The 57671-nt window shown below is 54.1% G+C and carries 51 protein-coding genes (2 of these 51 only partly in view); 20 read left to right on the forward strand and 31 right to left on the reverse strand.

Features of this window, described 5'->3' with window-relative positions; genetic code table 11:
• The 8 genes from IXC47_RS03200 to IXC47_RS03235 form a co-directional block, all read left to right on the forward strand.
• Positions 1-1133: the 3' portion of a glycosyltransferase gene (locus tag IXC47_RS03200; protein WP_195874673.1), read on the forward strand. Its footprint begins 67 nt before the window's first position; only the last 1133 of its 1200 coding nucleotides appear in the window; its start codon lies off the left edge, out of view; the stop codon is at positions 1131-1133.
• Positions 1134-1199: 66 nt separating this feature from the next.
• Complete coding sequence (locus tag IXC47_RS03205; RefSeq protein WP_326838357.1) at positions 1200-2273, forward strand: glycosyltransferase; 1074 nt, start codon at positions 1200-1202, stop codon at positions 2271-2273.
• Positions 2274-2298: 25 nt separating this feature from the next.
• Complete coding sequence (locus IXC47_RS03210) at positions 2299-4110, forward strand: glucosamine 6-phosphate synthetase (RefSeq protein ID WP_195874675.1); 1812 nt, start codon at positions 2299-2301, stop codon at positions 4108-4110.
• Positions 4110-5363 carry a glycosyltransferase family 4 protein gene (locus IXC47_RS03215; protein WP_195874676.1) on the forward strand — a complete coding sequence of 418 codons (1254 nt, stop codon included), beginning with the start codon at positions 4110-4112 and terminating at the stop codon, positions 5361-5363. The genes IXC47_RS03210 and IXC47_RS03215 overlap by 1 nt, the downstream gene beginning before the upstream one ends.
• Positions 5360-5953 carry a sugar transferase gene (locus IXC47_RS03220; protein ID WP_195874677.1) on the forward strand — a complete coding sequence of 198 codons (594 nt, stop codon included), beginning with the start codon at positions 5360-5362 and terminating at the stop codon, positions 5951-5953. Before IXC47_RS03215 ends, IXC47_RS03220 begins: the two co-directional genes overlap by 4 nt.
• The gene (locus IXC47_RS03225) at positions 5950-6585 is read left to right on the forward strand and encodes an acetyltransferase (protein WP_195874678.1); all 636 of its coding nucleotides are present in this window, start codon (positions 5950-5952) and stop codon (positions 6583-6585) included. Before IXC47_RS03220 ends, IXC47_RS03225 begins: the two co-directional genes overlap by 4 nt.
• A gap of 12 nt (positions 6586-6597) precedes the next feature.
• Positions 6598-7773 carry a DegT/DnrJ/EryC1/StrS family aminotransferase gene (locus IXC47_RS03230; protein WP_195874679.1) on the forward strand — a complete coding sequence of 392 codons (1176 nt, stop codon included), beginning with the start codon at positions 6598-6600 and terminating at the stop codon, positions 7771-7773.
• Between the two features lie 60 nt (positions 7774-7833).
• The gene (locus IXC47_RS03235) at positions 7834-9774 is read left to right on the forward strand and encodes a polysaccharide biosynthesis protein (protein WP_175625551.1); all 1941 of its coding nucleotides are present in this window, start codon (positions 7834-7836) and stop codon (positions 9772-9774) included.
• 190 nt (positions 9775-9964) lie between these two features.
• On the opposite strand, the gene phoR is transcribed toward IXC47_RS03235, so the two are convergent.
• The 7 genes from phoR to pstS form a co-directional block, all read right to left on the reverse strand.
• Entirely contained in the window at positions 9965-11284 is a 1320-nt protein-coding gene (phoR, locus tag IXC47_RS03240; RefSeq protein WP_195874680.1) for a phosphate regulon sensor histidine kinase PhoR, read from the reverse strand.
• Positions 11285-11300: 16 nt separating this feature from the next.
• Positions 11301-11990 (reverse strand): phosphate regulon transcriptional regulator PhoB, encoded by a 690-nt coding sequence (phoB, locus tag IXC47_RS03245; RefSeq protein WP_012080139.1) that lies wholly within the window; start codon positions 11988-11990, stop codon positions 11301-11303.
• Between the two features lie 6 nt (positions 11991-11996).
• Positions 11997-12707, reverse strand: a complete 711-nt coding sequence (gene phoU / locus IXC47_RS03250; protein ID WP_175625549.1) for a phosphate signaling complex protein PhoU — start codon at positions 12705-12707, stop codon at positions 11997-11999.
• Positions 12708-12777: 70 nt separating this feature from the next.
• Complete coding sequence (gene pstB, locus IXC47_RS03255; RefSeq protein WP_175625548.1) at positions 12778-13563, reverse strand: phosphate ABC transporter ATP-binding protein PstB; 786 nt, start codon at positions 13561-13563, stop codon at positions 12778-12780.
• Positions 13564-13583: 20 nt separating this feature from the next.
• Complete coding sequence (gene pstA, locus IXC47_RS03260) at positions 13584-14444, reverse strand: phosphate ABC transporter permease PstA (RefSeq protein WP_175625547.1); 861 nt, start codon at positions 14442-14444, stop codon at positions 13584-13586.
• Positions 14441-15433 (reverse strand): phosphate ABC transporter permease subunit PstC, encoded by a 993-nt coding sequence (gene pstC, locus IXC47_RS03265; RefSeq protein ID WP_183082351.1) that lies wholly within the window; start codon positions 15431-15433, stop codon positions 14441-14443. Before pstC ends, pstA begins: the two co-directional genes overlap by 4 nt.
• 136 nt (positions 15434-15569) lie before the next feature.
• Positions 15570-16613, reverse strand: coding sequence for a phosphate ABC transporter substrate-binding protein PstS (pstS, locus tag IXC47_RS03270; protein WP_195874681.1), 1044 nt, complete (start codon positions 16611-16613; stop codon positions 15570-15572).
• A 178-nt stretch (positions 16614-16791) separates the two neighbouring features.
• On the opposite strand from pstS, the gene ppk1 reads away from it, so the two are divergent.
• Positions 16792-18891: a polyphosphate kinase 1 gene (gene ppk1, locus IXC47_RS03275; protein WP_175626077.1), complete on the forward strand. Its 2100-nt coding sequence runs from the start codon at positions 16792-16794 to the stop codon at positions 18889-18891.
• Positions 18892-18895: 4 nt separating this feature from the next.
• Positions 18896-19354 carry a phosphohistidine phosphatase SixA gene (gene sixA / locus IXC47_RS03280; RefSeq protein ID WP_175625544.1) on the forward strand — a complete coding sequence of 153 codons (459 nt, stop codon included), beginning with the start codon at positions 18896-18898 and terminating at the stop codon, positions 19352-19354.
• A 9-nt stretch (positions 19355-19363) separates the two neighbouring features.
• Here sixA and IXC47_RS03285 read toward each other — a convergent pair whose 3' ends face one another.
• Together IXC47_RS03285 and IXC47_RS03290 are read right to left on the reverse strand one after the other, a co-directional pair.
• Positions 19364-19768 (reverse strand): hypothetical protein, encoded by a 405-nt coding sequence (locus tag IXC47_RS03285; RefSeq protein ID WP_195874682.1) that lies wholly within the window; start codon positions 19766-19768, stop codon positions 19364-19366.
• A 54-nt stretch (positions 19769-19822) separates the two neighbouring features.
• Positions 19823-20164 carry a zinc ribbon domain-containing protein YjdM gene (locus tag IXC47_RS03290; protein WP_195874683.1) on the reverse strand — a complete coding sequence of 114 codons (342 nt, stop codon included), beginning with the start codon at positions 20162-20164 and terminating at the stop codon, positions 19823-19825.
• A 260-nt stretch (positions 20165-20424) separates the two neighbouring features.
• On the opposite strand from IXC47_RS03290, the gene IXC47_RS03295 reads away from it, so the two are divergent.
• Positions 20425-21600 carry an MFS transporter gene (locus tag IXC47_RS03295; protein ID WP_195874684.1) on the forward strand — a complete coding sequence of 392 codons (1176 nt, stop codon included), beginning with the start codon at positions 20425-20427 and terminating at the stop codon, positions 21598-21600.
• Positions 21601-21659: 59 nt separating this feature from the next.
• Here the strand turns inward: IXC47_RS03295 and IXC47_RS03300 are convergent, their stop codons facing one another.
• The 4 genes from IXC47_RS03300 to IXC47_RS19505 all read right to left on the reverse strand — a co-directional run bounded on the left by IXC47_RS03300 (position 21660) and on the right by IXC47_RS19505 (position 25106).
• A complete protein-coding gene (locus tag IXC47_RS03300; RefSeq protein ID WP_175625540.1) occupies positions 21660-22709 on the reverse strand; it encodes a glycosyltransferase family 4 protein in 1050 nt (349 codons plus the stop codon).
• Positions 22691-23551 (reverse strand): UDP-2,3-diacylglucosamine diphosphatase, encoded by an 861-nt coding sequence (locus IXC47_RS03305; RefSeq protein ID WP_175625539.1) that lies wholly within the window; start codon positions 23549-23551, stop codon positions 22691-22693. Before IXC47_RS03305 ends, IXC47_RS03300 begins: the two co-directional genes overlap by 19 nt.
• Positions 23548-24315, reverse strand: coding sequence for a GNAT family N-acetyltransferase (locus IXC47_RS03310; RefSeq protein WP_195874685.1), 768 nt, complete (start codon positions 24313-24315; stop codon positions 23548-23550). Before IXC47_RS03310 ends, IXC47_RS03305 begins: the two co-directional genes overlap by 4 nt.
• 212 nt (positions 24316-24527) lie before the next feature.
• A complete protein-coding gene (locus IXC47_RS19505) occupies positions 24528-25106 on the reverse strand; it encodes a hypothetical protein (RefSeq protein ID WP_326838359.1) in 579 nt (192 codons plus the stop codon).
• Positions 25107-25241: 135 nt separating this feature from the next.
• Here IXC47_RS19505 and IXC47_RS03320 point away from each other — a divergent pair, with 135 nt between their 5' ends.
• Positions 25242-26417 carry an ABC transporter substrate-binding protein gene (locus IXC47_RS03320; protein ID WP_230089369.1) on the forward strand — a complete coding sequence of 392 codons (1176 nt, stop codon included), beginning with the start codon at positions 25242-25244 and terminating at the stop codon, positions 26415-26417.
• 43 nt (positions 26418-26460) lie between these two features.
• Here IXC47_RS03320 and IXC47_RS03325 read toward each other — a convergent pair whose 3' ends face one another.
• From IXC47_RS03325 to IXC47_RS03335, 3 genes are all read right to left on the reverse strand, one after another.
• Positions 26461-27060, reverse strand: a complete 600-nt coding sequence (locus tag IXC47_RS03325; protein WP_195874686.1) for a DedA family protein — start codon at positions 27058-27060, stop codon at positions 26461-26463.
• 80 nt (positions 27061-27140) lie between these two features.
• Positions 27141-28595, reverse strand: coding sequence for a Ppx/GppA phosphatase family protein (locus IXC47_RS03330; RefSeq protein ID WP_175625535.1), 1455 nt, complete (start codon positions 28593-28595; stop codon positions 27141-27143).
• Between the two features lie 299 nt (positions 28596-28894).
• Positions 28895-30145 carry an Hsp70 family protein gene (locus IXC47_RS03335; RefSeq protein ID WP_195874687.1) on the reverse strand — a complete coding sequence of 417 codons (1251 nt, stop codon included), beginning with the start codon at positions 30143-30145 and terminating at the stop codon, positions 28895-28897.
• Between the two features lie 260 nt (positions 30146-30405).
• Between IXC47_RS03335 and IXC47_RS03340 the strand changes: the two genes are divergently transcribed.
• The 4 genes from IXC47_RS03340 (at position 30406) to IXC47_RS03355 (ending at position 34187) form a co-directional block, all read left to right on the forward strand.
• The gene (locus IXC47_RS03340; RefSeq protein ID WP_175625533.1) at positions 30406-30735 is read left to right on the forward strand and encodes a putative quinol monooxygenase; all 330 of its coding nucleotides are present in this window, start codon (positions 30406-30408) and stop codon (positions 30733-30735) included.
• A gap of 57 nt (positions 30736-30792) precedes the next feature.
• Positions 30793-30963, forward strand: a complete 171-nt coding sequence (locus tag IXC47_RS03345; protein ID WP_175625532.1) for a hypothetical protein — start codon at positions 30793-30795, stop codon at positions 30961-30963.
• Positions 30964-31047: 84 nt separating this feature from the next.
• Positions 31048-31914 carry an MBL fold metallo-hydrolase gene (locus IXC47_RS03350; protein ID WP_195874688.1) on the forward strand — a complete coding sequence of 289 codons (867 nt, stop codon included), beginning with the start codon at positions 31048-31050 and terminating at the stop codon, positions 31912-31914.
• 191 nt (positions 31915-32105) lie between these two features.
• Positions 32106-34187 (forward strand): putative bifunctional diguanylate cyclase/phosphodiesterase, encoded by a 2082-nt coding sequence (locus IXC47_RS03355; RefSeq protein WP_230089370.1) that lies wholly within the window; start codon positions 32106-32108, stop codon positions 34185-34187.
• Positions 34188-34225: 38 nt separating this feature from the next.
• Here the strand turns inward: IXC47_RS03355 and rpiA are convergent, their stop codons facing one another.
• The 4 genes from rpiA to edd form a co-directional block, all read right to left on the reverse strand.
• A complete protein-coding gene (gene rpiA / locus IXC47_RS03360; RefSeq protein ID WP_195874690.1) occupies positions 34226-34897 on the reverse strand; it encodes a ribose-5-phosphate isomerase RpiA in 672 nt (223 codons plus the stop codon).
• A gap of 138 nt (positions 34898-35035) precedes the next feature.
• The gene (locus IXC47_RS03365) at positions 35036-36790 is read right to left on the reverse strand and encodes a cation:proton antiporter (protein WP_195874691.1); all 1755 of its coding nucleotides are present in this window, start codon (positions 36788-36790) and stop codon (positions 35036-35038) included.
• Between the two features lie 547 nt (positions 36791-37337).
• Positions 37338-37958 carry a bifunctional 4-hydroxy-2-oxoglutarate aldolase/2-dehydro-3-deoxy-phosphogluconate aldolase gene (gene eda / locus IXC47_RS03370; RefSeq protein WP_195874692.1) on the reverse strand — a complete coding sequence of 207 codons (621 nt, stop codon included), beginning with the start codon at positions 37956-37958 and terminating at the stop codon, positions 37338-37340.
• A 2-nt stretch (positions 37959-37960) separates the two neighbouring features.
• Complete coding sequence (edd, locus tag IXC47_RS03375; RefSeq protein ID WP_195874693.1) at positions 37961-39889, reverse strand: phosphogluconate dehydratase; 1929 nt, start codon at positions 39887-39889, stop codon at positions 37961-37963.
• A gap of 328 nt (positions 39890-40217) precedes the next feature.
• Here edd and pgi point away from each other — a divergent pair, with 328 nt between their 5' ends.
• From pgi to tal, 4 genes are all read left to right on the forward strand, one after another.
• Positions 40218-41858: a glucose-6-phosphate isomerase gene (gene pgi / locus IXC47_RS03380; protein WP_195874694.1), complete on the forward strand. Its 1641-nt coding sequence runs from the start codon at positions 40218-40220 to the stop codon at positions 41856-41858.
• A 48-nt stretch (positions 41859-41906) separates the two neighbouring features.
• Positions 41907-43376: a glucose-6-phosphate dehydrogenase gene (gene zwf, locus IXC47_RS03385; RefSeq protein WP_195874695.1), complete on the forward strand. Its 1470-nt coding sequence runs from the start codon at positions 41907-41909 to the stop codon at positions 43374-43376.
• Between the two features lie 15 nt (positions 43377-43391).
• Positions 43392-44249, forward strand: a complete 858-nt coding sequence (locus tag IXC47_RS03390) for a MurR/RpiR family transcriptional regulator (protein ID WP_175625523.1) — start codon at positions 43392-43394, stop codon at positions 44247-44249.
• A gap of 91 nt (positions 44250-44340) precedes the next feature.
• The gene (gene tal / locus IXC47_RS03395; RefSeq protein WP_195874696.1) at positions 44341-45276 is read left to right on the forward strand and encodes a transaldolase; all 936 of its coding nucleotides are present in this window, start codon (positions 44341-44343) and stop codon (positions 45274-45276) included.
• Between the two features lie 73 nt (positions 45277-45349).
• On the opposite strand, the gene IXC47_RS19510 is transcribed toward tal, so the two are convergent.
• The 11 genes from IXC47_RS19510 to IXC47_RS03450 all read right to left on the reverse strand — a co-directional run.
• Positions 45350-45871: a helix-turn-helix transcriptional regulator gene (locus tag IXC47_RS19510; RefSeq protein WP_195874697.1), complete on the reverse strand. Its 522-nt coding sequence runs from the start codon at positions 45869-45871 to the stop codon at positions 45350-45352.
• A 123-nt stretch (positions 45872-45994) separates the two neighbouring features.
• The gene (locus IXC47_RS03405) at positions 45995-46624 is read right to left on the reverse strand and encodes a response regulator (RefSeq protein ID WP_175626075.1); all 630 of its coding nucleotides are present in this window, start codon (positions 46622-46624) and stop codon (positions 45995-45997) included.
• Positions 46625-46626: 2 nt separating this feature from the next.
• Positions 46627-49737: a sensor histidine kinase gene (locus IXC47_RS03410; protein ID WP_195874698.1), complete on the reverse strand. Its 3111-nt coding sequence runs from the start codon at positions 49735-49737 to the stop codon at positions 46627-46629.
• Positions 49738-49935: 198 nt separating this feature from the next.
• Positions 49936-50628 (reverse strand): hydrolase, encoded by a 693-nt coding sequence (locus tag IXC47_RS03415; RefSeq protein ID WP_175625519.1) that lies wholly within the window; start codon positions 50626-50628, stop codon positions 49936-49938.
• Positions 50629-50707: 79 nt separating this feature from the next.
• Complete coding sequence (locus IXC47_RS03420) at positions 50708-52288, reverse strand: MFS transporter (RefSeq protein WP_195874699.1); 1581 nt, start codon at positions 52286-52288, stop codon at positions 50708-50710.
• Complete coding sequence (locus IXC47_RS03425) at positions 52288-52707, reverse strand: DoxX family protein (RefSeq protein WP_195874700.1); 420 nt, start codon at positions 52705-52707, stop codon at positions 52288-52290. Before IXC47_RS03425 ends, IXC47_RS03420 begins: the two co-directional genes overlap by 1 nt.
• A gap of 4 nt (positions 52708-52711) precedes the next feature.
• Positions 52712-54553: an amidohydrolase gene (locus IXC47_RS03430; RefSeq protein WP_230089390.1), complete on the reverse strand. Its 1842-nt coding sequence runs from the start codon at positions 54551-54553 to the stop codon at positions 52712-52714.
• A 228-nt stretch (positions 54554-54781) separates the two neighbouring features.
• The gene (locus IXC47_RS03435; protein WP_230089371.1) at positions 54782-55048 is read right to left on the reverse strand and encodes a DUF1427 family protein; all 267 of its coding nucleotides are present in this window, start codon (positions 55046-55048) and stop codon (positions 54782-54784) included.
• Positions 55049-55339: 291 nt separating this feature from the next.
• Positions 55340-56731: an MFS transporter gene (locus tag IXC47_RS03440; RefSeq protein ID WP_195874701.1), complete on the reverse strand. Its 1392-nt coding sequence runs from the start codon at positions 56729-56731 to the stop codon at positions 55340-55342.
• Between the two features lie 282 nt (positions 56732-57013).
• Complete coding sequence (locus IXC47_RS03445; protein ID WP_195874702.1) at positions 57014-57598, reverse strand: pyridoxamine 5'-phosphate oxidase family protein; 585 nt, start codon at positions 57596-57598, stop codon at positions 57014-57016.
• A 41-nt stretch (positions 57599-57639) separates the two neighbouring features.
• On the reverse strand, positions 57640-57671 hold the 3' end of the coding sequence (locus IXC47_RS03450) for an adenylosuccinate synthetase (protein WP_195874703.1). It continues 1324 nt past the right edge of the window; only the last 32 of its 1356 coding nucleotides appear in the window; the start codon falls outside the window, past its right edge — the gene reads right to left on this strand; its stop codon occupies positions 57640-57642.

Below are 57671 nucleotides of genomic sequence, written 5' to 3' on the forward strand. Positions count from 1 at the left end.
TGCACCTGACGCATACCGATATCCCTTCGGACAATCGTATCCTGAAGGAAATCTTGGCGTTGGCAGACGTTCCCCATTTTGAGTTGCATGGCATCGGGATTCGTCTGCGCCTGGGAGCCAAAGACACGAATGTGTCGCCGCGAGCGAAAATCACATCATTGGCACTGGCGACACGCAAATTGCGTTTCCTTCCCGGCCCGGTCAGGCATCTGATTGTTGCTATTGAAATGATGGCGCGTCTGTTTTTTCAGGGGTTGAAAGTACGACCTCATGTTATCCACTGTCACGACACACCTGCACTTCTGGTCGGCGTTTTGCTCAAACACTGTTTCAAGGCCCGGCTTATCTATGATGCCCATGAATTGGAATCGAACAAAAATGGGCAATCGCGCGCAATTGCCAGACTGACATTATGGGCAGAACAAGTTGCGTGGTCCTCCATCGACCATCTCGTCACAGTAAGTCCCTCGATCATTGCATGGTATGAACAGCATCTTGGTCCGAAACCAAGCTCTTTAATCCTGAATTCGCCACTTTTTGCAGCGGCTGGAGAGCAAGAAAAAGGTTCAGGCACACCGCGCTATTTTCACGAGAAATTTGGCATTCCCCAAAGCGCAAAAGTTTTTCTGTATCTGGGCCTATTAGTGAACGGTCGTGGCATCGAAAAAATGCTGGCTGCGTTCTCGAGAGAGAATGTGGCTTCGCATCTCGTATTCGTGGGCTATGGTTCGCTTGAGAATGAAATTCAGTCGGCGGCTCAAACTTTCAGCAACATACATCTGCATCCGCCGGTGCCGCATGAAGAAGTCGTCGCCTTGTCGAGGAGCGCAGATTACGGTTTGTGCATTATCGAGAACGTCTCCTTGAGCGACTACTATTGCCTGCCGAACAAACTCTTTGAGTATGCATTTGCGGGCATTCCCGTGCTGGCATCGGATTTTCCGGATATAGCCCATACGGTGCAGCAGTATGGATTGGGCGAATGCTGTGAGGTCAATATTAATTCTATCGTCGCAGCAATTGACCGCATCGAAGCTGGAAAATCCGTGCATCTGCCTCAGGACTTGCACGCATTAGGCTGGCAAACCCAAAGCGCACGGTTGCAGCAGGCCTATACATCTCTGATTGGGTAATAACGAAACATGCCGCCCTCCACTATCAGAATTGCACATCTCACTTCGGCACATCCCAGAGATGATGTGCGTATTTTCCACAAGGAATGCAAGAGTCTGGCCGTAGCCGGATATGAGGTTCATCTCGTGGTGGCCGACAATCTTGGTGCCGAGCAGCAAGGCGGAGTCGCCATTCATGACGTCGGCAAACGGGGGGGACGCCTCGCACGCGTGGCAGGCGCTACCCGGCGGGTTCTTAAGCAGGCTTTAGCTTTGGATGCCGATATTTATCACCTGCATGACCCGGAGCTGTTGTGGGTTGGTCTGGTGTTATCGATGAAAGGTAAGGCTGTTATCTTCGACGCGCACGAAGATGTATCACTACAGCTTTTGAATAAGCCATACCTGACGCCATTTATTTTGAAAATCGCTGCCCGGGTCTATTCAGCCGTAGAGCGTTTTGCCTGTAAAAGACTCACAGGTGTGGTGGCTGCAACCCCGTTTATTGGAGCAAAGTTCAGGACGATCAATCCGGACACCGTAGAAGTATGCAACTATCCAATTCTTGTAGAATTTTCGCCTAGTGAAAATTGGGATACCAAACCCGATGAAGTCTGTTACGTCGGCGGCTTGTCTGGTGTTCGTGGCATTCGACAAATTGTCACCGCCATGTCGTCCGTAAAAAGCGATGCCCGATTAAATCTCGCGGGTGGTTTCTCTGAAGCCGACCTCAGGATTGAGGTGCAATCGATTCCTGGCTGGGAACGAGTTAATGAGTACGGAGTTCAAAACAGGCTCGGTGTCAGTCAAATTTATGAACGATCGCGCGCCGGCCTGGTGACTTTATTGCCCATCCCCAATTATCTGGACGCGCTACCGGTCAAAATGTTTGAATACATGTCGGCAGGCATTCCTGTGATCGCCTCAAATTTTGCATTGTGGCGGGGTATCGTCGATGAAAATGCTTGTGGGCTATGCGTAGACCCTGAAAACCCCACAGAAATTGCTTCCGCCATCGACTATTTACTGACGCATCCTGCAGAAGCAAAACAAATGGGCGACAACGGCCGACGTGCCGTTTTATCCCGCTATAACTGGCTCAATGAGGAAACACAACTACTCGATTTCTATCGATATGTGGTATCTACTCATGTTCACTAAATCACCTAACTAACAGGCAACTCAAATGTGCGGAATTTTTGGCATCGTCTCACCGGTACCGGTACTCGAAAGCGAACTCGATATCCTGGTCAGACATTCTCAACAACGCGGCCGTGATTCCAGTGGCCTGCTTGTATACAGCAAAGATGCATATAGCGCGTATCGAGCAGACTATCCAATTACCAGACTGCTGAATGAAGTACGCCCATTTTCGAATCATATCGTGATGGGCCATAGCAGACTTATCACAAATGGTTTAGGCGACAACCAACCTGTGATCCGCGAAGGAATTTGCGTACTTCATAACGGCATTGTCGTAAACGATGAGGCTATCTGGCCGCAGATCGGTAAAGAACGCGAGCTGCAAATTGATACCGAGGCAATTGCCGCCATCGCATCCGCACACCTGGATGCGGGCAAATCATTGGAAACGCTACCGGCAAGTATTCTTGATCTGTGTCGAGGCGTCGTCGCATGCGCATTATCAGTTCCAAGATTGGGCAAGCTTTGTCTCTTTTCGAACAACGGCAGTCTTTATACAGGCACCAAGAATCACGCCATTTACTTTGCGTCTGAGCGCTATCCATTAACAGTGATCGGCTGCGAGAATATCGAACAGGTGCGTGAGGCCGTATTTGTAGACATTCCATCCTCTGCAACAGACATCACAATCTGTGATCGCAGAGAGCGCACGACCAACCTGATTCCGGGCCTTTCCTTGTCCGGAGAAGAAGAAAAGCTGCTCGTCTATCGTCGCCACAATTTACGTCGCTGCACAAAATGCATACTTCCAGAAACTATGCCTTACATCAGCTTTGACGCCGATGGTGTCTGTAATTATTGCAAACATTACAAACCGCGAAATAAGCCAAGACCGAAAGAGGAATTGTTCGAGTTGGTGGAGTCATATCGACGCAAAAATGGCAACGATTGTATCGTGCCGTTTTCCGGTGGACGCGACAGTTGTTATGGTTTGCACCTGATTGTCAAAGAACTGCAAATGAAACCGATCACCTATACCTATGATTGGGGCATGGTGACGGATCTGGGGCGACGTAATATCAGCAGAATGAGCGCCGAACTTGGTGTCGAAAACATTATTGTCGCGGACGATATCGATCAAAAACGCAGAAATATTAAAAAAAACCTGGCGGCATGGCTCAAATCACCTCATCTTGGAATGATCAGCATTCTTACTGCCGGCGATAAGCATTTTTTCCGGCATATCGAGACAGTCAAAAAACAAACCGGGGTTAGCCTGAATCTCTGGGGCGTGAATCCGCTCGAAGTCACCCATTTCAAATCGGGATTTTTAGGGGTCCCTCCGGATTTCGAGGAAAAACGCGTTTATTCACATGGCGCGCTCAAGCAATTGCGCTATCAGTATCTGCGCGTCAAGGCCATGCTAGCCAGTCCTGGATACTTCAATTCATCCTTATGGGACACGCTGTCTGGAGAGTATTACCGCAGCTTTGCAGAGAAAACCGATTACTTCCATATTTTTGATTATTGGCGTTGGGATGAGCGTCAGATCGATGACACGCTGGCTGAATATGATTGGGAAAGAGCCCCCGACACCAACACGACATGGCGCATCGGCGATGGAACTGCCGCATTCTACAATTACATCTACTACACCGTTGCAGGCTTTACAGAACACGATACCTTCCGCAGCAACCAGATCCGCGAGGGTGACTTGTCCCGGGAAGAAGCCTTGGCCTTGGTGGATGATGAAAATCGCACAAGATATCCCAACATTAAATGGTATCTGGATGCAGTAGGCATGGACTTTAAGGAAGTCATTTCCGTAGTTAATAATATTCCACGGATGTATTGATGTCTGTACAAAGCAATCGTTGTGTCTGGTACATATCGAAATACGTATCGCCACCGTCGAAAGGCAGTTCAGGCGCACGCGGCTATCTCATCATGCGCGAATTTTCTCGCATGGGCTATCGCAGTTTGATCATCACGTCTGACTCCAATCAGCTTGCAGAAGTACCGAAACTCGAGCAGTCACATCTTTTACAGCACGTCGATGGTATGCAGTTGCTCTGGGTACGGACCATGAAGTACGCCGTCGCCAAATCGCTCAAACGAATCCTGAGTTGGCTGGATTTCGAATGGCGACTTTTGCGCCTGCCGAAAGAGTCACTGCCCCGCCCGGATGTCATCATCGTTTCGAGTTTGTCACTACTCACGATTCTTAACGGCTTCCTTTTACGAGCACGCTATAAATGCCGTCTGATTTTCGAAATCCGAGATATCTGGCCCCTGACAATTACCGAAGAAGGTGGATTTAGTCGCTGGAATCCCTTGGTAATCGGTCTGGGCGCTATTGAAAAGCTAGGCTACCGATATGCAGATGCCATCGTCGGCACCATGCCCAACCTTGGAGAACACGTCGCCCGCGTTCTGGGCAAGGATAAGAAAACCTACTGTATTCCAATGGGAGTCGACGAAGCGACCTTGGCTGCCCGTGATGAACTGCCTGCAAATTACGTCGAAAAACACATTCCAAAAGATAAATTCATTGTCACGCACGCTGGGACTATCGGCATCACCAATGCACTAGACACCATGCTTGATTGCGCAGAGTCGATGAAAGACGATCCGCGCATCCATTTCCTCGTCGTTGGCGAAGGAGATCTGCGCGCGTATTACGAGGACAAGTATGCTCATTTATCAAATCTGACGTTCGCGCCGCGCGTGCCCAAACAACTGGTTCAGGCTGTACTTGCACGCTGCGATTTATTGTATTTTTCGGTGCATGTATCCAAAGTATGGCAATACGGACAATCCTTGAACAAGGTAATTGACTACATGCTGGCAGGCAAACCCATTGTTGCCTCCTACACCGGCTATCCTTCCATGATTAATGAAGCGGAATGTGGCACCTACGTTCCTGCCGGTGATCTTGCTGCATTACGCCAGGAAATCCTTAAATACGCGGCGATGGATCAGACCCAGCGCATCACCATAGGAAGCCGTGGCCGCGAATGGATACTGGCAAATCGCCGCTACGAGAAATTAGCGGAAAACTATCTGGATATATTGTTTGATCAACCAACCAAGCGACCACAGGAATGAAACGCCTGTTTGACCTCATGGTATCGGCGGGCTTACTGCTCGCGCTCAGTCCCATATTGCTTGTATTGTATGGCCTGGTTCATTTCAAACTAGGTGCTCCCGCACTGTTTCGCCAAATTCGCCCTGGCCTGCATGGTGAACCTTTCACGATGGTGAAATTTCGCACCATGACCGACGCCCGGGACGAAAAAGGCGAGTTACTTTCAGATAGTGAGCGCCTCACGAATTTCGGACGTTTTCTGCGTGCAAGCAGTTTGGATGAGCTACCAGAGTTATGGAATGTTCTGAAAGGTGAGATGAGCCTTGTCGGACCTCGCCCGTTACTCATGGAGTATTTACCGCTGTATTCAGCAGAACAAGCACGACGCCACGAAATGCGTCCAGGCATTACGGGATGGGCACAAATCAACGGACGCAACGCGGTCAGTTGGAGTGACAAGTTTCGATTAGATGTCTGGTATGTAGACCATCAATCGTTCTGGCTCGACATACGTATTTTGATACTTACAGTGAAAAAGGTATTGGTGCGAGATGGCATCAATGCAGCTGGAGAAGCAACCACTTCCAAATTCGATGGAGACAAGAAATGAAGCGACTTGCCTTGCTGGGCGCCAGCGGCCATGGGAAAGTTGTGGCAGAGGCCGCCCTGGACAGCGGATGGGAATCGATCATTTTTTTTGACGATGCGTGGCCATCGGTCAAACAAAATGGCAGATGGCCGGTTGAAGGAAACACCGCTACCCTGCTTGAAAAGCTGAAGAGTTTTGATGGCGTCATAGTCTCAATCGGCAACTGCAAAATACGTTGGCAAAAGTATCTAGAGCTCGCTTCACTCAATGCTCCCCTTGCAACAATCATTCATCCGTCCGCAACCGTCAGTCAGTATGCATCGATTGGGAGCGGCAGCGTCGTACTCGCAGGCGCATGCATCAACATCGATGCAGTAATTGGGCAAGCCGGGATCATTAATACCGGCGCGACAGTTGATCATGACTGCGAACTTGCAGATGCCGTACACATATGTCCAGGCACACATCTATCCGGTAACGTCTCTGTCGGTCATCAAAGCTGGGTTGGAGTTGGCGCAACAGTAAAGCAAGGGATAACTATAGGCGCTGATGTGATGGTAGGTGCCGGTGCTGTGGTAATCGCACCTATCCCTGATTCCTGCACAGTTGTTGGCAATCCAGCCCGGCCAATACACGGCAAATCCAATTCATAAAAAGAAACTCCGATGCTCAATACTCCTTTTTCGCCTTGGCCGTCCTTTACGGAAGAAGAGGCTCAAGCGGTTCAGCGCGTACTACTTTCCAATCGCGTCAATTATTGGACCGGAAATGAATGTCGCGAATTTGAGCAAGAGTTCGCAAGCTGGTGTACGACAGAATATGCCATTGCACTTGCGAATGGCACTGTCGCATTAGATCTTGCCCTTAAGGGACTGGGTATCGGTGCCGGTGACGAAGTTATTGTCACACCCCGCACATTTATCGCAAGCGCATCATGCGTAGTCAATGCAGGAGCGATCCCCGTTTTTGCCGATGTTGACGCAGAAAGTGGCAACCTCTCTGCTGACACAATCAAGAATTTCATCACGCCTCGTACCAAAGCGGTTATTTGCGTTCATCTTGCCGGCTGGCCATGTGACATGGATCCAATCATGGCATTGGCGAACCAACATGGTTTCAAGGTGATTGAAGATTGCGCTCAAGCACACGGCGCTCTTTACAAAGGACGGCGGGTCGGCAGTATCGGACACGTAAGTGCCTGGAGTTTTTGTCAGGACAAAATCATGACGACCGGCGGCGAAGGCGGCATGGTGACGACTAACGATGAGGCGCTATGGCGTACGATGTGGGCCTTTAAGGATCACGGAAAAAGCTTCCACGCGGTTTATGAAAAGGAACATCCTCCGGGCTTCCGCTGGGTGCATGAAAGCTTCGGTACCAATTGGCGCATGCTGGAGATGCAAGCGGTCATCGGGCGCATTCAATTGCGCCGGATGCAGGCATGGACCATGCAGCGCACCGAACATGCAGCAGCCATTCTGCAGGCATGTCGCAAATTCGAAGCACTACATGTTCCCACTTATCCATCATCAGATACACACGCGCATTACAAATGCTATGTACAAGTGGTACCAGAAAAGCTAGCTCTGGGCTGGAGTCGGGATCGCATAGTTGCCGAAATCAATCAGCGAGGTGTTCCTTGCTATCAAGGTTCATGCTCAGAGGTCTATCTGGAAAAGGCATTTGAAGGAAGTACGTTTATACCGCAGCCACGCCTTCCCACTGCAAAGAAACTAGGTGAAACCAGTCTGATGTTTCTTGTTCACCCGACCCTGACTGCAGAAGAGATAAGCAAAACATGTGATGTCATTCATGATGTATTAAGCGCTGCTGGTAGTTAATCATGATTTCCAAACACAGACGATCAATCTATAAAACGAAATATGTTTCGAGGTTAGACAATGAATAAACCTCTATTTGCTATTCCCATACTGGCCCTGCCACGCTCGGCTAAACGCGTTGTGGCCTTATTGGTAGACCTGGGTCTGTGTGTGCTCACGGTGTGGCTTGCCTACTATTTGCGATTGGGAGAGCCGGTACCTTTGTCCGGTAATGCTCTTATTGCGGTAATAGCATCGATAGCCATAGCACTTCCTATTTTTATCGTTTCCGGTTTATATCGTGCCATTTTTAGGTATAGCGGTTGGCCAGCGTTACTGGCCGTGGCACGTGCGGTAACTATCTATGGCTTGCTATACGCATCTATTTTTACAGCCATAGGAATCACCGATGTCCCTCGCACTCTGGGAATTATTCAACCCATCCTGCTGCTGCTATTCGTAGGTGCATCCCGCGCATTGGCGCGATTATGGCTCGGTGATCAGTACAAAAGCATACTCAAGCAAGCGTCGCGTCCCAAAGCACTTATTTATGGTGCAGGCGGAGCGGGACGGCAACTAGCCACTGCGATGGCAAATATTCAGGAGATGCAAGTCATCGGTTTTATGGATGATGATGATCGCTTGCATGGCCACGTGCTCAACGGCCTGCCTATCTACAATCCGGTAGATTTGTCGAGTCTCATTTCTTCGTTGAACATCGTTACGGTACTGCTCGCAATACCAAGCATTGGTCGCAAGCGCCGCAATGAAATACTCAGTCAGATCCGCGATGCACATGTATCCGTCCGTACCCTGCCAAGTCTTACCGAGTTAGCTCAGGGGAAGATCAGTATTTCAGATTTGCGAGAACTTGGTATTGATGACATTCTTGGGCGTGAACCCGTTGCTCCGAACCATATTCTTCTCACAAAAAATATCATCAATAAAGTTGTCCTGGTAACAGGCGCAGGTGGATCGATCGGTAGTGAGCTGTGCCGCCAGATTCTTGCCATTGGACCAGCAAAGCTTTTATTGATTGAGCACAGTGAATTCGCGTTGTATGCAATTCATCAGGAATTGGAAAAGAAACTGGACGACCAGCAGAAAGTGCTCGTCCCGCTGATGGCCTCAGTGCAAGATCAAGAGCGTATGCGTGAGATCATGTCCACTTGGCACCCTAATACCGTCTATCACGCCGCGGCATACAAGCATGTTCCACTGGTCGAACATAATCCTTCGGAGGGAATAAAAAATAACGTGCTGGGCACTTTGCGCACAGCACTTGCTGCTGCGGAGAACGGTGCCACCGATTTTGTACTGATTAGCACGGACAAAGCTGTACGTCCGACCAACATCATGGGCGCAAGTAAACGCCTTGCAGAGATGGTCTTACAAGCATTGGCAGAAGATCATCCGGAAACCAAATTCTCCATGGTGCGCTTCGGTAATGTACTGGGTTCTTCCGGTTCGGTCGTTCCGAAGTTTCGACAGCAGATTCGCGATGGCGGCCCGGTTACCCTTACCCATGTTGACGTCACCCGTTACTTCATGACAATTCCTGAAGCGGCTCAACTTGTCATACAGGCTGGCGCAATGGCCAAGGGTGGTGACGTATTTGTATTAGACATGGGGCAGTCAGTAAAAATCATAGACCTGGCTAGAAGGATGATCGAGCTATCCGGCCTGAGTGTCAAAGATGAGCAGAACGAGGATGGTGATATTGAAATACAAATCACTGGCTTGCGTCCAGGTGAGAAACTCTATGAAGAGCTCCTAATAGGAAACAATCCACAAACGACATCACATCCAAGGATTATGAAAGCCAATGAGGATTTTTTGCCGTGGCCTGAATTGGATAGCAAACTCCAGGCTCTGACAATTTCCCTTAACCTCAACGACGTCAACATTATCCGAAGAATGATGGAGCAGCTCGTCTCTGGCTATATTCCAAACGAAGAAATCGTTGACTGGGTGTATATGGAACAAGAGGCGGAAGCAACTGCTCTCGGCTTACCTAAATAAGCACAATACAGAGCTGCTCCCCCACTTTCTTCCGCGAGTGGGGCATCAGCCCCCTTTACTCAGAAATCAACGCCATCCGTATTCTGAGCATCAATCTTTACTCCCATCCTCTGGCTGCGATTCAATCGCCAGCCCCGCCCCATCCCTGAACAGCACCGGATAGGCAACAAAAGTTGCCTATCTAGCAATCTCAATGGTTTTTAAGCAAACCCAGTGCGTCGTTGTCGACCACGCTATTGTCAAATTTGACAATAAAGGTACTCCCCATCTCCGGCTGCGACTCTATCGCCAGCACCGCCTCATGCCTGAGAAGCACGTGTTTAACAATAGCCAACCCTAACCCAGTACCTTGGGTTTCACGGGAGCGGCTCTTGTCGACCCGGTAGAAGCGCTCGGTCAGGCGGACGATATGCTCGGCACGTATCCCTATGCCGCTGTCCTTGACCGAGAATTGTGGTCCGTTACCGAGATCCTGCCATTTGATGTCGATACGGCCGCCTTCCGGCGTGTAGCGCACCGCATTCGATACCAGGTTGCCAAAGGCGCTACGCAGCTCATCAGTGCTGCCCTGGATGTCCGGGCCTTCCACCGTCAATGAAATGGTATGACGGCCACCGGATAAGGCTTCCGCTTCCTGTAGGATTTGGCGTAACAGGTTGCCGATATTGACGTGCTCGGGGCGCAGCGGGTAGTCGATAGACTCCAGGCGCGTCAGCGTCAGCATGTCTTCGACCAGGTTTTGCATGCGCTTGCCCTGCTCTATCATCAGGTTCAGATGCGACATCCGTACGTCCGGATCCAGGTTCGGCTGGCCCTGTGCGATTTCCAGGAAGCCGTTGATTACTGTCAACGGTGTACGCAATTCATGCGAAGCATTGGCGATGAAGTCCCTACGCATCATTTCGATACGGTCGGATTCTGTCGCATCATGCGTGACCAGGATTTGGCGGCGGTTTTCAAACGGGATGATTTGCACGATGAGCTTGCGGTCTTTCAAGCTCAGCGTCAGTGGCTGCTCGTAACGCCCCAGGATGATGTAGTCGATGAAGTCGGGATTACGGATCAGGTTGGTGACCCGCATACCTTTGTCACGACCATTGTTCAGGCCCAGGTGTTTTTCCGCGGCCGGGTTGCACCATTCGAGGAAGAGCACGTCATCCATGATGACGACGCCATCCGGCAAGAGACTCATCGCCTGGCGAAAGCGCGCCAGCCATTCAGTCAGTTCGGCGCGATTGCGCTCGTCGTCACGGCGCAAGCGATACAGGCGAGAAAAGATATCGGTCCATGCACCCCAGCCATCCGGCAGCTTTTCGCTATCCGGATGATCGAGCCAGGCGCTGAGCAGGTATAGATAATTGAGTTGTACGACGATCAGGGCGATCATCAGCACCAATGCGGTAGCCAAGCCTATAGACCAGCCGAAGAAATATCCGACAACACCTGCAAATATCAAGATGATGGATAGTCGCAGGCTTGCGGGTACCCAGAACAACAACTGAGGATTCATAGACAGGTTGGTCGGCTTATTTCGTAGAAAGCATATAGCCTACACTACGCACCGTTTTGATCAAGTGTTCCGCGTCTTTCAGGGCTTTACGCAAACGCAGCACGTGTACGTCCACCGTGCGCTCCTCGATCACGACGTGATCGCCCCATACCTTGTCCAGCAACTGGCTGCGCGAAAATACGCGGTCCGGATGCGCGAGGAAGAATTTCAACAGTTTGAATTCGGCATGGCCAATGTCGATCTTTTCATCGTTCATGCTGACACTGCAGCTGACCGGGTCCAGGCTGATATTCCCTGCAGTCATCAGGGTCTGCGAATGCTCAGGCGTCTTGCGACGCAGCAGTGCATTGATACGTGCCGTCAGTTCGCGTGGTGAGAACGGCTTGGTGACGTAATCGTCGGCGCCATTGTCGAGACCGGCGATTTTGTCTTCTTCCATGCTTTTTGCAGTCAGCATGATGATAGGCAGTTCATTGAACTGGCGATCAGCGCGGATGCGCGATAACAGGCGCAAACCGCTCTGATCAGGCAGCATCCAGTCGAGCAGGATCAGTTGCGGCAGGCGTTGCTGGATAAAGTCCCAGGCATCGCCTGCGTTCTGTACCGCAGCGACATTCCAGCCCGCCCCTTTCAGGGTGAATGTCACCAGCTCGATAATTGGCGGTTCGTCTTCAACAATCAGAATGGTAGGTTTTTCAGCAGCCATAATCGCTTAGTTAGTGGTGCGCTCGTCCAATTGCGTAGCAGCGTAATCAGTATGGCGAATATCCTTGCCTTCGACAATGTAGATCACGTATTCCGCAATATTTTTTGCATGGTCACCGATGCGCTCGATCGCCTTCGCTACCCACAGGGTATCCAGTGCGGTCGAGATAGTGCGTGGATCTTCCATCATGAAGGTGATGAGGGTACGCATGATCGAACGGAATTCGTGATCCACTGCTTCATCCTGGGCAATCAGTTTGATCGCTTGCTTGCCGTCCAGGCGCGCAAATGCGTCCAGTGCATCGTGCAGCATGTTGCTGGCGCTGGTTGCCATCACACGGATGGTTTCGTAGTGATTGATGGTGGTGACGCCACGCTCGGTGATGTTTTTGGCAGCACGTGCGATTTTGGTCGCTTCGTCGCCGATACGCTCGAGGTCGGTGATGACCTTGATGGTTGCCATGACGGTACGCAGGTCGTTCGCGGCCGGTTGACGTTTGACGATCAGGTGGCTGCAAGCATCGTCCAGCGATACTTCGAGGGTATTGACGTTTTCATCCGACTTGATGACGGTTTCGGCCTGGCCGATGTTACCGCTTCTAAAACATGCCACTGCATCGTGAAACTGGCTTTCTACGAGGCCGCCCATCAACAATACTTTGGAACGGATGGTTTCCAGATCCATGTCGTATTGCTTGGAAGAGTGTTCGCCTGACATCAGGTTTCTCCTAAATAAATTCAGTTAAATGGCTGTGTGCAGCAGGCTGCACGTTCTTATTCTTGTTCAATCAACCGAAACGACCAGTGATGTAGTCCTGTGTATCTTTCTTGTTCGGGTTCATGAAGATCTGATCGGTTTCACCGAATTCGACCAATTCACCGAGGTACATATAAGCTGTGTAGTCCGAGCAGCGTGCTGCTTGTTGCATGTTGTGCGTCACGATAGCAATGGTGTAGTCACCTTTCAGTTCGCTGATCAGCTCTTCGATTTTCGCCGTAGAGATAGGATCCAGCGCCGAGGTAGGCTCATCCAGCAGCAAGACGTCCGGTTTGACTGCTACACCGCGGGCGATACACAGACGTTGTTGCTGACCACCCGACAGGCTCAAGCCGCTCTTGTTCAGCTTGTCCTTGACTTCGGTCCACAGCGCTGCCTTGTTCAGCGCCCATTCAACGCGCTCATCCATTTCGCCTTTAGGCAGGTTTTCATACAGACGCACACCGAAAGCGATGTTGTCATAGACCGACATCGGGAACGGCGTCGGCTTCTGGAACACCATGCCGACCTTGGCACGCAGCATGTTCACGTCCTGACCTGGTTCCAGGATGTTTTTACCGTGGTACATGATCTTGCCTTCCGCACGTTGGCCTGGGTACAGGTCATACATGCGGTTGAAGGTGCGCAGCAAGGTCGATTTACCGCAGCCCGATGGGCCGATGAATGCCGTTACCTTTTTATCGTGAATATCGAGATTGATATTCTTCAGGCCCTGGAAGGAGCCGTAGTAGAAATTCAGGTTGGCAATTTCGAGGGTCTTTTTATTGGTCATGTCCACAGACGTTTGAGTAGTCATAGCGTTCGCTTGGATTAAATTCAGTTATGGATTTTTTGATTGAACAAAGAACGCGACAGGATATTCAGTGCCAGTACGCTGAAGGTAATCAGCAGTGCACCGCCCCATGCCAGCGAACGCCAGTTATCGTAAGGACTCATCGCAAACTGATAGATCACCACTGGCAAGTTGGCCATAGGCGCATTCATGTTGGCGCTGTAGAACTGGTTGTTCAACGCAGTAAATAACAATGGTGCTGTTTCGCCCGAGATACGCGCTACCGCCAGCAGGACGCCGGTAATGACACCCGCCTTGACTGCACGCAGACGCACAAAGGTGGCAACACGCCAGCGCGGTGCACCGAGTGCGAAAGCTGCTTCACGCAGGCTGGTCGGTACCAGGTTCAACATATTGTCGGTAGTACGCACCACGACCGGGATTGCAATCAGCGAGATCGCAAAGCTACCGGCCCAGCCGGAGAAGTGCTTCACGTTTGCCACGTAGACTGCATAGATAAACAAGCCAATCACGATCGAAGGTGCAGACAGCATGATGTCAGTCACGAAGCGCGTGATTTTGGCGAACCAGCTGACTTCACCGTATTCCGCCAGGTAGATACCTGCCAGGATGCCGATAGGTGTGCTGATAAAGACAGCCGCACCGACCATCAGCAAGCTGCCGACGATGGCATTCATCAGACCGCCGCCTTCGCTACCAGGCGCAGGCGTGGTTTGCGTGAAGATCGCCAGGTTGATCGCCCCTACGCCTTTGATCACCAGTGTGAACAGGATCCACATCAGGAAGAACAAGCCCAGCAACATCGCCAGGAAGGACAGCGCAATACCGACGCGATGGATAAACAAGCGTTTCCGATAAACCGGATTCATGGTTTCGGTTTTCATTTAGCGCCCTCCTTGCGGGACATGCCCATCAACATCAGCTTCGCGGCCGAGAGGACGAGGAAAGTAATCACGAACAGGATCAGGCCGAGGGCAAACAGTGACGATACGTGCAACACCGATTCCGCTTCAGCGAATTCATTTGCCAGTGTCGAAGCGATACTGTTGCCAGCCGCAAACAGTGACCACGACAATTTATGCGCATTACCAATGACGAAGGTAATCGCCATGGTTTCACCCAGTGCACGCCCCAGTCCCAGCATCACACCACCGACTACACCGATACGGGTGTATGGCAATACGACTTTGCGTACCACCTCCCACTTGGTGCAACCCAGTGCGTAGGCTGATTCTTTCAGGACTGGCGGCACGATTTCAAAGACGTCGCGCATCACGGAAGCGATGAACGGGATGATCATTACTGCCAGGATGATGCCCGCAGCCAGGATACCGATACCCATCATCGGACCCTTGAACAGATTGCCGATGACCGGCAGCTGGCCCAGAGTCGCAGCCAGTGCCGGCTGGATGTAATCCGAGAACAATGGCGCAAATACAAACAAACCCCACATACCGTAGATGATACTTGGCACACCTGCCAACAACTCAACTGCGGTGCCCAGTGGTCGTTTCAACCAGGCCGGGCAAATTTCCGTGAGGAATAAAGCGATGCCGAAGCTGATCGGGAAAGCGATCGCCAGGGCGATGAGAGATGTAGCTAAAGTGCCGACAATGGCAATTGCTGCGCCATATTGATCGTTGACTGGATCCCACTCAACGCTGGTCACGAATGGCAGACCGAATTCTTTTAACGCTGGCCATGCCCCTATCATCAGGGATGCAATGATGCCCAGCAAAACGAACAAAACGCTCAGCGCGAAGATGAACGTTACTTTATGAAATAAAAAATCCTGCAGACGCTGCTTGCGCATGGTGGCCATCAGCGCTTTGCTGAAAATGCCGCTTTCACTATTTTCTTTATCGATAGTCATTGCGTGGGCAGGAATAGTATTAAGACTTGCGCTCATAATTATTTGGTTTTAAGCAGGGCTGCCTCAGCGCATCTTGCGATGTGTACCGAGACAGCCCTTGGTTAAATAGCGACTGAATCTGCGATTAAATCAGCTCTTACCAAATAGCCTTGCCGGAAGCATCTTTGACATTTGCTTTCCATGCGTCCTGAACCAATTTCACAACTGGTGCAGGCATTGCAACGTAGTCCAGGTCGGAAGCCATAGCGCCGCCGTTTTTGTAGGACCAGTCAAAGAATTTCAACACTTCTTTAGCGCGTTCAGCCGATGCTTGCGATTTGTGCAAGAGGATGAAAGATGCGCCAGTGATAGGCCAGCTCGATTTACCAGCCTGGTTGGTCAGAATCACGCCCATACCTGGGGTTTTTGCCCAATCAGCACCAGCTGCAGCTGCTTTGAATGTTTCGTCGTCAGGTTGTACGAATTGACCGTCACGGTTTTTCAACTGGGTGTGGGACATTTTGTTCTTTTTAGCGTACGCGTACTCTACGTAGCCGATCGAACCTTTGATACGTTGAACGTTAGCTGCAACGCCTTCGTTACCTTTGCCGCCCACGCCTGCTGGCCATTTAACTGCTGTACCTGCGCCCACGCCTTCTTTGAAGTCAGCATTGGTTTTCGACAGGAAGTCGGTCCACAAGAATGTGGTGCCCGAGCCGTCCGAACGGTGCACAACGGTGATGTCGGAATCTGTCAGTTTTGCACCTGGGTTCAATGCAGTGATACGTGCATCGTTCCATTTGGTGATTTTGCCGAGGTAGATGTTAGCCAGTACTTCTGGCGTCATTTTCAATTGACCTGGGGTGATGCCGTCCAGGTTGACGATAGGCACAACGCCGCCCATGATCGCCGGGAATTGCAGCAAGCCTTCAGCTTCCAGCTCTTCTTCTTTCAGCGGCATGTCGGATGCGCCGAAATCAACGGTTTTTGCCTTGATTTGTTTAATGCCGCCGCCGGAGCCGATGGATTGATAGTTCAAGCCAGTGCCGGTTGCTGCTTTATAGGATTCTGCCCATTTGGAATAAATAGGGTAAGGGAAGGTCGCGCCAGCACCTGTAATATCAGCTGCTACTGCGGAAGAGAACGCCACTGCTGCGACTGCAGCTACCATGGCGGTTTTAACAAATTGATTCAATCGCATAACTGCTCCTTAGGGTTAACTAAATAAGACAGTGCGAACTCTAGCGAACAATTATGACAGCTTTATGACTTCGGAAAAATCATGTCATAAACTTGATTTTGGACAAAAAAGCTTGTCATTAAGTTGTCATAATGGGTCACTACACTCTGCGAGGTCACCAATGGCCAAAGTCAAGAAAATGCACAAGAAAGCCGTAGCAGAAGCCGTTTCCGCCCCAGTATTACCGCAAAGCGCCATCTATTTAAACCGTGAATTGTCACAATTGGCCTTTAACCGCCGGGTACTGGCGCAGGCCGAGAATCCGGACGTCCCGCTGCTGGAACGCTTGAAATATTTGTGTATCGTCAGTAATAACCTGGATGAACTGTTTGAAGTCAGGATCGCCAGCCTGCTAGCCAATAATCACATGGAAGGCGAGTTCATCGAACCGCCTGCCCTGTCGGCCGCGCTGGCAGTGGCCGGCGCCGAATGTCATCAGATCGTCGAACGCCAGTACCGCGTCTTGAATGAGAGCGTGCTGCCACAGCTGGCGCAGGAAGGCATCCATTTATTACGAGACCAGGACCGTAATGATGCGCAGCGCGCCTGGGTGAAGGCTTATTTCGACCGTGAAGTGCGCCCTTTGCTGACGCCTATCGGCCTCGATCCGGCCCATCCGTTCCCGCAAGTTGTTAATAAGAGTCTGAATTTCATCGTTGAACTGTCCGGCAAAGACGCTTTTGGCCGCGGTACCGCGATTGCCATCCTCAAAGCGCCACGCGTTTTGCCGCGTGTCATACAACTGCCGCCGGAATTATCCAAGAACGGCGTCTCTTTCTGCCTGCTGTCCTCCATCATCCATGCCCATATCAACGACCTGTTCAGTGGTCGTGAAGTACTGGCCTACTCGCAGTTCCGTGTCACACGCAACAGCGACCTGTGGGTAGATGAAGAAGAGGTGAAAAACCTGCGCCAGGCCTTGCAAGGCGAGCTGCAAAGCCGCAATTTCGGTGTCGCTGTGCGTCTGGAAGTGGCAAAAAACTGCCCACCACACCTGTCACAATTCCTGCTGGAACAGTTTTCCATCGATAAAAACCGCCTGTATGCGGTCGATGGCCCAGTGAACATGGTGCGCCTGTCCGAGCTGATAGATCATGTCACCAAGCCGGAACTGCGTTTCCCGCCCTATTCACCGATGTATCCGCCCAAGCTGGCAAATGCCGACTTGTTTGCAGTTGTAGGCAAGCACGATGTGCTGCTGCACCACCCGTTCCAGTCTTTCCAGCCGGTGCTCGAATTCATCCGCAGCGCGGCGCAGGACCCGGACGTGGTCGCCATCAAGCAGACTATTTACCGTACCGGTATGAACTCCGACCTGATGGAGTCGCTGATCCTGGCGGCGCAACGCGGCAAGGAAGTGACGGTAGTCGTTGAATTGATGGCGCGTTTTGACGAAGAAGCGAACATTAACTGGGCAGATCGCCTGGAACGCGCCGGCGCACAAGTCGTGTACGGCGTGGTGGGCCTGAAAACCCACGCCAAACTGGCGCTGGTCATCCGCCGCGAAGCGGGCGCACTACGCTACTACGCACACATGGGTACCGGTAACTACCATCCGAGCACCACCAAGTTCTATACCGATTTCGGCCTGTTGACCGCGAATCCGGCCATTGCTACCGAGGTGAATGAAGTCTTTATCCACCTCACCAGCCTGACTAAGCCAAAGAAACTGGATCATCTGTGGCTGGCGCCTTTCGCCCTGCAAAAGGAGTTCATACGCGCCATCCGCAACGAAGCGAAGATCGCGCGCCTGGGACGCCCTGGCCGCATCATCGCCAAAATGAATGCTTTGTTGGATGAATCCGTCATCCGCGCCTTGTATGCTGCGTCTGCCGATGGCGTAAAAATCGATCTCATCGTGCGTGGTGCCTGCGCGCTGCGCCCTGGTGTGCCGGGCTTGTCGGATAACATCCGCGTCCGCTCCATCGTCGGTCGCTTCCTCGAGCACAGCCGCATTTATTACTTCCGTAACGACCTGGCGCACGATGTCTATCTGTCCAGCGCGGACTGGATGAACCGCAATCTGTTCCGCCGTATCGAAGTCGCCTTCCCAATACTCGATCCGGCGTTAAAAAAACGTGTGATTGCAGAAGGTCTGGACCCCTACCTCAAAGACAATTTGAATTCATGGGAACTAGATTCCAACGGCGTCTATCAAAAACGTAAGCCTCGGGGAAAATCCGGCGCATTCAGCGCACAACAACATCTGATGCAGGTATTAGGCAACCCTGTGGAGTAACAAAATGGAACTGATCTTGTGGCGGCATGCAGAAGCGGAAATGGGTGAACCCGATGAAGGCCGTGCATTGACCGCAAAAGGTCACAAGCAGGCTTGGAAGATGGCTGAGTGGCTGGACCATAACCTGCCCAATAGCTGCAAGATCCTGGTCAGTCCCGCCACCCGTACGGTACAGACCGCAGAGGCCCTGGGGCGCAAGTTCAAGATCGTTGACGATCTGAGCCCCGAATCCACGGTGGAAAAAATCCTGGCCGCCACCAACTGGCCGGATAGCCGCGAACCAGTACTGGTCATCGGCCATCAGCCGACGCTGGGTCAGCTGGCCGCCACGCTGGTCACCGGCAGCCCGCAAGACTGGACTATCCGCAAAGGTAATGTCTGGTGGATAGTGCAGCGCGAGCGCGGTGATATCTCTGGCAATTACGTGCGCGCAGTCATGGCGCCGGACCTGCTGACCAAATAAGCACCATCCTCACTCCAGACCGAACAAACCGTCTTTATCAAGGATGGCATAGGTAATTTCGGGATTCCGTTCCAGACACTTGCGGATAGCAGCGGGTATCGTTTGCTTCGTTTTGCGACACAAGCCCAGCTGTTCTTCCAGCACGATGTTCAAACCACGTACGGTACGCACCTCATTCAGGCCCGGACTGATTTGCAGCGCGATCCCCAGCTGCGCATACATGCGTTCTTCCATGTGCTTGAGGTCGGCATAGCTGCTGATCGCCTCTATCCGCGCGATCAGCTTTTTTTCTTCCATCTTGGTTAAACGCAAGATACGCAGGTCGCCCGCAGGATTGCCCAGCAACGCATCACGCTCGCAAGTGCACAGGCCTTGCGGGCATTCTTCACGCATTACAAACGGCGGCGACTGCATGGCATCACTCCATGACGATATCGGTGTCAGCACATACCGGGGGCTAACGACCGCTTACACTTTCTTGACGAACTCCGACTTCAGGCTCATCGCGCCAAAGCCATCGATCTTGCAATCGATATCGTGGTCGCTATCAACCAGGCGGATGTTTTTAACCTTGGTTCCTACTTTAAGCACACCGCCCGAACCTTTCAACTTCAAATCCTTGATGATGGTCACGGTATCACCATCCTGCAACACCGTCCCGACTGCATCGCGATACACCTTGGCCTGCTCGCTGGCTTCAACTGCTGCCTGCGCTGACCACTCATGCGCGCACTCAGGGCAAATATACAGGCTGCCGTCTTCGTAGGTGTATTCGGAATTACATTGCGGGCATGCCGGCAAATTGCTCATAAGGTGTCCTTACAGATAAAGCGTTACTGAAAGTCGCCAGTATACAACCTGCCCTTCCAGTAGCTGCACTTTGCCGCAACAGCAGGCTTTCATCCGCTTAATTTTTTATGTTATTCTGCTTGCGCTGTCGCACGTAGCTGCGCACGCCGTAAGCGTTTACGTCAATCAACGCGCAACCAGCCATGCATCATGGCGGGAGTGCGCTGACGTATGTGCTGCAGCGGGCTCCCGGGATCATGGTGTTATACGGAGTCTGTTACATGTCTGAAGCATCCCCGCGTTTTGATACTGCGTATCGTCATCTGATCTGGAAGACGCTCGCCCTCTTTCTTTCCTATCTCGCTGTTGCCATGTCCTTGCCGGTACTACCGGTCTATGTCACGCAGCAGCTGCACTACGGCAACGTACTCGCCGGTCTCGCCGTCGGTATCACCTTCCTCGCCACCATCCTGACCCGCAGCCAGGCCGGCACGCTGACCGACCGCATAGGCGGCAAACACAGCATGCGGCGCGGCCTGGTGATTTACACCATCGCCAGCCTGGTGTGCTGGGTCTCGGCTTGGCCCCTCTTCCCTATTTCATTCAGCTATGGCTTGCTGATCGTCGGTCGCCTGCTGCTCGGCTGGGGGGAAAGCCTGGCGCTGGTCGGCATGCTGGGCTGGAGCATAGAACAGATGGGACCTGCGCGCGCCGGTCGCGTCATCGCCTTGTCCGGCATGGCCATCTACGGTGCCTTTGCCGTCGGCAGCCCGCTCGGCCTCGCGATCTTCCAGCACTTTGGCTTCACTGGCCTGATGCTGGTGTGTGCCACCCTGCCTTTGCTCGGGCTGGCCATGATCAAGAACATGCCGGAAGGCGCATTGCAAAACGGCGTACGGGAATCGTTCTGGCGCATCCTCGGCCGCATCTGGCGCCCCGGCCTGACCGTGGGCTTGCAAGGTGTCGGTTTTGCCGCACTGGGCGCTTTCATTACGCTGCACTTCATCAATCAGGGCTGGGCCTATGGCAGCCTGGGCCTGACCTTGTTTGGCAGCGGCTTTGTCGGCATGCGTTTATTCTGCGGCCACCTACCTGACAAGATAGGCGGCAGCCGTGTCGCCATCGTTTCACTGGCGATCGAAGCGACCGGTCAATTCCTGCTGTGGAGCGCCAACGAACCAGCCTGGGCCTTACTCGGCGCATTGCTGACCGGCATCGGCTGTTCGATGATCTTCCCGTCGATGGGAATGGAAGTGGTCAAGCGCGTCCCACCGCAATTACGCGGCACCGCAGTCGGTGGTTTCGCCGCCTTCCAGGACATCGCCTATGGCTTGACCGGGCCAGTAGCGGGTCTGTTTGCCGATCACTATGGTTATGCGTCGGTGTTCCTGGTCGGCGGCATCGCCGCAACCATGGGTATAGGTACCGCGATACTGACAGGCAGGGAAAAGACTTGAACTGAGGTATGAACAAGGACGAGTACTGCGCTATGCAGCGGAGTACTCGCACCTCAACATCATGCGCTAGGCTTGGGTGATGCGCGACGCACCATAGGGATGTGATCGGTCTTGCGTACCGGATGCAAATGCGTGAGGAATTGCTGGGTTGCTGCACTCCACGAGTAGCACAGCGCATGCTCGCGCACCACTGAACGCTTCAGGTTCAGCGCATCAAAGCAGGCGCGCATCAGGTCTTCATGCAGCACGCCGGATTTACCCTGTGCCACCACGTCGATCGGACCTTCCACCGGATAAGCCGCGACCGGCACACCGCAGGCCATCGCTTCGATCAGCACCAGGCCGAAAGTGTCGGTACGGCTGGGGAATACGAAGACGTCAGCGCAGCTGTAGTAAGCCGGCAATGCATCATGCGGCTTGGCGCCGAGGAAGTGAACCTCGGGGTACTTCTTCTCCAACTCTTCGCGCATAGGGCCATCGCCTATCACCCACTTCGCGCCCGGCAAATCCATTTGCAGGAAAGCTTCTATATTTTTTTCCACCGCAACACGACCGACGTAGAGATACAGCGGTCGCTCTTGCGTTACTTCTTCGCGCTGGCCCGGGCGGAAGTAATCGGTATCCACACCACGGCTCCATTGCACGACATTTTTAAAGCCGCTTTTTTCCAGCGCATCCTGCATGCGCGGCGTCGGCACCATGACGGCCTTGGCTGGTTTGTGGAACCACTTCAGCCAGCGATAGGTAAGCGCCAGCGGCAGGTGGAAACGTGCGCGCAGGTATTCAGGGAAACGGGTGTGATAGGCAGTAGTGAAGTCGAGGCCACGGTTGATGCAGAAACGGCGCGCCGCCAGCCCCATAGGGCCTTCGGTAGCGATGTGTATGCAATCCGGATCGAAGTCTTCCAGTGCTGCAGCAACCTTGGCATATGGCTTATAGGCCAGGCGTATCTCCGGATAGGTCGGGCAGGAATAGCTGCGCATGTGTTCCGGCGTCACCATCAACACGGCATGACCGTTGGCGCGCAATTGCTTGCGCGTCGCTTTCAGCGTGTTGACCACACCATTGACTTGCGGCTCCCAGGCGTCGGTTACGATGGCGATACGCATAATTCTTCACCTTTTTCATGTTTTGCTGCCTTGTGCGACTTGACGATTTCCTGCCAGGTCACCAGACGCAAGGCACCGGATGCATCTTCCACCAAAGCGGACAGGCTTTCGACCCAGTCACCATCATTGCAATAAGTAATACCGTCGATGTCGCGGATCTCAGGTTTATGGATGTGACCGCAGATCACGCCGTCCAGTCCGCGACGCTTGGCTTCAGCGGCCAGCGCATTTTCAAATGAAGAGATGTAGCTGACGGCATTCTTCACTTTCAGCTTCAGGTATTGCGACAGCGACCAGTACGGCAAACCGGCACGGGCGCGCCAGCTGTTGAACCATTGATTGAATTTGAGGATGACGGTGTAGAGGTTGTCGCCCACATAGGCCAGCCATTTGGCACAGGCGATCACGCCATCAAAGCGGTCACCATGCAGCACCAGCATGCGCTTGCCCTGCGCTGTCGTGTGTATGAGTTCATCACGGATGCGTATGCCACCAAAATCCAGGTCTATGAATTGGCGTACCGCTTCGTCGTGATTGCCGGGCACGAAGATCACTTCGGTACCCTTCTTGGCCTTTTTCAGCACCGTTTGTACTACGTCGTTATGCGCTTGTTCCCAGTACCAGCGGCGTTTCAGTTGCCAGCCGTCGATGATGTCACCAACCAGGTAGAGGGTGTCCGATTCCGTTTTGCGCAGGAATTCCAGCAGGCGTTGCGCCTGGCAACCAGTGGTTCCCAGGTGCAGGTCTGAAATCCAGATTGTACGAAAGCGGATAGGCTCGCGCTTCGCGCCAACTTCCGCACCGATAAAATCAGTCGTCAAAAATTGGTCGCGTGGCTTCATGCTGGTTGCGCCTCTTTCAGGTAGTGACGTGCGTAGCGGGCATCGAGCTTGGCCAGCGGCAACATCATGAACAGATCTGCACTGTGGAAATCAGGATCCCAGGCCGGGTTGCCGCAGACCCAGGCACCGCTGCGCAGATAACCCTTGATCAACGGTGGTACCACCGCCACATGACCAGGTTCGCGTTCGGCGATAGGGAAAGGCAAATGTGGTGTGACGCGATACTCGGCTGGTGCCAGGCTGTTTTCTGCCAGCGAGTGATACAGCGCAGCAGCATTGTGGCCGCCATCAGCCAGGCTGACACTGGCGCAACCGATCAGGTATTCACATTTTTCTTTCTTCATGTAGGCAGCCAGACCAGCCCACAGCAGCATGATGACGCCGCCACTGCGGTAGTCCGGATGGATGCAGGCACGTCCTGCTTCCACGATGCGGTTGCGCAGATTATTCAGGCGGCTCAGGTCGAATTCCTGCTCGGAGTAAAACTGACCCATCTTGCGCGCAGCTTGCGGACTCATGACGCGGTAAGTGCCGACCACTTTCAGTGTTGCCGAATCGCGTACGATCAGGTGATCGCAGTACGCATCAAATTCGTCTTTATCGAGTCTCTCTTCGTTCTTCAGTGAAGACAGTCCCATAGACTCGATAAAAACTTTGTAACGCAAACGCTGTACTTCACGTACTTCCTTTTGCGTGCTGGCAAGGCTCAGCGTCAGCTTGGGAGAAGCAAGATTGGTATCGGCAGAAGCATTCAGTAATCGCATGTGTCGTCCTTTGTATTGTGACGAACGAAGCGTAACTGTTGATTACTTCAGCAAAATGACAGGAGCATGTCAGTTTCATGACACGACAACACTCTCAGACATTCCAATCCCTGAGAGTGCGGGACATAAAAAAACCGGCGCATGGCACCGGTTTTGTTTGCCCTGAAACAACAGGCCTGCAACTCCCTGCGCAGGGCAGGAAATCTGCATGATTACTTGGATTTTTTCGGACGCCCAGCTTTCAGCGGCGACAAGGCTGCGATCACACTGTTGAGCTTCTTCATGTCCATGTCTTTGATCAGCGCAACGCCAGCACGCAGCAATTCGCTTTTCTTGACCGCAACACCGGCTTTCAGGAAGGCTTTTTTCACTTCGCTCAAAACCTGGTATTCGATTTCCGGCATGGTGAAGCTATCGCGTACCAGCTTGGCTTTTTTGCCTTTTACTTCGGCCACTGGCTTCGAAGCTGGCTTGCTTACTGGTTTAGCTACTGGCTTGACCGCAGGTTTCACGGCTGGCTTGACGGCCTTGGTGACGCGCTTGCTTGCTGCTGGCTTAGTTGCTGGTTTGGCTGCAGGCTTGCTTACAGCTTTCTTTGCAGGCGACTTGGTCGCTGCTGGCTTGGCTGTCACTTTCTTCGCCGGTGCTTTGGCCGCAGGCTTGGCTGCAGCTTTTTTAGCCACTGCCTTTTTTGCTGCTGGTGCTTTGCTTGCTACTGCTTTTTTAGCAGCAGCTTTCTTTGCTGGCGCTTCTGGCTTCACTTCCACCTTGACTTCTGTTTCGTTCGACACACGCTTCTCCTTGTAATTAATAGTATAAATAATATATATAGTTTATTCTTTTTTTGCAAGAAAATACCGTATAAACACTGTAACAGCGGGGCCGAGAGCGCGTAAAGCTTGCGCTGCAACAGGCGCAAATTCATCATGCCGTCACAATTCAAAACCAGAATTGCGGTCAAATACGCTCACTCCATTTCACACATGAACCTGCTCCGGTTTTTCGCAATTGCTTCCACCTCCCTCCTGCTCGCCAGTTCCGCTGCCGCAGAAGAACCCAACACCATCGTGGTCGGACAGGCGATCGACCTGTCCAGCCAGAACGCATCGGTAGGTCGCGACTATGTGGCCGGGATCAAAACCTATTTCGATGCGCTGAATGCCGCTGGCGGGGTCAATGGCAAACGCATCCGCTACATCGTGCGCGATGATCAGGCATTACCGGCAGTGGCGGCGAAAGCGGTTACCGAGCTGATAGAACGTGATCAGATCGACTTCCTGCTGGGTGGTGTGGGCGACGGCACGGCGCAAGCGGTGCTGAACGCACCCGCCTTCAAACGCAGCAGCCTGGTGCTGTTTGCCCCCTTGGTCGATACGGTGGAACTCAATAGCAGCCGTGTGCTGTTCTGGCGCCCCAGCTATCTGCAGGAAGTCCGCCACATCCTGTCGCACTTCAGCCAGCTGGGGATGACAGATGTTGGTATTGCTTACCAGGACACGCCGTGGGCGCAGCAGGCCTTCCGCAACTTGTCCTCGGAATTGCGCGGACGCGGGGTGAAGTTGAATGGCTCTGCCAAGCTGGGTACTAATGAAAAACTCAACGCGCAAGAGGCTACGCAACTGGCCGGCAGCAAGCCGGGCTTCGTCATCGTGATTGCCGACACCATCAGCACCGCCCTTTTCCTGAAGGAGTTCCGCCGCACCGCAGCACAAACCTTTGTCGCCGGAACCTCATTGATCAACCTGGAAACCCTGCGCGAACTGGCTGGCGCACGTGCCGTTGAGTGGACGGTCTTTTCCCAGGTAGTGCCGAACCCCAACACAGGCCGATCCTCGATCCAGCTTGAACACTTGAATATGATGAAGAAGTACCGCGACGAGCCGCCGTCATCGCTGACGCTGGAAGGATTTACCGTCGCCAAGACCCTGGTCAGGGCGATCCAAAGAAGCAAGCGCAGCAATCAGGCTGCACTGCAGGATTTGATGAATCAGGATGTGAATATCGACCTGGGCGGCCTGTCTGTCACAGGATCGCCGAACAGCAAACACTTGTCCGGCTATCTGGATATAGCGCTATTCAAAAAGAACGGCCTGGTGTTTTGAGGTATGGCTGATTGTAGTTAGCAGCTGCAATCAGCTTTCGAACTCAGTTGTGCGGCTTGAAGCGGATAAAACGATAAACGTAGATCGCGATCACCGTGTACACGACGGCTTTCGAGACCGGATCGACATAGTGCTGCACCACTTCATACTGCGATTGCAGCAGATAGCCGGTCAGGGCCAGCAAGCAAGTCCAGATCAGTGAACCGATAGTCGAATACATTAAAAACGGCAGCATAGGCATTTTCACGCCACCGGCAGGCACCGAAATCAGCGTCCGTATCGCCGGAACCAGGCGACCAAAGAAGACAGCTGCTGCATCGTGCCGCTCAAACCAGTCCGACGCCTTATCGATATCTCCCGGCGACACCGTCAGCCAGCGTCCATGCCTGGCCGCCAGCCGCTTCAGCCTGTCCTTGCCGAACAAGGCACCAGCGTAGTACCACGGCAAGGCACCAACCACCGATCCGGCCGTACCGGCCAATATCACCAGGAAAATATTCAGTTCACCACGTGCAGCGACAAAGCCTGCCAGCGGCATGATGAGTTCAGACGGGATGGGAGGAAAAACATTCTCGGCCAGCATCAGCAAGAAAATGCCAAGGTAGCCACCTTGCGACACGATATCGACAATACTATGGAACAAACCCGTCTCCTGTAGATGATCAAAAACGGGTCATGCTAAACCGTCAGGCTTGCGTGGACAAGCACTGACGGCAAATTACCTTAGTTAGTCAGCTTGACGTAAAAGTCGATGCCGACTTCACTCCAGCATTCTTTTTCTTTATCTATCCAGTAGGCAACGGTCGGATGCTGGGTTACCCACTGCTTGCGGATTTCCAGTTCTATGCCTTTTTTCATGCGCAAGCGTATATCGTCCGGCGCCACGTCTATGCGGGCATGCATGAACATCAGCGCCAGTCGCAATGCGACTACTGCCTTTGCAAAGTCACTGTCACTCAGTTGATCTGCTACTTTGCGCAAATTTCCTTTTTGCGCCAGCACCAGATTGCTCATCACGCGTTGCTCACGCGTGGTAAAGCCCGGCAAGTCAGCGTTTTCCACCATATAGGCGGCATGCTTGTGATAACCGCTATGTGACACGACCAAGCCGACCTCATGCAACAGGCCGCTCCAGAACAGGAGTTTGGTATAGGTATCGTCGCTCGGCTTAAGCAAACCGAGGAAAGCACTGGCAATCTGTGCAGCCTTCTCGGCGCGCTTCTCATCCACTTTGAAGCGCTGCAGGAATTCACGTGCCGACTGCTCACGCCGGTCACGCTTGGTGGCGCGCAAATGCAAGTCCCACAGCACGCCCATACGCAAACCGGCTTCTATCGGCGTCACGACCTTAATGCTGAACTCTTGCATCAAGGCGACCAGGATCGCGAGGCCACTGGTAATGCTGGCGGCGCGATCCGCTTTCATGCCGACCAGGTCGATGTTGCCCGCGTGACCGAACTGAATCAGGCGCTTGCGCAATCCTTCCAGGCTCTTGAGCGACATCTGGCCATCACCCAGGCCATTCTTGCTAATCGCATCGGCAATCGCACGCATGGTGCCGGATGAACCGTAGGCATTGCTCCACAACTCTGGCTTATATAGCGGCACCGCATCTTCGAAGCGCGAGCGTGCCGACAGCACGGCAGCATCAAACGCCTCGGCGGTAATGACGCCGTTCGGGAAGAAATTCAGGCTTTGCGGCACGGTGCCTACACTGAAGGATTCCACCTGCTCAATTTTTGGCCCTTTACCGAGGATGACCTCGGTCGAACCACCGCCGATATCCAGTACCAGGCGACGCTCATTCTGCGACAGCGTGCTGGCCACACCCATGTAGATCAGACGGCCTTCCTCTTCACCGGAGATGATTTCTATCGGGTAACCGATCGCCGCTTCTGCCGCTGGCAGGAAGACGGCTGAATTCCTGGCGATACGTATCGTATTGGTGGCAACGACGCGCACTGCGCTCAGCGGAAAAGTACTCAGGATGGAATTGAAGCGTGCCAACGATTCAATTGCACTTTCCATCGCTTTCGCAGTCAGGTTGCCCTTGCTGTCCAGGCCAGCGCCCAGACGTATCGGATCGCGCGCGCTCTTGATGATGCGCATGGTGTCGCCATCATGGCGCCCTATATGAAGGCGAAAACTATTCGAACCGAGATCTACCGCTGCAAACATTCCATCCTCTCAATCACGCCCCTGCTTTATCTGTACCACGTCTGTATTTTATATATCGAACGACTTACACCATGCTTGCAATGCCGCGCGAAAAGTTCGTGACAATAAGCCCGCATTATTACCGCGTGATGACAATTCTCAAGAGTAAGACTGGCCTTACTTCGTAGCGGTGCTGCACGTATAAAAAAATTGCGCATCATAGATGCGCAAATCATTTATACCATTTTCAAATACGAATCGCCAATGAAGATTTGGCGGCATCCGCAAATCTTTTTATCGCGTGTGGCTCATGTGTAGCATCAGCCGAATTTTCGCACCGCATCCAGCGCCAGTCCGGCACCAATACTACCAAACAGATCGCCCTCTACCCGCCGTGCATCCGGCAGCAGGGAGCTGATCTTTTCACGCAACAGATGGACACCGCTGGAGCCACCAGTGAACACGACGGTATCGACATCCGCAGCGGCTATACCTGCATCTTTCAGCAAATTGGCGACCGTACTTTCAACTGTCATGACCATCTTGTCGATGGACTCATCAAACTCATCGCGGCGCAAAGTCAGTGTCGTGCTCGGCGCAATACGATCCAGCACCAATTCGGTTTCCATCTGCGACGACAAGGCTATCTTGCCCTCCTCGGCCTTCAGCGCCAGCCAGTGGCCGGAACGGTTTTCTATCAGGTGCAGCAGGCTATCGAGCTTGGGCTTGTCGCGCGCATCGCGATAGATATCCTTGATCTGCAACCAGGTCTTCTGCGAGTAAGCCAGGTTAATCGTGTGCCAGGTCGCCAGGTTGAAGTAGTAGCTGGACGGCACTTCGGTATCGTTGTTCAGGCGACTACCCAGACCGAGCAAAGGCATGATGCTGGTCAGACTCAGGTATTTATCGAAATCGGTACCGCCGATATGCACACCACCGGTCGCCAGGATATCGTCGCGACGGTCATCCTTTTTGGCCCGTTCTGGTGACAACCGTACCAGCGAGAAGTCGGAAGTACCACCACCAATATCGGCAATTAGTACCAGCTCTTCCTTATCTATCTGTGACTCGTAGTCGAACGCGGCAGCGATAGGCTCGTACTGGAAATCGATATCCTTGAAACCGACAGACTGCGCGATTTCATACAAGGTATCTTCCGCCAGGATATCGGCTTCTTCATTGCCGTCGACAAAGTAGACCGGACGACCCATGACCACGCTGGTGAACTCACGGCCGGCCGCTTTCTCAGCCCGGTCCTTCAGTTCGGCGATGAATTGCGTCAGCAAGGCGCGGAAAGGCAGAGCCTTGCCCATCACCTCGGTCTGGTCGTCGATCAAGCTGGTACCGAGCAGGCTCTTGAGCGAGCGCATCAGGCGGCCTTCGTAACCTTGCAGGTAATTTGCCAGCGCAGCGCGGCCGTAATAGACCTGCTCTTCGTCTGCGTTAAAGAAAACAACGGACGGCAAGGTAACCTTGCCATCTTCCAGTTGCAATAGTGCCGACTGGCCGGGACGGCTCCAGCCGACGGTCGAATTCGACGTCCCAAAATCGACGCCGCATGCGTTTGCCATGGAAAAAACCTGTGAAAATGAAATGGGTCACGATGATAAGTCATAGACCGCAGCAAGTGTTTATTTTCTCGCCCGTCCCGCATCTGCCGATGTTGTCATACACTTATCAGTATTCTTCTATATGCACAGTCATATTCACGCTGGCTAAATGAGGATTACAATTAATTGCCGTTCTTTCATTACCTGCAATGAACCAGTTGTCAGCAACTGTTGTCAGCACCACATGGGTACCCAATCGCTATCGATAAAGGAGACACATCATGGTTAACCTCGGCTTGCAAGTCCGCCTGGAAGCTAAACCCGGTAAGGAAAAAGAACTGGAAGAATTCCTGCGCGCGCAACTGCCGTACGCGCTTGGTGAGCCTGCCACGATAGCCTGGTTCGCCGTCAAGCTGAATGACAACACCTTCCTCATCTTCGATGCCTTCGAAAACGAAAGCGGGCGAAAAGCCCATATCGATGGCGCCATTGCCGCCGCTCTCGGTGAAGTTGCCTCCCAATTCCTGGCCAAACCACCCGTTATAGAAAAGCTCACGGTATTGGCAGCCAAGCTCCCGGGCAGCGGCGAAGTGCCGGATTCATTAGGCTAAGCAGCGAACTAGCCGTTTGCGTCGCTGCGTCGTAAAATACCGGCTTACGGAGGATTTATGAATACGAGTTGGGGTAGCGAAGAGGATATGGAAATCGATGACGAGTTCATCGCCGACATCGAGCACCTGGTGCCATCCAGGCAACGCAACCACGGCGACATCGGGACGCTGGACTTCTATGACCGGCAAGACCGCATGGCGCGCGAATTTTCCGACAAGCCACGCTAATCAAGTAACGGGTGCCACGCGCACCCGTTTTCCTGTCTGCCTCCCCTGTCTTCATCGTTAGCCATCCCTTGCAAGGAACCGCCCATGTCGCCTGTCGTACAAGCCTTCTTCGACACAGAAACCGGTACCGTCAGTTACGTCATTCATGAAGCAGGTGCAGTCGATTGCGCCATCATCGACTCCGTCCTCGATTACGATCCCAAATCCGGCCATACCAGCACCACCTCGGCCGACAAAATCATCCAATTCGTGCAAGCGCAGGGCCTGCATGTGGAGTGGATACTGGAAACCCACGCCCACGCCGACCACCTGTCCGCCGCCCCTTACCTGAAGCAGCACCTCGGTGGGCGCATCGCCATCGGCCGCATGATTACCAAAGTCCAGCGCGTGTTTGACGAAATCTTCAATCTTGAAGATTCATTCAAATTCGATGGCTCGCAATTCGACTATTTATTCGACGAAGACGAGGTTTTTCATATCGGCAAGCTACAGGCCCAGGCCTTGTACGTGCCCGGCCATACGCCCGCAGATATGGCTTATCACATCGGTGACGCGATTTTTGTCGGCGACACCCTGTTCATGCCGGACGCCGGGACCGCGCGCTGCGACTTTCCGGGCGGTGACGCCCATACCATGTACCGCTCGGCGCAAAAGATCCTGGGCTTTCCGGATCAGACACGCTTGTTTATGTGTCACGACTATCCGCCGAATGGACGTGCACCGGCCTGGGAAACGACGGTCGCCCAGCAACGCACCAAGAACATTCACATCCGCACCGGCATCAGTGCAGATGAATTCGTCGCCATGCGTACCGCGCGCGACAAAACCCTGGGTATGCCGACCCTGATCCTGCCTGCCATCCAGGTCAACATCCGCGCTGGCAATCTGCCGCCAGCCGACAACAACGGTATTCGCTACCTCAAAATTCCGCTCAACACGCTGCCGGGATAAGCGTATTCTGAGATAGCATGTCGCACCATTTATACTGCACCATTTCAGTGCTGGCATGCGTCGCTTTTGATGGCATCGATATTGCTACATGGAAATGTAGGCATTTGCCTGGGCAATACGCTGCCGCGACCAGATATCGGAAGCGCAAGCATTTGTGATTTTAGATACTGTGTACCAACATGTTGCTCTCCATGCCATCCCATCCCGCCGACCCGACACTGCAGGCCCGTTTGCTCAGCACCTTGTTGGCCAACCTGGAAGGCATGGTCTATCGCTGCCGACTCGACGCCCACTGGACCATGGAATTCGTCAGCGAAGGCTGCTTCGCACTGACTGGATATACCGAAGAAGACCTGCTCTTCAACAGCCGCATCTCCTACGAACAAATCACCCATCCCGATGACCGCCAACATGTGCGCGACACGATACAGGAAGCAGTGCAAAACAATCGCCGCTTCGACATCGAATACCGTATCGTGCGTGCCGATGGCAGCATCCGCCACGTATGGGAGCGCGGCACCAATATTTCGCATGACACCTGGGACATACTCGAAGGCTTTATCCAGGACGTGACCGAGCGCAAGCAGGCCGATGAAGCCTTGCGTGAAGCGGAGCGCCGCTATCGCAGCATCTTTGAAAATGCGATAGAAGGGATATACCAGTCGACCCCGAACGACGGTTATCTCGCCGTCAATCCGGCGCTGGCCCGCATGTACGGCTACGACAGCCCGCAGCAACTGATCTCCACGCTGCGCGACATCGATCACCAGGTCTATGTCGATCCGCAGCGTCGTCTCGAATTCAAGCGCCTGATGAGCAAGCATGGCGTCGTCACCAACTTCGAATCGCGTGTGCATCGCCGCAACGGCGAAATCATCTGGATCTCGGAAAACGCCCGTTCGGTCTACAACAGTGACGGCACGCTGCTATTCTTTGAAGGCACGGTCGAAGCCATCACCGAGCGCAAACTACACGAAGCGGAAATCCAGTTCCAGGCCACGCACGATGCACTGACCGGGCTGCCGAACCGCACCCTGCTCTACGATCGCATGCAGCGCGCCGTCCTGCATTCGCAACGTTATGGCAACCTGACCGCGATTGCCTTCCTCGACCTCGATCAGTTCAAATTCATCAATGACAGTCTGGGTCATCAGGTCGGTGACGAACTACTCAAAATCACCGCGCAGCGCCTCACCTCCTGCCTGCGCGAAAGCGACACCGTAGCGCGCCAGGGCGGCGATGAATTCGTACTGCTGCTGACCGACCAGCCGAATGAAGAAGCAATCACCCACACCATGCAGCGCGTGCTGCATGAAGTCTCGCAACCGTGGAAAGCCAATGACCTGGAATTCCAGATCACTTGCAGCATAGGCGTGACGCTGTGCCCGGATGACGGTCGTGATGCCGAGACCTTGCTAAAAAACGCCGACTCCGCGATGTACAAGGCAAAGGAACTGGGACGCAACAACTTCCAGTACTTCTCGGCCGAAATGAACACGTCAGTCACCGACCGTCTCGAATTGCTGAATCGCTTGCGCCAGGCGATTAGCAATGAAGACTTTGTCCTGCATTACCAGCCCAAGGTCTGCCTCGCCAGCCATAAGATCACGGGGGCCGAAGCACTGGTACGCTGGAATAGCGCACACTCGGGCATGGTTTCACCCGCCAGCTTCATCCCGCTGGCAGAAGAAACCGGCCTCATCATTCCGCTCGGTGAGTGGGTTCTGCGCACTGCCTGCCGACAGAACCGTGCATGGCAGGAATCCGGTTATCCGGCCATCCCGATTTCAGTCAACCTGTCGCCGCGCCAACTGGCACGTGGTGATATCGTTGAGGTCGTGGAACGGATACTGGATGAAACAGGTCTGCAGCCGCAATACCTGGAACTGGAAATTACCGAAAGCGTGATGACCACCGACGTGGAAAAATCATTTGCGCTACTGACCCGCTTGCGCGCACTCGGCGTCAAGATTTCGCTGGATGATTTCGGCACTGGCTACTCCAGCCTGAGCTACCTGAAACGCTTCCCGGTCGATACGCTGAAGATAGACCAATCCTTCGTGCGCGACATTGCCACCGACCAGGACAGTGCGGCGATCGTGAAAGCAATTATTTCACTCGGAAGAAACCTGAATCTGACCGTGCTGGCCGAAGGAATAGAAAGCGCAGAGCAATTCCGTTTCCTGCTGGAAAACGGCTGCGATGAAGGCCAGGGTTACCTGATGAGCAAGCCGATACCGAATAAAAACTTTGTCGATTTGCTGACGCAGTAGCCTGTTGCAGGCTACTGCTGGCAGAGAGATGAAGACGCTTAGAAATTCAGGCGCTTGACGCCATCGGCAGTACCGAGCAAACCGATATTCGCACCACGACGCGCAAACAAGCCTACCGTCACAACACCCACGATATCGTTAATCTGCGCTTCCAGCGCTGCCGGATCCTGTATCTGCAGACCCAGCACATCGATGATGTAACAGCCGTTATCCGTCACCACTGGTTTGCCGTCTTTCACGCGCAAACGTGGCTCGCCACCGAGTGCGGCCAGCTTGCGTGCCACCACCGCCTGTGCCATCGGAATCACTTCTACCGGCAAGGGGAAAGCGCCCAGCTTATCAACCAACTTGGAGCCATCAGCGATACAGACGAATTGCTTGGCGACCGAAGCCACGATCTTTTCACGTGTCAACGCCGCGCCACCACCTTTGATCATCGCGCCCTGCGCAGTGATCTCGTCCGCACCATCGATATATACCGACATCGTATCGATATCGTTGAGGTCAAAAACTGGAATGCCGTGGCCGCGCAAGCGCTCAGCGGTCGCTTCGGACGACGCTACTGCGCCTTTGATGCGGTCCTTGATCTTGCCCAATTCATCAATGAAAAAATTGGCAGTAGAACCGGTACCGACACCGATGATTTCACCCGCCACTACGTAATCGATGGCAGCACGCGCCACCGCTTGTTTCATTTCGTCTTGAGTCATGAGCTATGCAAGGAAAAGTCTGAAGAAGGCAGCCATTTTACCGGAAGCCCCGGTGTACCAGCCTCAAATACAGGAAAATTGCGGCAAAAATTGGGGAGCGCCGCTCTGCAACACCTGAGTTGAGCAATTATCAGCCTGCTAAGTTTTCTCGTCGTTCGAGTGCTCCAGCGTCTCGAACAGGGCGATTTGCAGGCGTGTATGCCAGCGCACGAAAGTCTTCCACAGCAGTGCCGTGACTATCGCTGCCGCCAGCAGCAAGAGCATCAGCATATTCGTCGGTGGCAGGATACGTGCACTCAGCAAACCGATCAGCAACAGGATGCCAGCGATAGACAACAACGGAATCACCTCGGAAATCAGGCGCCGCAGCCCATACACAAAGTGCCCGCCATCACCGATCACGATTTCCGCCAGTAGCTGGCTCAGCGCATTCAGCTTGCGGTAAGTTGCAATCAGGAACGGCAGCGACAACGCAAGCGCCCCTGCAAACACAATCGCCTTCTGCGTATGCTCATCAGCGATGGAACCCGCCAGGTGCTTCTCTATCACGCCAAACACATAAATCCCCGCCAGGAAAACCGCCGCTGTCATCGCGCAGTTCACGATCACCTGCGCTACGATGCGCACAATGATCTTGAACAAGGCGGCGCGATCCCCTTCCGGCTGCTTGTGCTGCAACCAGTCGGTATAGCGGTTGGCGACACGGCTGATACTGTCCGGCATGGCCGCTGCCGCACGCAAGGAAACCGGATCAGCCCACTTGATCAGATATGGTGTCAGCAAGGTAGTGACAGCTGAAACCGCCACCACGATCGGATACAGGAAATCACTGGTGACCTGCAGTGTCAGGCCCAGCGAAGCAATGATGAAAGAAAACTCGCCTATCTGCGACAAGCCCATGCCGACCCGCATCGAAGTCCGGCCATCATTACCGGCTATAAACGTCCCCAGGCCGCAGGCAAACACCTTGCCCAGCACCACCGCCACCGTAATCACTGCGATCGGCCACGCATAGGTAACCAGCACCGTTGGATTGAACAACAAGCCGACACCGACAAAAAACAAGGCACTGAACATATCGCGTATCGGTGCGATCAATCGTTCTATCAAATGCAGCTGCCGCGCCTCGGCCATAATCGCGCCTATCATGAAGGCACCGAGTGCAATGCTGTACTCCATCTGCAGCACCAGCAGGCAAAAACCGAAACACAGGCCCAGTACCGTAATCAGGAACACCTCATTGCTTTTGAATCTGGCGACATAAGCCAGTATGCGTGGCACCAGCAACAAGCCAAGTACCAGCGTCACAATCATGAACAGGGACAGCTTGCCGACCGTCACGAAGACATCACCGGCATCAACCGAACCATTCATCGCGATGCCGGACAAGAGCGCGATCATGCCGATGGCGAGTACATCCTCAACAATCAGGATGCCGAAAATCAGCTGGGCGAAACGCTCATGCTTCAGCCCCAGCTCATCCAGCGCCTTGATGATGATGGTGGTTGAAGAAATGGCCAGCATCGCACCGAGAAACAATGCATCCATCGCTTTCCAGCCGAAGTAACGTCCTATCTCATACCCGATCCAGGTCATCAGGACGATCTCTCCGAACGCAGCGATGAATGCGGTCACGCCGACGCGGCTGAGCTTCTTCAGGTTGAACTCCAGCCCCAATGAAAACATCAGGAACACCACACCCAGCTCCGCCACGATCTTGATCGTGCGGTCATCCTGTATCAGTTCAAATGGTGGGGTGTGCGGGCCGATAATGACACCGGCCAGGATATAGCCGAGTACGACTGGCTGCCTGAAGTAATGGAAAATGATCGTGACGATACCGGCGATCAACATAATCACCGCCAGATCCTGAATAAATTCAGCTCCATGCATAGATTCAACTTTCGGTTTGTTTCTACTGGAGTGCGGACTGATGCGTGACGCGATGTGGCTGGTTTAAGCGTACACACAGATCTGGCCTGTGTCTACGGGGTATTAGTGAATGGCGACTGTTGTCAACTTATGAACGGTGGGATTTTGTACCCGTGGCAGTGATGCCGTTCTTTCTTCGTGAAAAAGTAAGTTGCCAAGAGCGGTTCAGGTAACTCATAAAGGCTTCGGTTGTGAGTCCACTGTGACGATGCCGTTTGTGCGGGACAGAAAATGGAAAAAGAAGTGGGTGTGTTTGAGCGCAGCGAGTTTCGCCCACTTCCCATTTTTTGTCCTGCATAGACGGGGACCCCGCAGGGGCAGCGGCGCCGTGGTCGCCTTTCTTTGCTTACTTTCTTTGGCGAAGCAAAGAAAGTGAGTGGCTGCCGGGCCACCCCCGGCAACCCCACTCTCCACGAATAGCAAACAACATCAGCACCACAAAACTGAAAACCAACCCGCCAATAAAAAAGCCGCTAAAAGCGGCTTTCTTTAAATCAAAACTGAAGCATCACTTCAACCCAGCAGCAGCCTTAGCCAAAGCAGTAACCCGATCCCAAGCCCCAGCCGCCAGTGCATCCTTAGGCGTCAACCAAGACCCACCGACACAAGCCACGTTCTTGCACGCCAGGAACTGCGCCGCAGTCTCCTGCGAAATCCCGCCGGTAGGACAGAACAGTACATCAGGCAAAGGCCCGGCAATCGCATTCAACATGCCAACGCCACCCGCAGGCACCGCCGGGAATAATTTCAACTGATGGAAACCAGCTTCCCGCGCCGCCATCACTTCCGACGGCGTCATCACACCCGGCAACAAAGGCAAACCACTCGCCAGCGAGCCCTGTATCAGCTCCTTGGTCAAGCCCGGCGATACACCAAAGACCGCACCCGCATCACGCGCCGCGGCAAAGTCTTCCGAACGTGTCAGCGTCCCGACACCGAGTATCGCTTCCGGCACCTGCTCCGCAATCGCGCGTATCGCGCTCAGGCCATGCTGGGTGCGCAAGGTCACTTCCAGCACACGGATACCGCCCGCCACCAGCGCGCGCGCCAGCGGCACTGCATGCGCCAGGTCATCGATAGCTATCACCGGTATGACCGGCGAGGTACGCATGATTTCCAGCAGATTCATATTCAGTTTCCTATAGGTCGCTCTATCAGATTATCTTCATCAACAAACGGCTCATCGTCCGGCACCGCCAGGGTATTGGTGGTTTTGTCTTCGTCAGCTTCCAGCAGTGGTGGTGGCAGGCCGAAGGTAGTCGCACCTTCTTCTGCGGCACTAACCGAATGACGGAACATCGCAAACAATTCACGGCCCATACCGATTTCATTTTGCGACAGGTCTGCAGGCTCGACGCCACGTGCCGCCCATTCAGCTTCTGGTACCAATGCTTGCAACACGCCGGTTTCGGCGTTGAGTTCTATCATGTCGCCGCTACGCACTCGGCCCAAAGGACCGCCTGCCAATACTTCCGGCGAAACGTGGATAGCGGCCGGTACTTTACCCGACGCCCCGGACATACGACCATCCGTCACCAAAGCAACATGACGTCCTGCATCCTGCAAGCTGCCCAGCGCCGGTGTCAACGCATGTAATTCCGGCATACCGTTCGCACGTGGCCCCTGATGACGCAAGACGGCGATGAAGTCACGATTCAACTCACCGGCCTGATACGCATGCATGAAGGCTTCCTGCGATTCGAATACGATGGCTGGCGCGGTGACTATCCGATGCTGTACCTTGACCGCCGACACCTTGATGACCGCACGCCCCAGGTTACCGGACATGAGCTTCATGCCGCCGTCGCCGGAGAATGGTTCGGCAGCCGTGCGCAATACATCGGTATTGCCGCTGACAGCTGCCGCCGGTTTCCAGACTACCTGCTCACCTTGCAGGAAAGGCTCGCTGGCATGCGCGCGCAAGCCGCGGCCGAGGATGGTCATGACGTCGTCATGCAAGAGTCCGGCATCCAGCAATTCACGGATCACGAAACCGGTGCCGCCCGCAGCGTGGAAGTGATTCACGTCGGCGTCGCCGTTTGGATATATACGTGCCACCAGCGGTGCAACCGCCGACAAGGCATCGAAGTCATCCCAGTCGATCACGATACCGGCCGCTTTCGCCATCGCCACCAGGTGCAAGGTGTGATTGGTTGAACCACCGGTAGCCAGCAATGCCATGACTGCGTTGACGATGGTTTTTTCATCGACCAGGCGGCCGATAGGCGTATAGGTCTGGCCTTGCGCACTGATTTCGACTGCACGCTGGGCGGCGTGGGCCGTCAATGCGTCGCGCAGAGGCGTGTTGGGTGTAATGAAAGCAGCGCCCGGCAGATGCAGGCCCATGACTTCCATCAACATTTGATTACTGTTCGCGGTGCCGTAGAAAGTACAGGTACCGGCGTCGTGGTAAGACTTGCCCTCTGCTTCCAGCAATTCTTCGCGGCCGATTTTTCCTTGCGCGTAGAGCTGGCGTATTTTGGCTTTTTCCGGATTCGACATGCCGCTGGTCATGGGCCCGGCCGGGACGAATACCGCAGGCAAATGACCGAAGTGTAAAGCACCTATGACCAGGCCCGGCACGATTTTGTCGCACACGCCCAGATAGACGGCAGCGTCGAACATATTGTGGGACAAGGCGATGGCGGTCGACATGGCGATCGTGTCGCGCGAGAACAGCGACAACTCCATGCCTGGTTGCCCCTGCGTAATACCGTCGCACATGGCGGGTACGCCACCGGCGAATTGCGCCACGCCACCGGCTTTGCGCACCGCATCCTTGATGATGTGCGGGAAGCGCTCGAAAGGCTGATGTGCCGACAGCATATCGTTATAGGCAGAGACGATGGCGATCGAGGGGGCGAGCTGCTGCTTCAGTATCAGCTTGTCGTTGGCGGGAGAAGCGGCAAAACCATGCGCCAGATTGGTACAGGACAGCGTACTGCGTTGCACACCCTTTTGACGCGTATTTTCCAAACGTTGAAGGTAAGCAGCGCGATACGGCCGGCTACGCTCTACGATCCGTGCGGTTACGGCAGTCACAACAGGATGGAGCGACATATTAAATCCCTAGAAAAACAGTTTTGAAATTTTACTACAATAATTTACAGCTACCTATCGTCATTTTTTACCCGGGCACGAAAAGTCATGACTACGCTATGACTACATTACGCGTCAGAAATTCATTCCTGCGTGATCCCGCAGCAAACCGGGGAATTATGAGATTGGATTGAACTTTCCTTGCTAGCAGGTATCCGTTACAGGCTCACTACAAATCAGGAGCGTAGCAAATTTAATGCTTTGCATTGCCGCACGCAAATTTATTTGTAGTGAAATTACCATAAATTGATGTATAGTGAAAACCAACCATAGATCGCATATAACGCCCATGCGCACGACCCTTACCGCTACTGCCGCCTTCCAGGCGCTGCAACAGCACCATACAGAAAACAAAGACCGACAGGTTCGTCATTTATTTGCGCAAGATCCTGCCCGTTTCAGCAAATTATCCGCCGAAGGCGCTGGCCTGTTCCTCGACTATTCAAAAAATATAGTCGATGACAAAACCATGACATTGCTGTACGCATTGGCGCGCGAAACACAGGTCGAAGCACAGCGCGATGCCATGTTTGCCGGCCAGGAAGTCAATCGTACCGAACACCGCGCCGTCCTGCACACTGCCCTGCGCAAGCCGCGCAATGAGAAGCTGGTACTGGGACAGCAAGACCTTGTGCCCGAGGTACACGCCGTGCTGGACCGCATGGGCGTTTTCAGCGAACGCGTCCGCTCTGGCGCATGGCGCGGTTACGACGACCGTGAGATTACAGATGTCGTCAATATCGGCATAGGCGGCTCCTACCTCGGTCCGAAGATGACTTGCCAGGCACTGCGCTCCTTTGCCCATCCACGCCTGAACACACACTTTGTCTCGAACGTGGATGGTCACGATCTCGACGCCTTGCTTACCCGCATCAACCCTGCCACGACCCTGTTCATCATTGCTTCCAAAGGTTTTAATACTGCCGAAACCATGATGAATGCACAGTCGGCACGCGCATGGTTCCTGCGTCACGCGAAGGAAAGCGATTTAAGCAAACACTTCGTCGCCGTCTCTACCCATCTCGATGCGGTACAGGCTTTCGGCATAGCGCCGGAGAATATGTTCCCGTTCTGGGATTGGGTTGGCGGTCGCTACTCGGTATGGTCGGCCATCGGTCTGGCACTCATGCTGTCGATCGGACCGGAATGCTTCAGGGAATTCCTCGCTGGTGCGCATGCGATGGATCAGCACTTCCAGCAAGTACCACTGGAAGAAAACCTGCCTGTCATCCTCGCGCTGATCGGTATCTGGAACCGTAACATCCTCGGCAGCAGCTCGATTTCGATTGCGCCTTACCATCAGGACTTGCGCCTGTTCCCCGGCTATCTGCAGCAGCTGGAAATGGAAAGCAATGGCAAGAGCGTGCAAGTCGATGGCTCCAAAACCAGCACCACGACCTGCCCTATCATCTGGGGCGACGTCGGCACCAACGGCCAGCACGCCTACTTCCAGTTATTGCATCAGGGTACTGACGTCATGGCAGTCGATTTCATTGCTGCGCTGAAGCCTACCCATTCCATGCAACAGCACCAGGTGCAGTTGCTGGCAAATTGCTTCGCACAATCCGAAGCCTTCATGCGCGGCAAAAATGCCGACGAGGTACGCGCCGATATGCAGGCACAAGGTTTGCCGGAAGCTGAAATTCAAAAGCTATTGCCGCATCGCATCTTCCCTGGCAATCGCCCGAGCAATACCATCCTGATGGAAACCCTGAATCCGCACGCACTGGGCGCATTGATTGCACTGTATGAACACAAGGTGTTTGTACAAGGCGCGATCTGGGGCATTAACAGTTTCGATCAATGGGGCGTAGAGTTGGGCAAGATACTAGCAAAAAACATCGCAGCCGAACTCAGCGATAAAGCCAAACCAGAGCAACATGACAGCTCGACCAATGGCCTGATCGCACGTGCCAAGGCTGCACTCTAAAAACAATAACGTTCTGACGAACACTTACTTACATTAAAACCCTTCATCATGGCTCTTACCGATTTTGATCTTGTCTTGTTTGGCGGCGGCGGCGACCTGTCGATGCGCAAACTGATTCCTGCGCTGTATGCACGTGACCGCGCCGGGGATTTGCCTGCCACGGCCCAGATCATCTGCGTCGGGCGCAACGAGCGCAGCACAGCCGAGTTCATCGAGACCGTGAATGAGAACGCCAAATCACACATCAACGAAAAGACCTTCAGCCAGGCCGTGTGGGACAAGTTTTGCGCCCGTATCAAATACGTCGCGCTGGACGCCAGCGATGCCAACACCTATCAGCCGCTGAATGACGCCTTGCGCGACAGCAGCAGCGTGACCCGCGTGTTTTACCTGGCGACGCCGCCTACCCTGTTTGCCAGCATTTGCCACAACCTGTCGGCACGCGGCCTCGCAACAGAACAAACCCGCGTCGTGCTGGAAAAGCCGCTGGGTCGTGATCTCGCCAGCGCGAAACAGATCAATCAGGAAGTCAGCCAGGTCTTCAAGGAATCGCAGATCTACCGTATCGACCATTACCTCGGCAAAGAGGCGGTGCAAAACTTGCTGGCACTGCGTTTTGGCAATGTGCTGTTTGAACCGTTGTGGCGTCGTGAATGGATTTCCGACGTACAGATCACGATTGCGGAAGAAATCGGTGTCGGCAACCGCATGGGTTACTACGAAACCTCCGGTGCGCTGCGCGATATGATGCAGAACCATTTGCTGCAACTGCTGTGTATTGTGGCGATGGAGCCACCACTGTCGGTGACACCGGATGCTGTGCGCGATGAAAAGCTGAAAGTATTGCGCTCGCTGAAACCTTTCACACAAAACACCCTGGCCAAGAATGTCGTGCGCGGCCAATACCGCGCCGGTCACGTCAATGGCGTCGCGGTACCGGCGTATCGCCAGGAAAAAACTGCCGACCCTGATTCCAATACCGAAACCTTCGTCGCCGTCAAAGCAGAGATCGATACCTGGCGCTGGGCTGGCGTGCCCTTCTACCTGCGTACCGGCAAGCGCATGGCTGACCAATTGGCAGAAATCGTGGTGCGTTTCAAATCGATCCCGCATTCGATCTTTGCGCAATCGACCAGCAGCTTCCAGCCGAACTGCCTGGTCATCCGCCTGCAACCGGACGATGGCCTGCAACTCAACCTGATGGCGAAAACACCGGGCGATGGCATGCGCCTGAAACCGGTCGAACTGGAACTCGACTTTGCAGAAACCTTCAAGGCACCACGCATGGACGCCTATGAACGCCTGCTGCTGGACGTCTTGCGCGGCCAGCTGACTCTGTTTATGCGCAGCGATGAACTCGAAGCTGCCTGGGAGTGGGTAGAACCGGTACTGCGTTACTGGGAACAGGAAGGCAATGAACCGCTGCCGTACGCATCCGGTACCTGGGGTCCAGCCGCATCCAGCTCGCTGATCGGGCGCGACGGCCTGCAATGGCGCGAAGAAGCCCTGCCGGAATAAGCGGAATACACCGGCATGCTGCTCGATTCCATACGCACGCAATACGACTCGCTTTCCAAATCGGAAAAGAAAGTCGCACTGGCCGTACTGGAACAGCCTGAACTGGCGATCGCAGAAAACATCACTGCACTGGCGAAAAAAGCCGATGTCTCGGAGCCGACCGTGGTGCGCTTTTGCCGCGCCATCGGTTTCGACGGCTGGCAAGCCTTCAAACTCAAACTGGCGCAGGGCCTGGCGCTGTCTACTGGTGATGGCGCATCGCCAGTGCTGGACGACATGGCGGCCGACCTGGTTGATAAAGTCTGCAACCGCTCCATCAACACCCTGCTCGACCTGCGCAACAGCCTGGATGCGAATGCGATAGAACAGGCTTTGCAGGTGCTGGGACGTGCCAACACCATAGAATTTTACGGCCAGGGAACGTCCGGTATCATCGCTGCCGATGCCCAGCATAAATTCTTCCGCTCCGGTGTACCTACCGTCGCCTACTCGGACCCGCACATACACAGCATCGCTGCGTCCCTGCTGAAGAAAGGTGACGTCGTGGTCGCCATCTCGCAACGCGGCAACAGCGTATCGCTGCTGCGCAGCGTGCAACTGGCGCGCAGCTCAGGCGCGGCTATCGTCGTGCTGGCACCCAGCGGCACACCGCTGGCCGAACTGGCGACAGTACTGATTCCTATCGACTTGCACTTCCATACCGACCCATACACACCGATCTCGGCCCGCCTCGCGCATCTGGTCGTCATCGACATCCTGGCGGTCGGCCTGGCGCTGCGCCTCAGTCCCGAACGCCGTAAAAAAATGCTCCATGCGCAAAAGGCCTTGCAGAAATTCGACCTGCAATTCGACTCCTTCCTGCAAGCGCCGTGAGATTTGCCTGCTCAGCTGGCAGCAAAAATGGCGAAACATTGCGTACAATAAGCTTGTCTATACCTCCCCTTACAGCCAACGTTAGCGTGCCATGAACCAACTCGAACAACTGAAGCAATACACCACCATAGTTGCCGACACAGGCGACTTCCAGTCGATCAAGGCTTTTGCACCACAAGATGCAACGACCAATCCTTCGCTGATCCTGAAGGCTGTACAGAAGGATGAGTACCGTCCCATCATGGAAAAGGTCGCGCGCGACCACGCGGGCAAAAGCACCAATGAAATCGTCGATCACTTGCTGGTCGCCTTCGGCCAGGAAATCCTGAAAGTCATTCCTGGTCGTGTTTCCACCGAAACCGATGCGCGCCTGTCTTTCGACACTGAAGGCTCGATTGAAAAAGGCCGCACCCTGATCCGCCTGTACGAAGCAGCGGGTATCTCGCGTGACCGCGTCCTGATCAAGATCGCATCGACCTGGGAAGGCATACGTGCTGCGCAGGTGCTGGAAAAAGAAGGCATACACTGCAACCTCACCTTGCTGTTCTCGCTGCCGCAAGCCATCGCCTGCGCCGATGCACGCGTGCAACTGATCTCGCCTTTCGTCGGCCGCATCTACGACTGGTACAAAAAATCGACCGGTACCGACTACACCGGCGCAGATGATCCGGGCGTGCAATCGGTCAAGCGCATCTACACCTACTATCGCAAATTCGATTACGCGACCGAAGTCATGGGTGCCAGCTTCCGTAACACCTCACAAATCATCGAGCTGGCTGGTTGCGACTTGCTGACCATCAGCCCGGAACTCTTGCAGAAGTTGGCTGAAACCGACGCCCCACTGACACGCAAGCTGGTACCGGCAGAAGCGAAGAATGCAGACATCGTCAAACTCACGCTGGATGAAAAAACCTTCCGCAGCCTGTTGAATGACGATGCAATGGCAACCGAGAAACTGGCAGAAGGCATACGTGCATTCTGCGTCGATGCAGTCAAACTCGACAAGTTGATTGAATCAGTAAAGTAAATCGGCGCTGCTCCGTTCGGACCAGCTGATTTTCAAGCAAAAGGGCAAGGGCAACCTTGCCCTTTTGCGTTGCTTACGCAGCTACAGCATTCAATGCGAGCGTCGGTATGTAATCCGTTGCGGACTGACTGAGTTTATTCAGCCTGCGCCACTCTTGCGGCGAAACACCATGAACGGAATTGAAAACCCGGGTGAAATGCGACTGGTCGCAAAATCCATGCATGTAAGCGATGTCAGTGAGATGCAGGTCTGACAGCAACATGCTGCTGCAAGCCGTCGTAATACGTCGTTGCAAAATATAGATACGCGGCGAAACGCCCAAGCTTTGCTTAAAGATGCGTGAAAAGTGACTCACGCTTAATTCCAGTGCAGCGGCCAGATCCATGGTGCGGATACGCGTCGCCATGCACTCGTCTATATACGCATTCAGACGCTGGATTTGCCAGGCAGCAAGGACGTTCTTTCCGGCCTGCTCTGGCTTACTGCTCTCTTCCTGAAAAGAGATGTCGATAATATTGAGTGCAGATGCTGCTGTCTGCCCAGGTTTGCGTGCGGGATAGCTATGCGGCGGGCGGCGCAGTGGGAGGGTATGCACGAGTTGGCTCCTGTTAACATCACATCAAATACACAAGCAAGAATGATGCGTGCGTAAGCCCGTGTGCAACAGCCCCTGGCTGGGGGAAGTAAAACTACACTAAAGTGTGGTTTACGCGCCTGACTACAACTCTATAAAGCCGCGCTCTATGCCTATGGTCACCGCATGCGTACGGTTGTTGGCACCGAGCTTGTCCATGATGCTGCGCAGATGGCCTTTGATCGTATCCTCCGTCAATACCAGTTCCTGCGCAATCTGCTTATTGCTCAGGCCTTGCGCGATCAGCTTCAGTACCTGGATTTCACGCGGGCTGAGGCAATCCTGCCCCATATACTCCATCAGTTCGGCAGATATTTCCGGCGGAAAATAACGCTGCCCTGCTGCCAGTGCGCGTATCGCATCACACAACTCCTTGCGCAAGGCACTCTTGAGCAAATAGCCCTGTGCACCAGCCTTGATCGCATGCAAGGCGCGTACATCACCGCGATAAGTCGTGAGTATTGCAATGCGCGCCTGCGGGAATTCGGCACGTATCATGCGCACCGCATCTATGCCATTCGCATTCGGCATTTGCAGGTCGATCAGCGTCACATCCGGCTGCAGCGTGCGAAACAGAACCAGCGCCTCATTACCGTCCGCGGCTTCACCGACCAGCTCGATATCGCTTTGACTGCCGATCACCGCAGCGATCCCCTCCAGCATTAACGGATGGTCATCCGCGACAAGTACACGTATGGTTTTATTTGCAGTCATCACTACTCACTTCCTGGTTTCTTGCGCCAGCTGATCCGGTTTAACCAGCAGCGCATGATATTGCGGTAAGCCAACCTGGCCGACATGCTGAGTACGATCTCGGTACCGGTATTCCGGATACTCTTGATATTCAGATTCGCACCTATCTTGTGCGCTCGTTCGTGCATGCCACGCAGGCCCCAATGATCCGGGCGCCCTTTAATGCTGATGTAGGCCTGGTCTATGCCGACGCCGTCGTCACTGATGGTCATGCGGAAGCCACGCAGCGTATATTCGATTTTTACCAGCACCTGCTGTGCCCGGGCATGGCGGAACGCATTATTAATTGCTTCATGCGCGATGCGGTAAATCTCGTCGCGCACAGTCGCACGCAATGGCAGTGGCGTGCCGATCACGGACAGATGAAAGGCAGCGCTGCCGTCATACGCCAGGCTGACGCCCAGGGCCCGTATGCAATCATGCAAATCACCTGTCACCACTTCATTGCGCAAATCGCGCACCCGGTCACGCCCTTCTATCAATACTTCGTCGGCACGGTCCAGTGCTTTTTCCAGGCCTATCCGGCCCGGATGATCAGCCGGTATCGATTGTGCCACCGCCTGGAAACGCAGGATCAATCCATAGACACTCTGTAATAAAGTATCGTGCAATTCACGCGCAATACGTTCGCGCTCAGCATGCCGTTCTTCCATCCGCGTGCGCATGTGTTCGGCAGCACGACGCGCATTGATACGGTAAAAAATCCACAGCAACACAAAGATCGCCACGCCAGCAATCAACAGGAACAACGGTTGTTTGTAGAACACCTGCGGAATCGTGAAAGCAAACACCGCTTCCTGCGAACTGGGCAAACCATCCTTGTTGTAAGCCAATACGCGGAAACGATAATTGCCGGCCGCCAGCGCCGTATAGGTCGCCTCGCTCTGCCGTCCGGCGTCATGCCAGCCATGGTCGTAGCCATCGAGACGATAGCGGAATGACAAACTTTCCGGTGCCGACAAACTCAGTGCCGCATAGTCAATCACGATACGCTGCGCATTCGCTGCCAGTGTGGTCGCCGTGGTTTGCGCCAGATACGCACCATCCACGCTGACCGACTCGATGGTGACTTCAGGCACCGCATCATCCTGTCGTGGCCGCTGTGGATCTATCCACATCACGCCATTGCTGGTGGAGAACCAAAGCAAGCCATCTTCGGCCCGCATCGCCGTTGGCAAAGGCAAGACCTGATAAGGATCATTCGCCAGTCCCCCCATCAGGTTATAGGAGCGATAGCGTATCTGATATGCGGGATCGGCCAGCGCACGCTGCAACTCGCTACCAGTCAACTCGAATATCCCGGCCTTGGTATGTATCCAAAGATCCTCGCTGCCCTCACGGGGCACGACCAGGATCGCGTAGATATTGTCGAACAAACCGTTGCCCGGCATCTGCACCGCATGGAAACGCTGATCCTGGATAAAGCCCAGTCCATGTTGACCTCCTATCCAGGTACGTCCCTGCTGCGGCGCAATCGCGGTGATATGGCCTATATTCAGGCCATCCGCCTTGCTCCACTGCTTTTCGCCGTTCGCATCGCGCATCACGACCAGATTGTCGCGATAACCAAACCATAGCCGTCCCTGCGTACCGGCGGCAGCCACCACCGGCATCAACTGACTGGCTACTGTCGTCGGCGCAGGCACCTGGCTCCATGCACCTGCATGCAGTTTGAACAGCCCCAGGCGATTAATCGCAACCCACAGATTCCCGTCTTCATCATGCACCATGGCGCGCACCGAAGAATCCGCGGGCGCACCAGTCGGCAAGTGCGCAGCAAAAACCAGGCGCTCTCCCTCCGAACGCCAGATACCACCCGGCCCCGCCATCCAAATGTGTCCGCTGCTATCACGGATAGCACTGGTGACGGGTGCAGGCATGGTCAGCGTATATAAATTGCCGCCCTGCACACGCATGGCCGGACGATTACTGCTCCCGGCCCAGATACTGCCGTCCGCACCTGCAACCAATGCATAGTTCAATGCATCTATCGGAAAGTCGGATGGCATCAAGGTGCGCGGGCGAAAGCGATCCAGACCGGCGTTGGTGCCGACCCACACATTGCCATCACGATCTTCCAGCATGGGCCAGACGTAGTCGGAGCTCAAACCATCCTTGCTGGTAAAACGTTCGCGTGCCCCGGTCGCATAGACATCAGTCGGTGTCGCGACATATTTCAGGCCACGCCCCAGGGTACTGATCCACAAGGCACCGCTGCGATCAAACAGCAAACCACTGGAAGTCGCACTACCTGCGCGGCTGATGAACAGCTTGCCTGCGGCCGACACGATCCTATGCAATTTCCCGCTATAACGTTCAGCGATCCAGATGGAATCATCTGCGCTCTGTGCAATATTGCTGACACCTTCCACCGCGAGCCCGCTATCCATGAAAGCCTGCGCGCCCTCCGGCAAATAAAACAGCCGATACTCATTCACCGCCCACACGGTGCCGCTACGGTCTACGAATACAGTACGCGCCTTGCGGCCAGGGAATTTCAAATCTACGGCAACAGAGTGCCAGCGCTTGCCGTCGTAGCGTGCCAGCCCGTCTTCGGCAGCGGCCCAGATGACGCCTTTGCGATCGCGCGCCAGGCTATAGACCACACCGGCAGGCAGGGAGGCGTCGAAAGCAAAGCGATGCATCCCTTGGGGATTGATCAGCACCACGCCTCCGGCGCGCAAGCCCACCCATAAATCATCACCATCCGCCAGCAGCGCCGAGACTATGCCCAGCGCCTTGCCATCCGGCGCTTCATAGCGGACGAAACGGGAACCGTCGAAACGGTACAAGGAGTCATTGGTACCCAGCCAGAGATAACCATTGCGTGTCTGCGCGATCGCGCCGACCTGGCTGGGGCCGCCGTCAGCGGCCAGCCAGCGCCGGTGTTCCAGATGTTCCAGTGATGGAATACTCGCTGCCAGCAGTCTGCTGCTCGCCAGCAGCGCCAGCAAAACCAGACAGCCGCAAACAAGCGTGACCCGGCCTGGCCTGGCAGGCTTACATATCGTCGCTACCAGGGTATGGAACACGTTCATGATGGTCGGATGGGATAAAACAGTCGCTGTCTGCATGATACGACCAATTTACGACCAATTCCCGCTGCGATCAGCGACGGGAGCATAGTCGTCGAGCGAGCAGTTTACTTGATACCGCAGCCATAGGTAGCCGGATAAAGATGGCAGGAGTAAGGCAGACACCGTCCATGCAGACGATGGCCTTACGCATGCGATCTGCGCTTGCTGCACACCTGTGCAGCAAGCTTGCCGCTATCAGCGTACCGGAGCTGGTACTGGTGCCAATGTTTCGTGTGCGCCGACCGAGCGTGCCGGAGCCTTGTGCACCATGGTGTAGGCGTAGTCGATACCCATGCCGTAAGCACCGGAGTGTTCTTTCACGATGGAGGTCACTGCATCGTAAGTTTCCTTGCGCGCCCAGTCGCGCTGCCATTCCAGCATGACTTGTTGCCAGGTGACAGGAACCACGCCAGCCTGGATCATGCGTTGCATCGCCAGGTCATGCGCCATCAGCGAGGTACCGCCGGAAGCATCAGCCACCATGTAGATTTCATAGTCGCCTTCCAGCATCGCGCACAGCGCAAAGCTGTTATTGCAAACTTCGGTCCACAGACCAGCAACCACGACTTTCTTGCGACCATTTTTCTTCAAGGCGTCACGCACCTTTTGGTCATCCCATGAATTCATCGAAGTGCGCTCGAGGATTTCCTTGCCCGGGAATACATCCAGCAATTCCGGATAGGTGTGACCGGAGAAGCTTTCTGTTTCCACCGTCGTGATGATGGTAGGGATATTAAATACCTTGCCAGCCTTGGCCAGTGCAACCGTATTGTTTTTCAGGGTCTGGCGATCTATCGATTGCACACCGAAAGCCATTTGCGGCTGATGATCGATGAAGATCAGTTGCGAATTACTTGGTGTCAATACTTCCAGTTTCGGATTGCTCATACCATGCTCCATTCAATTGAAAGCGACTACGAATAGTGAGTCGCATAAATAAAACCTGCAAAAATTCCAGGCACTTGCCCTATACAGCTGCAATAAAATGTTCAGTACGCGGCGCGTCAGGTCCGATGTGGAAGCTGTGCGCACGCAAGGTGATGGCTTTATCGTTCTCGGTAAAACGATCTTCCTGACGCAAATGCTCAAGCCAGGATTCAACGACAAAGGTTTCGATGTAGCGACCAGGCTGTACGGTATCTTCGAAGATGCCCCAGGTCAGTGCGCCGCCACGACGGCGTACGCGACGCATTTCCTGCACCGCAATCTTGAACTCGGCCTGGTTTTCAGGCGCAACCAGATACTCGACCGTGATCATGACCGGGCCGGAATCATGCGCAGGGCCTGCTGCCCCATCGCCCACATCGTGTTTGCTCAGGTGTTTGGACGGTGCCAGATTCAGGTCTGGCGATAAATCCAGACGCCAGCGCAATGCCGTCGCACAGAACAGGACCATGCCGACCGCCGCGATAATCAGTGCATTGGATGTACCGAGCTTGCCCGCGGTCTGCCCCCAGATCGCACTGCCCGCCGCCATCGAACCAAAGAACACCACCAGATACACGGCCAGTGCCCTAGCCTTGACCCAGCCTGCGGAGCTGCGTTGTGCGCCGACGTTCAGGATGGACAGCATGGCAATCCAGGCGAAACCGGAAAACAAGAGGATCACGCCCAGCAGCACTGCGCTTTTCATCATCGCCAGCGCCAGCATGGAAGCGGCAAAGATTAATGTCGCACCGAGTGCCAGCACGTCATTTGAATAGCGCTTGCGCATACCCGGCAAGACCAGTGCACCGACGACAGCGCCGAGCCCTATGCATGCTAGCAGGATGCCGTAACCACCAGCACCAAGAGCGAGGCCATTCCTCGCCACCAGCGGCAACAAGGCCCAGGCGGCACTGCCGAATACAAAGAAGGCAACCGCGCGGATCAGAACCACGCGCAGTACCGGTGCTGCATGCACATAACGCAGACCGGCACGCACTGCAGGCAGGAAATGTTCAGCGGGCAAACGCTGTACCTTCTTCGGCGACTGCCAGAAGTACAGCACAGCGACGACACCCAGTACCGACAAGGCATTCAGAGTGAACACCACGGCTGGTCCGGCGAAGGACAAAATGATACCGGCCAGTGCTGGCCCGATCGCGCGGCTGATATTAATCCCCAGCGAGTTCAGTGCAACCGCCGCGGCCAGGTCTTCCTTCGCGACAAGATCCGGCACTATCGCCTGGAACGGTGGCGCAGCCATCGCTGCACCGACGCCGAGGAAGAAGGTCGCCGCCAGCAGGATTTCAGGTGTCACCATGCCGACGAAGGCCAGTGCGCTCAGTACCGCTGCGGTAATCAGCATCCAGAACTGCGCAAACAACAGATATTTGCGACGATCGATAATGTCGGCCAGCACGCCAGAGGGCAAGGCAAACAAAAACATAGGCAAGCTGGTCGCAGCCTGCACCAGCGCCACCATGAAAGGATCAGTGCTGAGTGAGGTCATCATCCAGCCTGCACCCACGTCATGCATCCAGGTACCGATATTCGATGCGACCGTGGCCAGCCACAGCGCGCGGAATAGTTTGTTGTGTAACGGGCTAAACGAAGAATTTGCCATCACGCCACCCGCTTGCGTTGCAGTACTGCATCAAGGGAAAACTTGCCGGGACCGCACAGCGCGATCGAGCCGAAGATAATCATCAACAGCCAGCCAAACTGCCCTTCTGCGATTGACCACTGCGTATGCACGATCAACATCGACACCAGCAAGACGCAAATAACCGGCAGGCTGGCCAGGCGCGTCAGCAAGCCCAGCGCGATCAGGATCGCGCATATCACTTCGGCAAAAATCGCCGCCAGCAAAGAGAAGCTGGTACCGAAACCAAACGGATCTTCGATACGAACCAGCTCTTCGCTGTAATGCATGATCTTGGGCCAGCCATGCACATGGAACAGCATGAAAGCGCCGCTCACGCGCAAGAACAACAAGCCCAGATCGATCTGCGGCACGGACAGAAAAGGTAAATTTTTCGTCATATCATCAGAACGCAAAACAGCTGCAACCCAGTGCGCCCCAAAAGCCGGAGTAATTTGAAATCGGTACGTTGGATTTGCGTGCCACATCATGTGCGTGCATATGTACACCACACGCACCAGCGCATTGATGCGGCAAGGCTGCGACTTGCTGCTTGGCATTCACACGACGGTAATGACCAGGCACGGTTTTCACTGGCGACCAGTCCGGCAATACAGGTATCGGTGGTGGTGCGAGGTTTACAAACTCATGGGCACCGAACACAACCTTGCCACCCACCACGGTCAGCACTGACTCCAGCGACTTGATGTCGTCCTCTTGTATGCTGAAAAAATCCGCGGACAGTACCGCCAGATCGGCCAGCTGACCTTCCTGGATCCGACCTTTCTTGCCCTGATCGCTGGAGAACCATGCACTACCATTGGTCCACAATTCCAAAGCCGTATCACGTGATAACTGCGCACCGGTCTGGTACAACTTCATGCCACCTACGGTGCGACCGGATACCAGCCAGTACAAAGCAGTCCACGGGTTGTAGCTGGCAACACGGGTCGCATCGGTACCACCACCGACCGGCACGCCTGATTCGAGCATGCGCTTGATAGGTGGTGTGTGTGCCGCCGCTTCGGCACCATAACGCTCGACAAAATATTCGCCTTGGAATGCCATCCGGTGTTGAATCGCGATACCACCGCCCAGTGCATGTACACGGTCGATATTGCGTGGCGTAATCGTCTCTGCATGATCGAACATCCAGCGCAAGCCATTGAATGGCGTATCGCGGTTTACCTTTTCGAACACATCCAGCATGCGACCTATAGATTCATCGTAAGTGGCGTGCAGACGGAACGGCCAGCGTTGCGACACCAGATGACGCACTACCTTTTCCAATTCATCTTCCATCCCCGCCGCCAACTCAGGGCGCGGCTCGAGGAAGTCTTCAAAGTCAGCAGCTGAAAACACCAGCATCTCACCCGCACCGTTATGCCGGTAAAAATCGTCGCCCTGGCCGGGCTTGATCATGGTTGTCCACTTCTGGAAATCTTCCAGCTCCTTGCCCTTGTTCTGTGTGAACAAGTTGTAGGCGATGCGCACAGTCAACTGCTGTTCACGTGCGAGCTGATCAATGATTTCGTAATCTTCCGGGTAGTTCTGGAAGCCGCCGCCTGCATCGATGGTACTGGTGATGCCGAGGCGATTCAGCTCGCGCATGAACTGACGGGTTGAGTTCACCTGCAACTCACGCGGCAGGCTCGGTCCCTTGGCCAGCGTCGCATACAGGATCAGTGCATTTGGTTTGGCTATCAGCATGCCGGTCGGGTTACCGGCCGCATCGCGCTGGATTTCACCGCCCGGTGGATTCGGCGTGTCCTTGGTATAACCCACCGCGCGCAAGGCAGCGCGATTCAGCAAAGCACGGTCGTACAAGTGCAATACAAACACCGGTGTATCCGGTGCCGCGGCATTGATTTCATCCAGCGTCGGCATGCGCTTCTCGGCAAACTGGAACTCGGTCCAGCCACCGACCACACGCACCCATTGCGGACTTGGCGTGCGCAATGCCTGTTCCTTCAGCATACGCAAAGCATCGGCCAAAGATGGCACGCCTTCCCAGCGCAATTCGAGGTTGTAGTTCAAGCCGCCGCGTATCAGATGGATGTGCGAGTCATTCAAACCCGGGATCACGGTACGGCCATTCAGGTCTATCACCTGGCTCTCCGGCGTACGATGACGCATCACATCTTCCAGGTCACCGACTGCCAGGAATTTGCCATCCTTGATCGCGACCGCAGTCGCCAGTGGGCGACTCTTATCCACCGTGTGGAAACGGCCATTAATCAAAATCATCGTCGTACCCGCACCTGCTGCCACCTTTGCGACCTTGTCAGCTGGCCCGCGTGCGGTAGCAGGCAGGCTGGCACCGGCCGATGCCGCTGCAGCTGGAGTGGAACGACCTGCCATCGCGCCCAGGGTTGCCAGTGCGGCACCGGAAGCAACGGACTTCAGTATATTTCTGCGATTGTTATTCATGAGGAGACCCGTCTGGTGAGAGTAAGCGTGGAAGGGATAAGGTCGTTATTTCTTGCCCTGCTCTGTCGCGTCAACGCCTGTAATTTTGGAAGAGCAATTTTCACAAAACCAGGAGAGCGTGATGGGTTCCCGCTGGATGATGCGGCTGGCAATCGGTACCAATTGCTCGCCGATCAACATCCCAAGCAGTCCCAGTAGGGCGATAGCTGGCGGCGCGGGGGAGCGCACATGAAGCAATCCGTAAATCACCCCGACCAATACGCCAGCGCCGATAGACATCAGGTACATGGAATACCTTTTAAAAATCATCATATGCGGCGGATTATCTGCGATCCGCCCGGGAGACACTTGGATCAGAATGCTATTTCCGCTCAGAAAAAGCTATCTATTACTGGCAAATATTGCGTCCCGGAACTGCCTGTCGACAGCCGTAACGACCAGCTCAGCATTGGCACCTGTACCTATGGCTGTTTCTTTGGCGAGCCACGCCGGGTGATCAGCTCAGCAACCTATCGGCGATAAAAACTGTAATAGCTTGCGGCTGGTGTCACTGTCAGAGTGGAACACCAACCGCATTTTTATAAGCTCAACAGGATCAGTGCTTCAATGTTTCCGTATCTTGATTTCCGAAATTTCTTCCAGCGACAAACCACGCGTCTCAATGCCGAATCGATAGACAATAAATGCGGCAATCACGAAGCAACCCGCCCCAACGGTAAAGACACCAATCTGCCCGACCAGGGGCAAAATCACGCCGACGATCGTAGGCCCCAATAATGAGCCGAGACGTCCGACGGTAGAAGCCATGCCGCAGCCAGATGCACGGGCTCTTGTCGGGTACAGCTCAGGGGTATATGTGTAGAGCACCGCCCACATGCCAAACATGAAGAACTGCATCATCGCACCGGCCGATACCAATGCAACAAATGTATGCGCTGAACTAGCTACCCACCCATAGATGAAAACCATGACTGCACCACCTACCAGAGTCGAGATACAAGCTGGTTTGCGGCCCCAACGTTCTACCACCCATGCTGCCCACAGGAAGCCAGGTATGCCACCACAGGCGATATACACGGTATAGAGTACGGATTTAGTGACTTCCAGCCCGGACTGCTGCAGCAATGCGCCTATCCAGGTATTCAAGCCGTAAAAGCCCAGCAATGCGAAGAACCACAAACCCCAGACTGTCAGTGTGCGACGGCGATAAATCGGCGACCACAAAACCTTCAGCCCAAAGCTACCCTGGTCACGCATCATTGCAGTCTGGGTAATCGGAGGCAAGGAATCCACTTTCAGTATCCGCTGTACTTCGTTCTCTATGCCACCGACTATCTGTGCAGCTTCAGCATGCCTGCCTTTTGATTCCAACCAGCGCGGTGATTCGGGTACATAACGACGCACGACAAAAAGGAATACCGCAGGTATGGCACCCAGCATAAACATCGTGCGCCAGCTATACGATGCGAGCACGTAGTAAGACATCAAACCTGCACATATAAATGCAATCGGCCAGTTACCATCCATCAGGGCCAGGTATTTTCCGCGTTGCTTCGCCGGTATGAATTCGGACAGCAAGGTCTGCGCCAACGGCAGTTCCATACCCATGCCGATACCCAAGAGCACGCGATAAATAGCAAGTGAAACGGGATCCTGTGCGGTCGAGCAAAGAAAGCTCGCGAGACCCCAGATAATCATACTGATTTGGAAGATAGGTTTGCGTCCGAATTTATCCGCCAGCATGCCCGAGCTGACCGCCCCCAGTGCCATGCCGACAAAGCTGGCACTGCCCAGCATGCCTGCTTGCGCAGTCGTAAGGCCGAATTCGGTTTTGATCGAACCCAGCAGGTAAGCCATCATCGCCAGGTCCAGGTTGTCGAAGAAGAAGGCCAGCGCAATCACCATAAACAGGAAGCGGTGGTAGTTGCAGATGGGCAGGCGCTCCAGCCTGTCGGCAGCGCTAATCGCTGCGGTCTCAAGATCATTTTTTCTCATGGAATCCTCTATGTATATTTTTTTGAAACGTCGTTGTAGCGATATATTTCGCTGACCTCGTACTGTGTTCCGAGACCATGCAGATGGCGCTTTAGAAGCGGCCATCCTCTATCGCCTGCACGCCATTTTTATGTTGCAAAAAATGACTGGAGAAATGAGAAAAAAGTGAAGCGACTACATTGCTGGCATGCATATTTCCGACCATGCTATGTCCAGCTGTATGCATAAAAAAAGCAGCCATACCTTGCGATATGACTGCCCGTGTACCAGCTAAAACGAGTGTTACTTGAAGCGATCCGGATCGAATGCATCCGTCCCCAGAGACGATAGCGCGGCCCCTGCAGGAAACGGGAAACGCACATAAGGTGCTTGCGGCTGGCCCGGTGGCGAATATTGGCCATCAGCAAGTATGCGTTTCTTGGCTGTCATCTCGATGATTTTGCAATTGAATGCCACGATCTGATTCGCCGCTCCATCCTCTATCGGCTTATACCCTTTTTCCGGACGGAATTTATCCAGGGCCTGGTTCTGGTGCGAGCGAACTTCATCGGTTCCCTCCCGTATCTCGGCGATACAACGGGCGATGACGCTGTAATACTCAAGACTGGTGTTTTGCCCTTTCGGTGCTTTCAACAAGGCAACCGGCTGATCCACCTCTATCGTGATGTGTTGATTCGCCCTGATCAGGCTCGCCATCTTGCCGAAGCGCGAACAGTGTATGAGGAAGGTATTGTTCACAAAGGTAAAGCTTTGCGGCACGACATAGGGAAACGGCTCATCCTGCACGCCGACGCGACAGATCAGTTGATCCTTGAGGAAGGCATGAATGGCAGGCCAGTCATCCCACGCAAGGTCGGTACGACGCATCTCGGTTTTAAAATAATCTGGGGCTGTCGTTATAGCTACCATTACGCACCTATTAAAGTTTCATTGAAATATA

It is taken from the genome of Herminiimonas contaminans, assembly GCF_015645465.1.
Lineage (GTDB): Bacteria > Pseudomonadota > Gammaproteobacteria > Burkholderiales > Burkholderiaceae_D > Oxalicibacterium > Oxalicibacterium contaminans.

What these genes read in the sequence shown, in the direction of transcription:
- IXC47_RS03340 (WP_175625533.1), top strand. Translation starts at nt 30,406, where the DNA reads ATGGTTAACCTCGGCTTGCAAGTCCGCCTGGAAGCTAAACCCGGTAAG.
- IXC47_RS03220 (WP_195874677.1), top strand. Translation starts at nt 5,360, where the DNA reads ATGAAACGCCTGTTTGACCTCATGGTATCGGCGGGCTTACTGCTCGCG.
- IXC47_RS03300 (WP_175625540.1), bottom strand. Translation starts at nt 22,709, where the DNA reads ATGCGTATCGCCATCGTAACCGACGCCTGGGAGCCGCAAGTCAATGGT.
- IXC47_RS03305 (WP_175625539.1), bottom strand. Translation starts at nt 23,551, where the DNA reads ATGAAGCCACGCGACCAATTTTTGACGACTGATTTTATCGGTGCGGAA.
- IXC47_RS03350 (WP_195874688.1), top strand. Translation starts at nt 31,048, where the DNA reads ATGTCGCCTGTCGTACAAGCCTTCTTCGACACAGAAACCGGTACCGTC.
- IXC47_RS03445 (WP_195874702.1), bottom strand. Translation starts at nt 57,598, where the DNA reads ATGCGTCGTACCGACCTTGCGTGGGATGACTGGCCTGCCATTCATGCC.
- phoB (WP_012080139.1), bottom strand. Translation starts at nt 11,990, where the DNA reads ATGGCTGCTGAAAAACCTACCATTCTGATTGTTGAAGACGAACCGCCA.
- edd (WP_195874693.1), bottom strand. Translation starts at nt 39,889, where the DNA reads ATGTCGCTCCATCCTGTTGTGACTGCCGTAACCGCACGGATCGTAGAG.
- IXC47_RS03320 (WP_230089369.1), top strand. Translation starts at nt 25,242, where the DNA reads ATGCCGTCACAATTCAAAACCAGAATTGCGGTCAAATACGCTCACTCC.
- sixA (WP_175625544.1), top strand. Translation starts at nt 18,896, where the DNA reads ATGGAACTGATCTTGTGGCGGCATGCAGAAGCGGAAATGGGTGAACCC.
- IXC47_RS03335 (WP_195874687.1), bottom strand. Translation starts at nt 30,145, where the DNA reads ATGGCAAACGCATGCGGCGTCGATTTTGGGACGTCGAATTCGACCGTC.
- IXC47_RS03435 (WP_230089371.1), bottom strand. Translation starts at nt 55,048, where the DNA reads ATGATGATTTTTAAAAGGTATTCCATGTACCTGATGTCTATCGGCGCT.
- IXC47_RS03405 (WP_175626075.1), bottom strand. Translation starts at nt 46,624, where the DNA reads ATGACTGCAAATAAAACCATACGTGTACTTGTCGCGGATGACCATCCG.
- phoR (WP_195874680.1), bottom strand. Translation starts at nt 11,284, where the DNA reads ATGAATCCTCAGTTGTTGTTCTGGGTACCCGCAAGCCTGCGACTATCC.
- IXC47_RS03425 (WP_195874700.1), bottom strand. Translation starts at nt 52,707, where the DNA reads ATGACGAAAAATTTACCTTTTCTGTCCGTGCCGCAGATCGATCTGGGC.
- IXC47_RS03210 (WP_195874675.1), top strand. Translation starts at nt 2,299, where the DNA reads ATGTGCGGAATTTTTGGCATCGTCTCACCGGTACCGGTACTCGAAAGC.
- IXC47_RS03415 (WP_175625519.1), bottom strand. Translation starts at nt 50,628, where the DNA reads ATGAGCAATCCGAAACTGGAAGTATTGACACCAAGTAATTCGCAACTG.
- IXC47_RS03225 (WP_195874678.1), top strand. Translation starts at nt 5,950, where the DNA reads ATGAAGCGACTTGCCTTGCTGGGCGCCAGCGGCCATGGGAAAGTTGTG.
- IXC47_RS03440 (WP_195874701.1), bottom strand. Translation starts at nt 56,731, where the DNA reads ATGAGAAAAAATGATCTTGAGACCGCAGCGATTAGCGCTGCCGACAGG.
- IXC47_RS03430 (WP_230089390.1), bottom strand. Translation starts at nt 54,553, where the DNA reads ATGATTTTGATTAATGGCCGTTTCCACACGGTGGATAAGAGTCGCCCA.
- IXC47_RS03410 (WP_195874698.1), bottom strand. Translation starts at nt 49,737, where the DNA reads ATGCAGACAGCGACTGTTTTATCCCATCCGACCATCATGAACGTGTTC.
- IXC47_RS03235 (WP_175625551.1), top strand. Translation starts at nt 7,834, where the DNA reads ATGAATAAACCTCTATTTGCTATTCCCATACTGGCCCTGCCACGCTCG.
- pstA (WP_175625547.1), bottom strand. Translation starts at nt 14,444, where the DNA reads ATGAAAACCGAAACCATGAATCCGGTTTATCGGAAACGCTTGTTTATC.
- zwf (WP_195874695.1), top strand. Translation starts at nt 41,907, where the DNA reads ATGGCTCTTACCGATTTTGATCTTGTCTTGTTTGGCGGCGGCGGCGAC.
- IXC47_RS03295 (WP_195874684.1), top strand. Translation starts at nt 20,425, where the DNA reads ATGTCTGAAGCATCCCCGCGTTTTGATACTGCGTATCGTCATCTGATC.
- tal (WP_195874696.1), top strand. Translation starts at nt 44,341, where the DNA reads ATGAACCAACTCGAACAACTGAAGCAATACACCACCATAGTTGCCGAC.
- eda (WP_195874692.1), bottom strand. Translation starts at nt 37,958, where the DNA reads ATGAATCTGCTGGAAATCATGCGTACCTCGCCGGTCATACCGGTGATA.
- IXC47_RS03330 (WP_175625535.1), bottom strand. Translation starts at nt 28,595, where the DNA reads ATGTTTGCAGCGGTAGATCTCGGTTCGAATAGTTTTCGCCTTCATATA.
- IXC47_RS03345 (WP_175625532.1), top strand. Translation starts at nt 30,793, where the DNA reads ATGAATACGAGTTGGGGTAGCGAAGAGGATATGGAAATCGATGACGAG.
- IXC47_RS03390 (WP_175625523.1), top strand. Translation starts at nt 43,392, where the DNA reads ATGCTGCTCGATTCCATACGCACGCAATACGACTCGCTTTCCAAATCG.
- pgi (WP_195874694.1), top strand. Translation starts at nt 40,218, where the DNA reads ATGCGCACGACCCTTACCGCTACTGCCGCCTTCCAGGCGCTGCAACAG.
- ppk1 (WP_175626077.1), top strand. Translation starts at nt 16,792, where the DNA reads ATGCACAAGAAAGCCGTAGCAGAAGCCGTTTCCGCCCCAGTATTACCG.
- IXC47_RS03310 (WP_195874685.1), bottom strand. Translation starts at nt 24,315, where the DNA reads ATGCGATTACTGAATGCTTCTGCCGATACCAATCTTGCTTCTCCCAAG.
- rpiA (WP_195874690.1), bottom strand. Translation starts at nt 34,897, where the DNA reads ATGACTCAAGACGAAATGAAACAAGCGGTGGCGCGTGCTGCCATCGAT.
- IXC47_RS03215 (WP_195874676.1), top strand. Translation starts at nt 4,110, where the DNA reads ATGTCTGTACAAAGCAATCGTTGTGTCTGGTACATATCGAAATACGTA.
- IXC47_RS03355 (WP_230089370.1), top strand. Translation starts at nt 32,106, where the DNA reads ATGCCATCCCATCCCGCCGACCCGACACTGCAGGCCCGTTTGCTCAGC.
- pstS (WP_195874681.1), bottom strand. Translation starts at nt 16,613, where the DNA reads ATGCGATTGAATCAATTTGTTAAAACCGCCATGGTAGCTGCAGTCGCA.
- pstC (WP_183082351.1), bottom strand. Translation starts at nt 15,433, where the DNA reads ATGACTATCGATAAAGAAAATAGTGAAAGCGGCATTTTCAGCAAAGCG.
- IXC47_RS03290 (WP_195874683.1), bottom strand. Translation starts at nt 20,164, where the DNA reads ATGAGCAATTTGCCGGCATGCCCGCAATGTAATTCCGAATACACCTAC.
- IXC47_RS03420 (WP_195874699.1), bottom strand. Translation starts at nt 52,288, where the DNA reads ATGGCAAATTCTTCGTTTAGCCCGTTACACAACAAACTATTCCGCGCG.
- IXC47_RS03230 (WP_195874679.1), top strand. Translation starts at nt 6,598, where the DNA reads ATGCTCAATACTCCTTTTTCGCCTTGGCCGTCCTTTACGGAAGAAGAG.
- pstB (WP_175625548.1), bottom strand. Translation starts at nt 13,563, where the DNA reads ATGACTACTCAAACGTCTGTGGACATGACCAATAAAAAGACCCTCGAA.
- phoU (WP_175625549.1), bottom strand. Translation starts at nt 12,707, where the DNA reads ATGTCAGGCGAACACTCTTCCAAGCAATACGACATGGATCTGGAAACC.
- IXC47_RS03365 (WP_195874691.1), bottom strand. Translation starts at nt 36,790, where the DNA reads ATGCATGGAGCTGAATTTATTCAGGATCTGGCGGTGATTATGTTGATC.
- IXC47_RS03285 (WP_195874682.1), bottom strand. Translation starts at nt 19,768, where the DNA reads ATGCAGTCGCCGCCGTTTGTAATGCGTGAAGAATGCCCGCAAGGCCTG.